This is a genomic window from Streptomyces lunaelactis (genome assembly GCF_003054555.1).
GTDB lineage: Bacteria > Actinomycetota > Actinomycetes > Streptomycetales > Streptomycetaceae > Streptomyces > Streptomyces lunaelactis.
Genome location: NZ_CP026304.1, coordinates 916919 through 974589, shown reverse-complemented (window position 1 = coordinate 974589; position 57671 = coordinate 916919). Strand labels below are relative to the sequence as shown.

The 57671-nt window shown below is 72.2% G+C and carries 48 protein-coding genes and 1 pseudogene (2 of these 49 running past the window's edge); 35 read left to right on the top strand and 14 right to left on the bottom strand.

Going from position 1 to position 57671, the window contains the following annotated elements:
- The 7 genes in view from SLUN_RS04235 to SLUN_RS04205 are tightly spaced (each overlapping or abutting the next) and all read left to right on the top strand, a layout consistent with a single transcriptional unit that may run on beyond the window.
- Positions 1–557, top strand: the 3' portion of a protein-coding gene (locus SLUN_RS04235; protein WP_108147214.1) for a dipeptide epimerase. It extends 532 nt beyond the left edge of the window; only the last 557 of its 1089 coding nucleotides appear in the window; the start codon falls outside the window, past its left edge; it ends in the stop codon at positions 555–557.
- Positions 554–1867: an MFS transporter gene (locus SLUN_RS04230; RefSeq protein WP_108147213.1), complete on the top strand. Its 1314-nt coding sequence runs from the start codon at positions 554–556 to the stop codon at positions 1865–1867. Before SLUN_RS04235 ends, SLUN_RS04230 begins: the two co-directional genes overlap by 4 nt.
- On the top strand, positions 1864–2736 hold the full coding sequence (locus tag SLUN_RS04225; RefSeq protein WP_108147212.1) for a class I SAM-dependent methyltransferase: 873 nt from the start codon (positions 1864–1866) through the stop codon (positions 2734–2736). The genes SLUN_RS04230 and SLUN_RS04225 overlap by 4 nt, the downstream gene beginning before the upstream one ends.
- Positions 2733–4319 carry an ABC transporter substrate-binding protein gene (locus SLUN_RS04220; protein ID WP_108147211.1) on the top strand — a complete coding sequence of 529 codons (1587 nt, stop codon included), beginning with the start codon at positions 2733–2735 and terminating at the stop codon, positions 4317–4319. Before SLUN_RS04225 ends, SLUN_RS04220 begins: the two co-directional genes overlap by 4 nt.
- A complete protein-coding gene (locus tag SLUN_RS04215) occupies positions 4316–5269 on the top strand; it encodes an ABC transporter permease (RefSeq protein WP_175313357.1) in 954 nt (317 codons plus the stop codon). The genes SLUN_RS04220 and SLUN_RS04215 overlap by 4 nt, the downstream gene beginning before the upstream one ends.
- Positions 5266–6087, top strand: a complete 822-nt coding sequence (locus SLUN_RS04210) for an ABC transporter permease (protein ID WP_108147210.1) — start codon at positions 5266–5268, stop codon at positions 6085–6087. Before SLUN_RS04215 ends, SLUN_RS04210 begins: the two co-directional genes overlap by 4 nt.
- Positions 6084–7583 (top strand): ABC transporter ATP-binding protein, encoded by a 1500-nt coding sequence (locus SLUN_RS04205; RefSeq protein ID WP_108147209.1) that lies wholly within the window; start codon positions 6084–6086, stop codon positions 7581–7583. The genes SLUN_RS04210 and SLUN_RS04205 overlap by 4 nt, the downstream gene beginning before the upstream one ends.
- A 16-nt stretch (positions 7584–7599) precedes the next feature.
- Here the strand turns inward: SLUN_RS04205 and SLUN_RS04200 are convergent, their stop codons facing one another.
- Positions 7600–8574 (bottom strand): DNA-3-methyladenine glycosylase family protein, encoded by a 975-nt coding sequence (locus SLUN_RS04200; RefSeq protein WP_108147208.1) that lies wholly within the window; start codon positions 8572–8574, stop codon positions 7600–7602.
- Between the two features lie 2 nt (positions 8575–8576).
- Positions 8577–8948: a VOC family protein gene (locus SLUN_RS04195; RefSeq protein WP_108147207.1), complete on the bottom strand. Its 372-nt coding sequence runs from the start codon at positions 8946–8948 to the stop codon at positions 8577–8579.
- A gap of 85 nt (positions 8949–9033) precedes the next feature.
- Here SLUN_RS04195 and SLUN_RS04190 point away from each other — a divergent pair, with 85 nt between their 5' ends.
- Positions 9034–9519, top strand: a complete 486-nt coding sequence (locus SLUN_RS04190) for a MarR family winged helix-turn-helix transcriptional regulator (protein WP_108147206.1) — start codon at positions 9034–9036, stop codon at positions 9517–9519.
- Positions 9520–9625: 106 nt separating this feature from the next.
- Positions 9626–10150 (top strand): ATP-binding transcription factor AbmR, encoded by a 525-nt coding sequence (gene abmR, locus SLUN_RS04185; RefSeq protein ID WP_108147205.1) that lies wholly within the window; start codon positions 9626–9628, stop codon positions 10148–10150.
- 45 nt (positions 10151–10195) lie between these two features.
- Here the strand turns inward: abmR and SLUN_RS04180 are convergent, their stop codons facing one another.
- Positions 10196–10924: a class I SAM-dependent methyltransferase gene (locus tag SLUN_RS04180; protein WP_108147204.1), complete on the bottom strand. Its 729-nt coding sequence runs from the start codon at positions 10922–10924 to the stop codon at positions 10196–10198.
- A 229-nt stretch (positions 10925–11153) separates the two neighbouring features.
- Here SLUN_RS04180 and SLUN_RS04175 point away from each other — a divergent pair, with 229 nt between their 5' ends.
- The 7 genes from SLUN_RS04175 to SLUN_RS04145 all read left to right on the top strand — a co-directional run bounded on the left by SLUN_RS04175 (position 11154) and on the right by SLUN_RS04145 (position 17409).
- Entirely contained in the window at positions 11154–11978 is an 825-nt protein-coding gene (locus SLUN_RS04175) for a putative protein N(5)-glutamine methyltransferase (protein ID WP_108147203.1), read from the top strand.
- A gap of 128 nt (positions 11979–12106) precedes the next feature.
- Complete coding sequence (locus SLUN_RS04170; protein ID WP_108147202.1) at positions 12107–12538, top strand: nuclear transport factor 2 family protein; 432 nt, start codon at positions 12107–12109, stop codon at positions 12536–12538.
- Positions 12539–12997: 459 nt separating this feature from the next.
- Positions 12998–13954 (top strand): hypothetical protein, encoded by a 957-nt coding sequence (locus tag SLUN_RS04165; RefSeq protein WP_108147201.1) that lies wholly within the window; start codon positions 12998–13000, stop codon positions 13952–13954.
- Between the two features lie 173 nt (positions 13955–14127).
- Positions 14128–15579 (top strand): amino acid permease, encoded by a 1452-nt coding sequence (locus SLUN_RS04160; RefSeq protein ID WP_108154516.1) that lies wholly within the window; start codon positions 14128–14130, stop codon positions 15577–15579.
- A gap of 75 nt (positions 15580–15654) precedes the next feature.
- Entirely contained in the window at positions 15655–16581 is a 927-nt protein-coding gene (locus tag SLUN_RS04155; protein WP_159100178.1) for a GNAT family N-acetyltransferase, read from the top strand.
- Positions 16582–16814: 233 nt separating this feature from the next.
- The gene (locus SLUN_RS04150) at positions 16815–17018 is read left to right on the top strand and encodes a cold-shock protein (protein ID WP_108147200.1); all 204 of its coding nucleotides are present in this window, start codon (positions 16815–16817) and stop codon (positions 17016–17018) included.
- A gap of 82 nt (positions 17019–17100) precedes the next feature.
- Entirely contained in the window at positions 17101–17409 is a 309-nt protein-coding gene (locus SLUN_RS04145; RefSeq protein WP_257153659.1) for a GNAT family N-acetyltransferase, read from the top strand.
- Positions 17410–17501: 92 nt separating this feature from the next.
- On the opposite strand, the gene SLUN_RS04140 is transcribed toward SLUN_RS04145, so the two are convergent.
- Positions 17502–18395, bottom strand: coding sequence for a LysR family transcriptional regulator (locus tag SLUN_RS04140; RefSeq protein WP_108147198.1), 894 nt, complete (start codon positions 18393–18395; stop codon positions 17502–17504).
- 272 nt (positions 18396–18667) lie between these two features.
- Here SLUN_RS04140 and SLUN_RS04135 point away from each other — a divergent pair, with 272 nt between their 5' ends.
- From SLUN_RS04135 to SLUN_RS04090, 10 genes are read left to right on the top strand one after another with little or no spacing between them, the layout of a single operon-like run.
- Positions 18668–25582 (top strand): SDR family NAD(P)-dependent oxidoreductase, encoded by a 6915-nt coding sequence (locus tag SLUN_RS04135; protein WP_306610675.1) that lies wholly within the window; start codon positions 18668–18670, stop codon positions 25580–25582.
- Positions 25575–30230 (top strand): type I polyketide synthase, encoded by a 4656-nt coding sequence (locus SLUN_RS04130; protein WP_257153658.1) that lies wholly within the window; start codon positions 25575–25577, stop codon positions 30228–30230. Before SLUN_RS04135 ends, SLUN_RS04130 begins: the two co-directional genes overlap by 8 nt.
- Positions 30220–30540 carry a phosphopantetheine-binding protein gene (locus tag SLUN_RS04125; RefSeq protein ID WP_108147197.1) on the top strand — a complete coding sequence of 107 codons (321 nt, stop codon included), beginning with the start codon at positions 30220–30222 and terminating at the stop codon, positions 30538–30540. The genes SLUN_RS04130 and SLUN_RS04125 overlap by 11 nt, the downstream gene beginning before the upstream one ends.
- Before the next feature lie 7 nt (positions 30541–30547).
- The gene (locus SLUN_RS04120; RefSeq protein WP_108147196.1) at positions 30548–31363 is read left to right on the top strand and encodes an alpha/beta fold hydrolase; all 816 of its coding nucleotides are present in this window, start codon (positions 30548–30550) and stop codon (positions 31361–31363) included.
- Positions 31360–32526, top strand: coding sequence for a glycosyltransferase (locus tag SLUN_RS04115; protein ID WP_108147195.1), 1167 nt, complete (start codon positions 31360–31362; stop codon positions 32524–32526). Before SLUN_RS04120 ends, SLUN_RS04115 begins: the two co-directional genes overlap by 4 nt.
- Entirely contained in the window at positions 32523–34391 is a 1869-nt protein-coding gene (locus SLUN_RS04110; RefSeq protein WP_108147194.1) for a class I SAM-dependent methyltransferase, read from the top strand. Before SLUN_RS04115 ends, SLUN_RS04110 begins: the two co-directional genes overlap by 4 nt.
- A gap of 5 nt (positions 34392–34396) precedes the next feature.
- Positions 34397–35332 carry a galactokinase gene (locus tag SLUN_RS04105; RefSeq protein ID WP_254710277.1) on the top strand — a complete coding sequence of 312 codons (936 nt, stop codon included), beginning with the start codon at positions 34397–34399 and terminating at the stop codon, positions 35330–35332.
- Positions 35333–35354: 22 nt separating this feature from the next.
- Complete coding sequence (locus SLUN_RS04100; protein WP_108147193.1) at positions 35355–36548, top strand: alkaline phosphatase family protein; 1194 nt, start codon at positions 35355–35357, stop codon at positions 36546–36548.
- A 21-nt stretch (positions 36549–36569) separates the two neighbouring features.
- On the top strand, positions 36570–37844 hold the full coding sequence (locus SLUN_RS04095; RefSeq protein ID WP_175314186.1) for an MFS transporter: 1275 nt from the start codon (positions 36570–36572) through the stop codon (positions 37842–37844).
- Positions 37841–38872 carry a TolB family protein gene (locus SLUN_RS04090; protein ID WP_108147192.1) on the top strand — a complete coding sequence of 344 codons (1032 nt, stop codon included), beginning with the start codon at positions 37841–37843 and terminating at the stop codon, positions 38870–38872. Before SLUN_RS04095 ends, SLUN_RS04090 begins: the two co-directional genes overlap by 4 nt.
- Positions 38873–38927: 55 nt before the next feature.
- Here SLUN_RS04090 and SLUN_RS04085 read toward each other — a convergent pair whose 3' ends face one another.
- Positions 38928–40202: a DUF6777 domain-containing protein gene (locus SLUN_RS04085; protein ID WP_108147191.1), complete on the bottom strand. Its 1275-nt coding sequence runs from the start codon at positions 40200–40202 to the stop codon at positions 38928–38930.
- A gap of 202 nt (positions 40203–40404) precedes the next feature.
- On the opposite strand from SLUN_RS04085, the gene SLUN_RS04080 reads away from it, so the two are divergent.
- The gene (locus tag SLUN_RS04080; protein ID WP_108147190.1) at positions 40405–41685 is read left to right on the top strand and encodes a streptophobe family protein; all 1281 of its coding nucleotides are present in this window, start codon (positions 40405–40407) and stop codon (positions 41683–41685) included.
- A 190-nt stretch (positions 41686–41875) separates the two neighbouring features.
- On the opposite strand, the gene SLUN_RS04075 is transcribed toward SLUN_RS04080, so the two are convergent.
- The 4 genes from SLUN_RS04075 to SLUN_RS04060 form a co-directional block, all read right to left on the bottom strand.
- Entirely contained in the window at positions 41876–42892 is a 1017-nt protein-coding gene (locus SLUN_RS04075; protein ID WP_254710276.1) for a serine/threonine-protein kinase, read from the bottom strand.
- A gap of 26 nt (positions 42893–42918) precedes the next feature.
- On the bottom strand, positions 42919–43743 hold the full coding sequence (locus tag SLUN_RS40895; RefSeq protein ID WP_257153657.1) for an SH3 domain-containing protein: 825 nt from the start codon (positions 43741–43743) through the stop codon (positions 42919–42921).
- Between the two features lie 9 nt (positions 43744–43752).
- Complete coding sequence (locus SLUN_RS04065; protein WP_108147188.1) at positions 43753–46089, bottom strand: FHA domain-containing protein; 2337 nt, start codon at positions 46087–46089, stop codon at positions 43753–43755.
- Positions 46090–46257: 168 nt separating this feature from the next.
- Positions 46258–46902 carry a histidine phosphatase family protein gene (locus SLUN_RS04060; protein ID WP_108147187.1) on the bottom strand — a complete coding sequence of 215 codons (645 nt, stop codon included), beginning with the start codon at positions 46900–46902 and terminating at the stop codon, positions 46258–46260.
- A gap of 228 nt (positions 46903–47130) precedes the next feature.
- On the opposite strand from SLUN_RS04060, the gene rpmG reads away from it, so the two are divergent.
- The 4 genes from rpmG (at position 47131) to SLUN_RS04040 (ending at position 49847) form a co-directional block, all read left to right on the top strand.
- On the top strand, positions 47131–47295 hold the full coding sequence (gene rpmG, locus SLUN_RS04055; RefSeq protein ID WP_108147186.1) for a 50S ribosomal protein L33: 165 nt from the start codon (positions 47131–47133) through the stop codon (positions 47293–47295).
- 49 nt (positions 47296–47344) lie between these two features.
- Positions 47345–47605: a type B 50S ribosomal protein L31 gene (locus SLUN_RS04050; RefSeq protein WP_108147185.1), complete on the top strand. Its 261-nt coding sequence runs from the start codon at positions 47345–47347 to the stop codon at positions 47603–47605.
- Between the two features lie 149 nt (positions 47606–47754).
- Entirely contained in the window at positions 47755–49026 is a 1272-nt protein-coding gene (locus SLUN_RS04045; protein WP_108154510.1) for a VWA domain-containing protein, read from the top strand.
- On the top strand, positions 49026–49847 hold the full coding sequence (locus SLUN_RS04040; RefSeq protein ID WP_108147184.1) for a hypothetical protein: 822 nt from the start codon (positions 49026–49028) through the stop codon (positions 49845–49847). The genes SLUN_RS04045 and SLUN_RS04040 overlap by 1 nt, the downstream gene beginning before the upstream one ends.
- 73 nt (positions 49848–49920) lie before the next feature.
- Here SLUN_RS04040 and SLUN_RS04035 read toward each other — a convergent pair whose 3' ends face one another.
- Positions 49921–50745, bottom strand: coding sequence for a hypothetical protein (locus tag SLUN_RS04035; RefSeq protein ID WP_108147183.1), 825 nt, complete (start codon positions 50743–50745; stop codon positions 49921–49923).
- 427 nt (positions 50746–51172) lie between these two features.
- Between SLUN_RS04035 and SLUN_RS04030 the strand changes: the two genes are divergently transcribed.
- From SLUN_RS04030 to SLUN_RS04020, 3 genes are all read left to right on the top strand, one after another.
- Positions 51173–51544, top strand: coding sequence for a DUF488 domain-containing protein (locus SLUN_RS04030; protein WP_108147182.1), 372 nt, complete (start codon positions 51173–51175; stop codon positions 51542–51544).
- Between the two features lie 93 nt (positions 51545–51637).
- Complete coding sequence (locus tag SLUN_RS04025) at positions 51638–52084, top strand: SRPBCC family protein (protein ID WP_108147181.1); 447 nt, start codon at positions 51638–51640, stop codon at positions 52082–52084.
- 113 nt (positions 52085–52197) lie between these two features.
- Positions 52198–53187 carry a lytic polysaccharide monooxygenase auxiliary activity family 9 protein gene (locus SLUN_RS04020; RefSeq protein ID WP_108147180.1) on the top strand — a complete coding sequence of 330 codons (990 nt, stop codon included), beginning with the start codon at positions 52198–52200 and terminating at the stop codon, positions 53185–53187.
- Here SLUN_RS04020 and SLUN_RS04015 read toward each other — a convergent pair.
- Positions 53169–53804 (bottom strand): SRPBCC family protein, encoded by a 636-nt coding sequence (locus SLUN_RS04015; protein WP_108147179.1) that lies wholly within the window; start codon positions 53802–53804, stop codon positions 53169–53171. The genes SLUN_RS04020 and SLUN_RS04015 overlap by 19 nt on opposite strands.
- A 224-nt stretch (positions 53805–54028) precedes the next feature.
- Here SLUN_RS04015 and nhaA point away from each other — a divergent pair, with 224 nt between their 5' ends.
- Positions 54029–55891 (top strand): Na+/H+ antiporter NhaA, encoded by a 1863-nt coding sequence (gene nhaA / locus SLUN_RS04010; protein ID WP_108154509.1) that lies wholly within the window; start codon positions 54029–54031, stop codon positions 55889–55891.
- A gap of 70 nt (positions 55892–55961) precedes the next feature.
- Here nhaA and SLUN_RS04005 read toward each other — a convergent pair whose 3' ends face one another.
- From SLUN_RS04005 to SLUN_RS03995, 3 genes and pseudogenes are all read right to left on the bottom strand, one after another.
- Positions 55962–57302 carry a 6-phospho-beta-glucosidase gene (locus tag SLUN_RS04005; protein ID WP_108147178.1) on the bottom strand — a complete coding sequence of 447 codons (1341 nt, stop codon included), beginning with the start codon at positions 57300–57302 and terminating at the stop codon, positions 55962–55964.
- Positions 57299–57421: pseudogene (locus SLUN_RS04000) on the bottom strand (ArsR family transcriptional regulator); the annotation flags it as partial. The pseudogene SLUN_RS04000 and the gene SLUN_RS04005, both read right to left, overlap by 4 nt.
- A gap of 9 nt (positions 57422–57430) precedes the next feature.
- Positions 57431–57671, bottom strand: the final stretch of a protein-coding gene (locus SLUN_RS03995; RefSeq protein ID WP_108147177.1) for a putative glycolipid-binding domain-containing protein. It continues 341 nt past the right edge of the window; the window shows 241 of its 582 coding nt (coding positions 342–582); the start codon falls outside the window, past its right edge — the gene reads right to left on this strand; the stop codon is at positions 57431–57433.

Below are 57671 nucleotides of genomic sequence, written 5' to 3'. Positions count from 1 at the left end.
GAGCGCCCGACGCTCGGCTGCTGCTCGACCCCAACGGAGCCTGGACCGAGGGCCAGGCACTCGACCTGCTGCCGCGCTTCGCCGCACTCGGCGTCGAGGCCGTGGAGCAGCCGGTCGCGCCCGGCCGGCCCGAGGTGCTCGCCCGCGTCGCGAAGAACTCCCCGATTCCCGTGATCGCGGACGAGGACGCGGTGAGTTACGAGGACGCGCTCCGGCTCGCCGGACAGGTGCACGGGTTCAACATCAAGCTGGCCAAGTGCGGCGGGGTTTTTGTCGCGCTGCGGATCGTCGAAGCCCTGCACGGCAGCGGCACCGAGGTGATGCTCGGCTGCCTGACCGCCAGTTCGCTGGGCATCGCACCCGCGGTGCACCTCGCCGACCGGGCCCGCTGGGTGGACCTCGACGGCCATCTGCTCCTCGCCGACGACCCGTGGACGGGCATCGGAGGGGCGGACGGGACAGTGCGTACGTCCGGCCGCGCCGGTCTGGGCGTACGGCCGTCCCCCGACCGCTCGGCCGCACCCAACGCCGGAGGCCGCCAGGCGGTCGCCCGGTGAAGACCCTGCACGCGGTACGCAGCTTCCCGCCCGCGGTCCGGCTGCTCCTGGTCAACCAACTCGGCGTCAACACCGGCTTCTACCTGCTGATCCCCTACCTGGCCACGCATCTGTCCCAGGACCTCGGCATGTCGGCGGTGGTCGTCGGCATCGTCCTGGGCATGCGCAACCTCAGCCATCAGGGGCTGTTCGTCATCGGAGGATCGGCGGCCGACCGGCTCGGCGCGCGCGGCGTCATCATCGCCGGATGCGCGCTGCGCACCGTGGGCTTCGGCCTGTTCGCGCTGGGGGACGGGCTGCCCGTGCTGCTCGCCGCCTCCGTGGTCAGCGGACTGGCCGGAGCCCTGTTCAACCCGGCCGTGCGGACCTACGTCTCCCAGGAGGCGGGCGGCCGCAGGGCGGAGGCGTTCGCGCTCTTCAATGTCTTCGCCACCGCCGGCGCGCTGCTCGGGCCGCTGCTCGGCAGCCTGCTGCTGCTCGTCGACTTCAGGGCCGCGGCGCTCACCGCGGCCGCGATCTTCGCGCTGCTCACCGTCGCCCAGGCGGCAGTGCTGCCCGCCCGTGAGGTCCCCGCGGCGTCCGGCAGCGTACTCGGCGACTGGCGCGAGGCGGTCGGCAACCGCGGGTTCCTGCTGTTCTCGCTCGCCATGGTCGGCATGTACGGCATGGAGAACCAGCTCTACCTGCTGCTGCCCGACGGCGCGCGGCAGGCCACCGGCTGGGAGGGGGCCGTCGGACTCCTCTTCCTCGCCGGCACCGTCACCAACCTGCTGCTGCAACTGCGCATCACCCGGCGGCTGAAGGGCCGGGGCAGCGGAGCCCGCTGGATCGGCGCCGGACTGGCGGTCATGGGCCTGGCGTTCCTGCCGCCGATGCTGGTGGCGGGTGGTCCCGCGCCGCGCGGTGCGGCGGACGCGGCGCTGCACCTGCTGCCGGTGCTTGCCGGGGCCCTGATGCTCCACCTCGGGCTGATGATCGCCCAGCCGTTCGTCATGGAGCTGATCCCCGCCTTCGGCCGCGCGGGCCTGACCGGCACGTACTACGGGCTGTTCTACGGGGTGTCGGGGATCGCCGCCGCGGGCGGCAACGCCGCGATCGGCTGGGCCATGGACAGTGCGGGCCACTCCGGCCGGGCCTGGCTGCCGTGGGCCTGCTGCCTCGCCCTCGGACTGACGTCCGCGGCCGCTGTCACCCGGCTGCACCGGATGCGCGCCCTGCCCGTGCCGGCCACCGCCGGCCTCGCGGCGGATCTCGCCGCGGATTCCGCGCCGATCCGCGCCGTCAGCCGTCAGAGGAGTGAGTCCCGATGACCACCGGCAACTTTCTCAGCGACACCCCGGAGCTGTACGAACAGCGCTTCCCCGACCCCGGGCACCTCGCCGCCCGCTGGACCGACGACGTCCTGCGCCGCTACGCGGCCGGGCCGCGCGTCCTGGACATCGGCTGCGGTACGGGCCGCGACGCGGCCTGGCTGCACCACGAGTCCGGTCGCGAGGTCGTCGGCATCGACACCTCCGAGACCATGCTGGCCCACGCCCGCACCCATCACCCCGGACCCGACTACCGCATCGCCGACATGCGGGACTTCGACCTCGGGCGCGGCTTCGACGCCGCCGTCTGCCTGGACAGCGCGCTGCTGTACTGCCACACCAACGAGGAGCTGACCGCGTTTCTCGCCTGCTGCCGGCGCCACCTCGCACCCGGTGGCCTGCTGATCGCCGAGATGCGCAACGGAGCCTTCTTCCTCGGCAGTACGGAACTGCTCGACGGGCCGCGCGTCAACACCGTCGCCCGGCACGGCGTCACCCACACCTCCCGGACCACGCTGTGGATCGACCACGCCGCCCAACTGCTGCGCCGTCGCCGCGTGTGGACCGCGGACGACGGCTCGCCGCCCCAGGAGCAGCGCTCCGCCTGGCGGCTGCTCTTCCCGCAGGAGCTGCGGTACTTCCTCGCGGCGGCCGGCTTCGAGGTGCTCGCCCTCTACGACCGGCCGGGGCCGCGTACCGAACCGCCCTGGAGCCAAGGCGCCGCGCCCGCCGAGAGCGCGAGCTCCGACCGCCTGCACGTCATCGCCCGGCTGATGCCCCGTCACAGCAACGCCCACAGCCAGCCCCTCAGCCAGACCCACGGCCACACCCTCAGCACCGCTCACAGCAACGGAGACAGCACCTCATGAACCACTCGTCCCTCGGCAGTCGCCTGCCCGGCCTGGCCCGAAGAGGCTTCATCATCGGTACCGGCGCCACCGCACTCGCCCTCGCCGCGGGCTGCGGCACCGGCGGCTCCGCACCCGGCGCAAAGGACGACGGAGCCGCCGGCGGCACCCCCAAGCGCGGCGGCCGGCTGCGCGCGGCCTTCGCGGGCGGCGGCGCCAACGAGACGCTCGACCCCCACTCGGCCAGCCTGTTCGTCGACGCCGCCCGAGCCAAGGCGCTGTTCGACAAGCTCGCCGACTTCGGCGCCGACCTCTCGCCGCTGCCGCGCCTCGCCGCCCGCTGGGAGCCCAACGCGGCACTCGACAGCTGGCGGATCACCCTGCGCAAGGCCGCCTTCCACGACGGCAGGCCGGTCACGGCCGAGGATGTGCTCTACAGCTACCGCAGGATCGCCGACCCCAAGCAGGCGTTCCGCGCCCAGGCGGCCCTGGAGCCCATAGACCTCGGCGCCAGCCGGGCCGTGAACGCGTCCACCGTCGAGTTCAAGCTCAAGCGCCCGTACGCGGAATTCCCCAACACTCTGGCGGCGTTCGGCGCGTACATCGTCCCCAAGGACGCCGACACCTTCGACAGGCCCGTCGGCTCGGGACCGTTCAGCTTCGTCTCGTTCAAGCCCGGCAGCTCACTCCTCGTCAAGCGCAACGCCGCCTACTGGGACGGTGCCCCGCACCTGGACGAGCTGGAGTTCGTCGTGGCGAGCGAGGAGTCCGCACGCGTCGGCGCGCTGCTCGGCGGCCAGGTCGAGTACGCCCACGAACTGAACCCCGCCACCGCCCGTGCCCACGAGGGCCAGGGCAAGATCACCGTCGTACGGCTCCGCAACAGCGCCATGCAGGGCTTCGTGATGAAGACCGACCGCCCGCCGTTCGACGACAAGCGCGTCCGTCAGGCCTTCTTCCTCATCGCCGACCGCAAGGAACTCGTCGACGGCTCGCTCTCCGGCGCCGGCGAGATCGGCAACGACCTGTTCGGCAAGGGCAGTCAGTACTACGCCGCCGGGCTGCCGCAGCGCACGCAGGACCTCAAGCGCGCCCGCGCCCTGCTGCGCGAGGCCGGTGCCGAGGGACTCAAGGTCACCCTGGACACCGCGCCGGTCGCCACCGGCTTCATCGAGGCCGCCGGAATCTTCAAGGAACAGGCCGCCAAGGCCGGTGTCACCGTCGACGTCAAGGTCGGCAACAAGGACACGTACTGGAAGGACATCCTCACCTCAGGCACCTTCGCCTCGTACCGCTCCGGCCCCATGCCCATCGAGTCCCACGTCTCCCAGCGGCTGCTCACCGGCTCGCCCACCAACGCCACCCACTGGCGGCACAAGGACTTCGACGAGCTCTACCAGCAGATCCAGTCCACCCGCGACGACAAGCAGCGCGCGGCCCTCTACGACCGTATGCAGCGCCGGCTCCACAACGAGGGCGGCTTCCTGATCTGGGGCTTCGCCGACTGGATCGTCGCCACCGCGCCCAAGGTGCGCGGGGTGGCCAAGGAGGCCCCCGCCAACACCCTGGACTGGGCGCGCTTCGACAAGATCTGGCTCGCGTGACGCTCCACCGCACCTGGATCGGCCGCCGCCTGCTCCTCGGCCTGGGGCAGACGGCGGCCGTCGTCCTGCTGATCTTCGTGCTCACCGAAGCGCTGCCCGGTGACGCGGCCGTCGCGCTCGCCGGGGATCAGCCCGACCCGGAGCGCATCGCCCGCATACGCGAGGCCATGCAGCTCGACCGGCCGGCCATCGAGCGGTTCCTGGAGTGGGTCGGCGGGATGCTGCACGGCGACCTCGGTGCCTCCCTGGTCACCGGACGGCCCGTCACCGGCTATCTCACCACCGGTCTCGGTCCCACGGTGCTGCTCGCCGCCGCCACCCTGGTGCTGCTGGTGCCGCTCTCCGTCGGCCTCGGCGTCCTCGCCGCCCGCCGCGAGGGCGGACCGCTGGACCGGACCGTCAGCGCACTGACGCTGGCCGTCCACGCCGTACCGGAGTTCGCTCTCGGCGTGCTGCTGGCCACACTCTTCGCGCTGCGACTGGGCTGGCTGCCGCCCACCGCGGTCGGCACCGGCGGCGATCTCGCCGCGCACCCGGCCGTGCTGGTGCTGCCGGTCGCCGTCCTGCTGTCCCGGCCGGTGTGCTCCATCAGCCGACTGGTGCGCGCCGGCATGATCGACGCGATGGCCTCGCCGTACGCTGCCCAGGCCCGCCGCTACGGACTGTCCGGCGCCCGCGTCCGCTGGGCCCACGCCCTGCCCAACGCCCTCGCGCCCGCGACCCAGCAGCTCGCCCGCACCTGTGACTGGCTGCTCAGCGGAGTGATCGTCGTGGAGGCGCTGTTCGTCATCCCCGGCCTCGGCACCGTACTGATCGACGCGGTCGCCGCCCGGGACGTCCCGGTGGTGCAGGGCATCGCCGTCGTCTTCGGCGTCGTCACCGTCGTGCTCAACCTCGGGGCGGACCTGGTCGCACGCCGCTTCGCCCCACGCTCGCAGGTCGCGGCGTGAAGATCCTCTCGCGGAGCGACGCGAGCCGCTGTGCGCTCGCCCTCGCACTGATCGCCGTACCGCTGCTGCTCGCGCTGCTCGGCCCGCTGCTCGCCGGGCCCGCCGGACCACGCGCCGTCTCCTTCACTTTCGGCGAAGGCCACTGGCTCGGCACCGACTTCACCGGGCGGGACGTAGGGCGGCAGGTGCTGCTCGGCGGCCGTTCCGTGGTGCTCGTGGCCCTCGTGGCGACCGCCCTCGCCTATGCCGTCGCCGTCCCACTCGGCCTCGCCGCCGCCCTCACCCGCCGGACGTGGCTGGAGGACGCGCTGATGCGGCCCCTCGACGTCCTCATCGCCGTCCCGTCGCTGCTGCTGGTGCTGCTCGTCGCCGCCACGCTCACGCCGGGTCCGGCCGGGCTCACCGTGGTGGTCGCCCTGGCCGCCGTCCCGGACGCGGCACGGGTCGTCCACGCCGCGGCGGTCGAGATCGCCTCACGGCCGGCGGTCGAAGCACTGCGGATGCAGGGCGAGACGTGGTGGCGCACGGCGGTCGGATACGTCGCCCGCTCGATGCGGCGCACCCTCGCGGCCGACGCCGGCATCCGGCTGACCGGCGCCCTCTATCTGGTGGCCACGGCCGCCTTCCTCGGCGTCGGCGTGGACCCCGACGCCGCCGACTGGGCGGTGATGGTCGACCGCAACCGCACGGGCCTGTTCCTGCAGCCGTGGGCCGTGGTGGTGCCCGCGCTGCTGATCGCGGTGCTCTCGATGGGGACGAATCTGCTGTTCGACGCCGCCCTGCAGGGGCGCGCCCGCAAGGAAAGGAAGACGCGATGACCGCTGTCGTGGAGGTGACCGGGCTGCGGGTCGAGGTCGGCGGACGCGCGATCGTGGACGGCGTGAGCCTGCGCGCCCACGCCGGAAAGGTCACCGCCGTCGTCGGCGCCTCCGGCAGCGGCAAGACCACCACCGGCCTCGCGCTCCTCGGCGAGTACCCCGCAGGCGCCCGGATCGGCGGCACCGTGCGGACCGCCGAAGGCGCGGTGGGCTACATCCCCCAGCACCCAGCGGCCGTGCTGAACCCCGCCCGTCGCGTCGGAGCCCTGCTGCGCGACATCGCCCGACGCAGGGCAGACGGCCGCCGCCGGGCAGACGGCCGCGAGGAGATCCGCCGACGCGTGCACGATGCGATGCGGCGCGCCCAGATCCCGGACCCGGAGGAGGTGGCGCGACGCTTCCCGCACGAGCTCTCCGGAGGCCAGCAGCAGCGAGTCGTACTGGCGCAGGCGCTGATCCTGGGCGCCCGCGTCATCGTCGCCGACGAACCCACGACGGGCCAGGACACGCTCACCAAGCAGCGCATCGTCGACGAGCTGTCCGCGCTCGTACGGCAGGGGATCGCCGTCGTCCTGCTCAGCCACGACCTCGACGTGGTCCGGCAACTGGCCGACGAAGTACTCGTGATGAGGGAAGGTCAGGTGGTCGAGTCAGGACCGGCGCGGCGGGTACTGGCCGCTCCCGAGCACGAGTGGACCCGCGCGCTCCTCGCCGAGCGGCCGCCAGGTCCGCTCCCGCGGGCGGCGCCCGCCGGGGCCGCCCGCCTGGAAGTCCAGGATCTGGCCGCCCGGCACCGCACCGCCCGCGGTCCCGTCACGGTGCTGCACGGCGCGAACCTGTCGGTCGGAGCGGGGGAGTGCCTGGCACTGGTCGGCCGGTCCGGGAGCGGCAAGACCACCTTGGGGCGCTGCGTGGCCGGTCTCCACAGCGCGTACGAAGGCCAGGTGCTGCTCGACGGCCGTCCGCTCCGGCGCAGTCTGCGGTCCCGCAGCCGCGGCGAACTTGCCGCCGTGCAGTACGTGTTCCAGGATCCGCGGGCGGCCTTCGACGAACACCGGCCGGTCCTCGACCAGGTCGCCCGGACGGCCGTGCGGCTGCGCGACGCGGACCGGGACAGTGCCCGCGAAGAGGCCGTACGGACGCTGGAAGAGCTGGGCCTGACGGCCGGTCTGGCGGGCCGGCGGCCCGGTGGGCTCTCCGGCGGCGAGCTGCAGCGGGCCGCACTCGCGCGGGCCCTGCTCGCCCGGCCGAGCGTTCTCGTCTGCGACGAGATCACCTCGGGGCTGGACACCGTGACGAGGGCCGGCATCCTCGATCTGCTCGCGCGACTGCGTGAACGCACCGAGCTTGCACTGGTGTTCATCACTCACGATCTGTCGGCCGCCGGCGCGCTCGGCAACCGGATCGCGGTCCTGGACGAGGGGCGTGTGGTCAATCAGGTCCTGTCCGCAACCGCGGCAGCGCAGTCGAGTGCCGCGGTTGCGGACAGGACCTGATTGACCGGCGCGGGCGCTACCGCACCGAGCGACCGCGGGCTGCCGGCCCGGCCTTCTCCTCACGGCGGGTGCGCAGCAGGAGCGCGACCCAACTGCGGTATGGCGCCCAGTGATCGCCGATCCCGGCGAGCCGGCACGCGTCGGAGGCGTCAGGATCGCCGAGGCCGTAGGCCTCGGCCATCGAAGCGTGGAGCCGGCGTTCATGGCGGGGGAAGACGTCGGGGTGTCCGGCGCCGCGGATGAGGATGAGCTCCGCGGAGAAGGGGCCGATGCCGGGCAGGGTCCGCAGATGAGCGAGCGCGTCATCCACTGGCATCGCGCGCAGCCGGGCGGCGTCGAGATCACCGGCGAGAGCCGCGTCGGCGAGGGCACGCAGCCGTTCGACCTTCGTCTCGGGCAGGCCCGGAACACGGCTGAGTCCGCGCAGGACCAGCGGGGTGGGGAAGGCGTGCAGCGACTCCCCGGCGACGGTGACGCGCTGTCCATGGTGCTCGGCGATGCGCGCCTTGATCGCGGCGGCCTGGACCATCCGGATGCGGTGGCCGATGACCGCCCAGGCCGCGGCCTCGTACGGCGAGTAGAAGCACACCGGCCGCAATCCCGGGTACTCCGCGATGAGTTCGGCGACGACGGGATCGCCCTCGGCGAGCCGTGGGAAGGCGCTGCCGTCGACGTCGAGCGAGAGGATGCGGGCCAGTTGCGCCCGCACCCCGCTCGTACCGTCCGATTCCGCAGATGCCGTGCCCGCCGCGTCATTGCCCGGATTCCCGCTGTGCACGGTGACATTGGCCCGTACGGTGCCCTCCGGACTCTGCGCCTGCCTTACCTCCGCGCTCACCGTCGAGCGGCCGTCGTCGGCGGGAAAGGCCAGGCGCAGCACCCTGCCGTCCGAGGCGTCGCGGTACCCGGCGGGTGTAAAGCTCTCCAGGAACCGCAGGCTCGCCGCGAGTGAGAACGGCCCGCGCGGGGTGATGACGACGGTGGCGGTCATGGTCAGCCTTCGTGCGTAGTGATGGCGTAGCCCTCAGGGCCGACGAACGTGAACATCCTGCCGAACGGACCATCCTCGGGTGCCTTGACGATGGGGATCCCGGCGGCGTGGAGCCGGTCGTGCAGAGCCTGCGCGTCAGTGGTCCGGAACCACAGGGCGACCCCGAGGCCGGGCCGCTCGACGGCGTCGAGATCCCCTCCCGGCAGCGGCTCGCGGACGGCGAACGGAACCGGCTCGGTGGCGAACACCACCGCCCCGGGCGGCGAGACAGGCGCCCGGCGCAGCCCGAGATGCCCCTCGTAGAAGGCGGCAGCCGCTTCGACATCGCGCACCTGCAGAGCGATGAAGTCCGGCCCGCTGACGGTGGCAGTCATAAGTACTCCTCGATCATCGGGTATGTCAGGACTTTGACATAAGGAGAAGATAGACGGCGCCGCGCTTACATGTCAAACTCCTGACATGCATGATGGGACCCCCTCCGGCCAGGCCCCGGCCGCCGACGTGACCGAGCGCCTGGGATACCGCCTCAAGCGCACCGCCGCGGCCCTGCGCGGCGCGATGGACAGAGCACTGCGTGAGTACGGCATGACGGTGCCGCAGTACGCCTGCCTCGAACTCCTCGACCAGCGCCCCGGCCTGTCCAACGCCGAGCTGGCCCGCGGCACCTTCGTCACGCGGCAGTCCATGAACGTCGTCCTTCGCGGACTGCAGGACGCCGGCCTCATCACCCGGCCGGCCACCACCGACCGCGGCCGCGCTCTGCCCGCCCACCTCACCGATGAGGGCCACCGTCGCCTCGCGGCGGCACGCTCCGCCGTCTACGCCATCGACCAGCGCATGACCGACGCCGTCCCGGAGCGACGTCTCGCCGAGCTCCTCGCCGACCTCGACCGCATGGCGGCGGCACTCGAGGGGATGCCGGCCCGGACGGTCTCGGCCATGTAGGCGAGCCGCACGAGACGCGGACGCCGGCTGAGCTCCGGGGCGGGCGGATGTTTCCGGGGCGACGCGGATGTTCCGGGTCGAGTGGATGAGGAGTACGTTTGATTACATGATTACATCCGAAGAACAACAGGCGTTGCGCGGCTGGTTCTCCGGTCGGTTGCCGGACGGGCTCTTTCTCGAGCTCGTGGACGTGACGGTCGACCGCGAAGAGATCACGGTCATCGGCCGGATCCCCGGACCCGAGCTGAGTGCCGAGGCGTCCCAGGTGGAGCGCGACGCGGCTGTGGAGGGACGTATCGCGGAGTTCCGTGAGCGGACCCGTGACGACCGCATCGCCGTAGCGCGAGAGGCCGAGCGCAAGTTCCGGCGGAAGGTGTCGTGGGGCGCCGAGTGCGACGGCGTACGAGCCATGTACACCACGGTCTCCGCACCGGTGATGACCCGGCTTCGCCAACCGGAACGCCAGGTGCTGGACACCCTCATCGCCGGCGGCGTCGCGCGCAGCCGCAGCGATGCGCTGGCCTGGTGCGTCCGCCTGGTACAGAAGAACGCGGACGAATGGCTGAGCGACCTGCGTCAGTCCCTGGAGGACGTCCAGAAGGTCCGCGCGCAGGGCCCTGACACGGACTGACTTCTGGTCGCGTCGCGCTCGGGATTGTTCACGATGCCGGGCCCTTCAGGACCGCCGCGCGACGATCGCACTGCAGCGAGGGCTGCCGTCCGGCAGCCGGCCGAGCTCCGCCAGCGGCACCAAGTCCACCGCGAACCCTGCCTGCTTCAGTTCGTCCAGCACGTCGGACAGCCGGAAGGTGCGGTAGTACATGATGAAGCGCGGATGCCACAGCACATTGCGTACGCGCATCACCAGGTCGAATCCCCACAGCGTCCAATAGAGCCGCGAGCCGGCCCGGGGCGGTGCGGGAACGGGAAAGACGAACCGGCCGCCGGGCCGCAGCACTTCACGCACCTGCGCGAACAGCGCGGGCCGTTCGCCGGGCAGGAAGTGGCCGAACGCCCCGAAGCTCACGGCCAGATCGAACACCGGCCGGAAGGGGAGCGCGCGGGCGTCGGCCCGGACCCAGCTCAACGCCGGTCCGCCCGGGGCCCCCGGGACGGTGGACCTGGCTTCGGCGAGCATGCCCGCGCTGAAGTCGACGCCGGTGACACCTTCCTCGCACAGCTGCCGCAGCACACCGGCTCCGGCTCCGGTGCCGCAGCAGATGTCGAGTCCACTCCGGAACGGCCCGAGCGGCCGTACGGCGTGGACCACCGCGTCCAGCACCTGATCCGGTGTCCGGAAGGGAGTCTCGTCGAACTTCGGCGCGAGCAGGTCGTAGCCGCGCTCCGTGGACGAGAGCGCCTGTACGGCGAGTTCGCGGAAGGTGGGGCCCTGGGGGGTGAACATCAACGATCAGAGTAACGACACACGGGAGGGTCCGCAGGGGATACCCGCCGTCCCGGCCGCAGGGGTGCCCGCGGCCTCGATCGGGTAGTGTTGCCGACTCCAGCAGGGACGTATTGAGGAGGTGAGACCCATTACCGCTGTAGCAGGCTGGGTGCTCTCATCTCGTGGTCGTGCGGTCCATCAGGCTTAGCTGACCGGGAGAGTGCCCTTCGGTATCCGAAAGGCTCGCATGTCGGTCTCTCCGTCCCCTCTCCCTCTCCCTCTCTCCGCCATCGTCACCAGGCTGCGCGCCGCCGGTTGTGTCTTCGCCGAGGACGAGGCGCGGTTGCTCATCTCCACGGCACGGACTCCGGCCGCCCTCGACGGGATGGTGGACCGGCGGGCCGCCGGTCATCCCCTGGAACACGTGCTCGGCTGGGCGGAGTTCTGCGGCCTGCGGGTGGCCGTGGACCCCGGGGTCTTCGTACCCCGCCGCCGCACCGAATTCCTCGTCACCCAGGCTGCGGCCCTTGCCCGGCCGGACGCCGTCGTCGTCGACCTGTGCTGCGGCTCGGGCGCGTTGGGCGCGGCCCTGGCCGCGGACCTGGAGCCGGCCGCGCTGTACGCCGCCGACATCGACCCCGCCGCGGTGCGGTGCGCCCGTCGCAATGTCGCCGGTGCCGGTGGCCAGGTGTACGAAGGTGATCTCTACGAGCCGCTGCCCCCCGCGCTGCGGGGCCGCGTCGGCATCCTGCTCGCCAATGTGCCGTACGTACCGACCGACGAGATCGCGCTGCTGCCCACGGAGGCCCGAGTGCACGAGGCGCGGGTGGCGCTCGATGGTGGCGCGGACGGTCTGGACGTTCTGCGGCGGGTGACCGCGGCAGCACCACAGTGGCTGGCGCCCGGCGGCCACCTGCTGTTCGAGACGAGCGAGCGCCAGGCGTCGCGAGCCGTCGCGACAGTCGCCCGCAGCGGGCTGGTCCCGCGATTGGTCAGCTCCGAGGAGCTGTACGCCACCGTCGTCATCGGAACCAGGCCTGACCCGGGTCCGGGGTCACGGGTTGCTGAGTGAACGGCCGCGGTACGGGCGCCGATGCCGGCCCCCGTCTCCGCCCGGCCTTCCCTTTCTCCGTCCGCCCCGGCATCATAGTCAATAAGTTGAGTAATCGGATTGTTGAGTATTAGTCATCAGGAGGAGCCATGGAGACCGCTGAACGCTTCCGCGCAGCCGTCGAGAAGCGGGATCTCTCCGCGGTGGACGCGCTGTTCACCGAGGACATCCGCCTCTACAGCCCGGTGAAGTTCACCCCGTTCGAGGGCAGGCCGATGGTGCGGGGGCTCTTCGGTGTCCTGCTGCGCACCTTCGAGGACTTCCGCTACGTCGGACAGTTCGAGGGAGCGGCCGAGACCAGTACGGACGGCGAGGAAGCTCCGTCGGAGATCCTCCTCTTCCGGGCAACCGTGAACGGCAAGCAGATTCACGGCATCGACCTCCTCCAGTTCGACGAGGCGGGCCGGATCAAGGAGTTCACCGTGATGGTCCGTCCGCAGTCCGCGGTGCAGGCCCTGGGCGAGGCGGTGCTGGCCGGTCTGGTCGCGGACGGGCTCGTCCCCGGGGCAGCCGACCGCTGACCGGTACGGACGGACGGTGGCGGAGAGAGGCGAGTGGGGGAGTGCCCCGGCGTGGTCAGGTCTGCGGCGGCCTGTCCTGGTCCGGGTTCTCCAGAGTCACCGCACGTCGCCCGGTCCGCATCCGCACGGGCGGCAGGCGGACCGGGTAGGTCCTGAGCCCGCGCATTGAGGGGCGCACCTCGTCAAAGGCCCACGTTGACGCGCAGTACGTCCGGCGGGCTCCGCAAGAAAGGCATATGCCAATCATGATTCTGCCGCAGGGCTCGATCCCAACGGGAATGCAGTGGAGACCCAAACGCTTTTGGAACCAGATATTCCGGGCGATCGGTTTCGATTCGACTTGATGTTTGAGTAGGGTGTGGATCGCTGCCGGTGGATCTGTGGGATCCGGCCATGCCGAATTCGGCATGGCCAGAATGCGTATGCGGGTGGTGTCATCTGGGGGATCGGGAGGGGATCGTGGCTGCTGGCTCCTTTGAGGGGCAGTACGTGTGGCATCCGGCGGCGGACGATCGTCAGTTGGCGCGAGCGTGCATTGATGTCAAGGCCGGGCGGTACCTGAGCGCACACGACGCCCTGAAGGACGCGCGCGACGATTTCGAGGTGCGCGCCCATCGATCCCTGGTACTCGCATCCGAGGCGGCCGACTCGGACCTGGCCGAACGCTGGTTGTCGGAGGAGCCCAGTGCGGAGGCCGCGCTGCTGTGGGCGCGGGTGGCGATGCTCCGGGCGTTACGCATGGCCGATGCCCATGACCGCCGGGCCGGCACCCTCGTGGGCATCGCCCGGAGCGCGTGCGACCGGGCGGCGCAGATGCTGCCCGAGGACCCCACGCCCTGGGTGGCCCAGTTGGCACTGGCGCACCTGCGCCGGCCCCGTGACCCCGCTCCGCAAGGGCTGCTCACGGCGCCGACCGGGCCCTGGTACCTGTTCGCCCACATCCTGCGGCTCGACCCCTGGCACCGCGAGGCGCACCACCGGTTTCTGGCCTTCTACTTCGCCCGCCGCGGCGGGTCGGCGAGCGCGCGATGGGACGTCGCCCAGTTCCTGAGCCATCGCGCGCCCCCTTCGTCCCCGCTCCGGCTGCTGCCGCTGGTGGCGCTGGTCGAGGACCACGACGCGTCCGCCCTGCTGGCCGACCGTACGTGGGAGCAGCCCCAGTGGGTCGCCACGGCGACGGGGAGCTACAACAACTGGTTTCCCCAGGCTGCCGACTACCGGTTCACCCCCGTGCTCGACCTGGCCTATCTGGCGCACGCGCTGTACATGGCGAAGCGCGAATTCGAAGCACGGGAAGTCTTCACGGCGATGGGGCCGTACGCCTCGCGAATGCCCTGGAGCGCGTTCGGCGAGCCCGCGGAACAGCTGACAAGAGCGAGACGCTCGTGCGGACTCCCGATCCCCGGCGCCGCCTGATCCATCCCCCCGCCTTCCCGTGTCCGCCTCTCTATTGCTATGAGCGCAATCACCCCCCTGTCAGCCTCATGAGAAAGGTTGAGATTGTGTCCGAGCGTACATTTCTGGATCGCTCGAAAGCCCGTCACGAAGGAGCGTCCATCACCCTCGACGATGACGCTACGCTGCATGCGATGGGTTATCCGCGGAAGCTCACCCGTCGATTTCGCGCATTCGACAATTTCGCGATATCTTTCACCATCATCAACATCATCTCCGGTATCTTCTCCGCATTCGGATTCGGAATGGGTGCAGGAGGGCCGCGGATTCTCGTCTTCGGCTGGATCGGTGTGTCGGTCATGGTGCTGTTCGTCGGCGCCGCGATGGCCGAAATCGCCTCCGCCTACCCGACCAGCGGTGCGCTGTACTTCTCCGCGGGCAAGCTGGCCAAGCGGCATCGCGGCGCCTGGTCCTGGTACACGGGCTGGCTGAACTTCGTCGGTCAGGTGGGCGGGACGGCCGCCACCAACTACGCCGCCGCCACCTTCATCCAGGCGTACCTCGCCATGCAGTGGCCCTCGTACGAGGCGTCGGAGCAGCGCACGGTCGGCATCGCGGCGGTGATCCTGCTGCTGCAGGCGTTGGCCAATACCTACACGGTGCAACTGGTTGCCCTGGTGAACCGAATCTCCGTGTGGTGGCTGCTGATCGGGATGGTGGTGATCGTCTCCTCACTCGTCGTGATTCCCTCGCACCATCAGCCGGCGTCGTTCATGACCCACTTCGTGAACAACACCGGATTCAGTAACGGCATGTACGCGGCAATGCTGGGTCTGCTCGTCACCAGCTGGACGTTCACCGGCTTCGACGGCAGTTTCCACATGTCCGAGGAGACCGTGAAGGCAACCGTCAACGCGCCCAAGGGCATCATGCGCGCGATCGCCTGCTCCGCGATCACCGGACTGATCCTCATGCTCGCCCTGGTGTACGCGATCCGCGATTACGCCGCTACGGCGAGTTCGTCGGCGCCGCCGGTGCAGGTTCTGATCGACGCGCTCGGCATGGGCACCGCCAAGCTGCTCCTGTTGATCGTGATCGGCGCCATGCTGTTCTGCGGTCTGGCCAATATGACCAGCAATACCCGCCAGATCTTCGCCTTCTCCCGCGACGGGGCGATGCCAGGCTCCCGCTGGTGGCATTCGGTGTCCTCCCGTACGCGCACCCCGGTCAAGGCTGTATGGCTCGCCGCGGCCTGCCCCATGGTGCTGATCGTGCCCGGCTGGTGGTCGCACACCGCCTTCACCGCCATCGTCAGCGTCAATGTCGTCGGGCTCTTCCTCGCCTACGGCGTGCCCATCTTCCTGCGGCTGCGTCTGGACGACTTCGAGCCCGGACCGTGGAATCTCGGTCGCTACGGCAAGCCGGTCGCGGGGGTCGCCGTGACCTGGATCGTGATCAGCAGTTTGCTGTTCATGCTGCCCCAGGTCTCCCCGATCACCGCCGGCTCGTTCAACTACGCGCCGATCGCCCTGGGAGTGGTGCTGCTCATCGCCACCGTGTGGTGGTTCGCCACCGCCCGCAGGCGCTTCCACGGACCTGTCAGCTACGGGAGCCCCGACGAAGTGGCCGCCATGGACCTGATCTGATCCACACCGCACCCTGCCGGCGCGGCCGCACACCGCGGCTGCGCCGGCCCCCATCGGAAGGGACGAACAGAAGGTATGCACCCCCTCGGCGAAGCCCCCCAGCAGCGCTCCACCAGCCGGGCCACCACTCCCGCCACCACTCCCACCGCCGTTGACGCCGCCGGGCTCACCGTGACCCGCGCCTCGTTGGACGAATGGCACCAGGTGGTCGAGTGGGCCGCCGAGGAGGGGTGGAATCCCGGCAGCGGTGACGCGGCCTCCTTCCACCCCACCGATCCCGCCGGGTTCTTTGTCGGCCGCCTGGGCACCCGTACCGTCTCGGCGGTCTCGGTCGTCAACTACTCCGAGCAGTTCGCTTTTCTGGGCTACTACCTGGTCCATCCCGACCTCCGCCGGCAGGGACTCGGCCTGGCCACCTGGCGCGCCGCCGTTCCGCACGCCGGAGACAGGACCATCGGCCTGGACGCGGTGCCCGCCCAGGAGGACACCTACCGGCGCTCGGGGTTCACGTCCGCAAACAACACCATTCGCTACGGCGGCCGCCCCGAGCGGTCCGGCACCTCGCCGGCGGGAGTCGTGCCCATCGCCACGGCCCAGCTGGAAGCGGTCGCCGCCTACGACCGGCAGTGCTTCCCCACCGAGCGGTGCGCCTTCGTCGGCCGCTGGCTGACCGCCGCCGGGCACACCACGTACATCCGTCAGCGCGACGGGAACATCGCCGGTTACGGCGTGATCCGGCCCTCCCGCGACGGCCACCGCATCGGCCCCCTGTTCGCCGACACCCGCGAGGACGCCGAAGCACTCTTCGACGCCCTCACCGCCCGGCTCGGCCCGGACGAGGAAGTCTGCCTCGACATCCCCGAACCGCGGCAGGCGGCCTGTGCTCTCGCGACGGCCCGTGGCCTCACGCCCCAGTTCCACACCGTGCGCATGTACACCGCGCCGGTCCCGCAGAACTGGCTGGACCGGACCTACGGCGTCACCAGTCTCGAACTCGGATAGCTCGGATCGGGACCGTGTCCAGGTGCGGCATCTCAGCGAGACTTGATCGTTGTTCTGGCCGCGGCGCCGTTGTCCGTGTAGCGTCTTTCACAGCTGTCATGGTTCCGAAGTACCGTTCGCCCGTGAGCGCGAGTTCACGGGCGTTTTGCTGTTCAGAGTCTCTGAGGACCAGGGCGATCACCTCCGGCTCCCGCGCGGTGCGGGAACCGACTACGAGTCCCCTTGGAGGACAAATGGCTACCGGAACCGTCAAGTGGTTCAACTCGGAAAAGGGCTTCGGCTTCATCGAGCAGGACGGTGGAGGCCCCGACGTCTTCGCCCACTACTCGAACATCGCCACCTCGGGCTTCCGTGAGCTCCAGGAGGGCCAGAAGGTGACGTTCGACGTCACCCAGGGCCAGAAGGGCCCGCAGGCGGAGAACATCCTCCCCGCCTGAGGCTGAACCAAGCAGTGTGCCCGCACCCCGCAACGGGTGCGGGCACACCGCGTCCACCCGTCGGCGCGCGAAGGACGAACCCGTGGGCCAAGCCCCTGATGTGACCGATGCTCCCGCTGAGAACCGGTACGAGGCCCGCCTCGAGGGCGCCCTGGCCGGCATCGCGCAGTACATCCGTACCTCGGAGCTGATCGCCTTCGTGCACACCGAGGTCGAGACGCGGTACGAGGGACAGGGCATCGGCGGTGCCCTGGTCAAGGCCTCCCTGGACGAGGCACGCGCCGCCGGGATCGCAGTGCTCGCGGTCTGCCCCTTCTACTCCGGCTGGATCGCGCGGCACCCCGAGTACCAGGACCTCCTCTACGAGAACAAGAGCCGGGTCAGCGACTGACCGGGGGCACGCAGGACGCGGTCGAGGGTCCGAGCGCGCACAGCACGCCTGCCGGGCATGGGCCGCTGCCCGTCAGGCATGGCGGCCCGGCATCATCGCGCCGGCTCCCGCACGGGGGCGTTGTGCCGGGCGTGCGAGAGGAAGCTGCGGGCTGCACGGCTGAGCGGCGCGCGCGGGTGCGCGATGCCGACGGAGCGCAGCATCGGCGGGGTGAAGGAACGGACCTCGACGCGGTGGCCGAAGGCCCGTAACACCATGTCCCGGTACCAGATCAGCGAGCCCCGCCCGTCCACCACGCTGGTCACCCAGGCGAGCCGCTCATCCACCTCGACCACCGCCACGGGACGCACCCCGAGCCGGCCGAACATCGCCTCGAGCTCCATGCGCCGGCCCGTGCCGGGCGTCGGCAGGACCATCCGCAGACCGCCCAGCATCCGGAACGGAATCGGGTCGGGCAGTCCGGAGCCGGGCGGGGATATCAGCACGACCTCGCGGTCCTGGAGGTGGTGCGTGGACAGGTCCTTGTCGACGGGAAGATCGACCAGGCCGAGCTCCGCCGCGCCGTCGACCAGGGCCCGTACGAGCGCCTCGCGGCTGTCGTGCTGAAGGAGGCGTACGGCGATCCCGGGATGGCGTTCGGCGAAGGAGGGCACCAGGTCGGCGGCGAGGTCGAGGGAGAGGGTCGGGGTGGCGGCCACGCTCAGCGTGGCGCGCGAACCGCTGGCGTGCGACGGGCGGATGTCCTCTATCGCTTCCACCGCGTCGAGGACGGTCCGGGCGAGGCGCACTACACGGGTGCCCTGCGGGGTGAGGGTCGCCCGGCGGCCCCTGCGGTCCAGGAGCGTCACACCCAGATCGCGCTCCAGGGACTGGATGGAGCGGGAGAGGGCGGGCTGGGCGATGTAGACGGAGCCTGCGGCGGCTGTGATGGAACGGCAGTCCGCAACGGCGACGAGGTAACGCAACTGCTGCAGTGTGGGGGTCATGTGCGGACGTTAGCCGCCTGACTGTGCGGCTGTAAGAGGCACTCAGGTCAACAAATACTGCTCCGCGCAAGGGAGTTGAGGCCCGGTTGGCCGCAATCCATACCGCTGCGGCATGGGAGGCGGCTGTTCGTTGACACCGCTGGCCGGCAGCCCCAGGATTCAACGCGGCACAGCGATGTTACTGACGGGTCTCGTGGCGCCCGCACCCCCCACCCCACCCCGCCGTGCACCCGCTCCCTCGACCGACCCCGCTCGGAACCCAAGGAGAGCCCGTGATCTCTCAGCCCTCCCGGCAGTCCCGCCGGGACCTCGTTGTCGTGGTCAGCCCGTTCGAGGAGCCCCGTCCCCGGATGATCGCGGCCGCCGAACGAGCCGGCGCGCTGGGCCTGCTCGACCTCGGCAGGGACCACGACCGGGCGCGCACCGCCATGGCCGCACTGCGAGGCCGCTACGGAGTCCGCGTACCGGCCGGATGCCCGCTCACCCCCGGTGAACTGCCCGCCGCCGTCGACACCGTGCTGCTCACCGAGGCCTGGTGGCGGACCGGAACGGCCGACTGGGCGGCCGGCGGGCGCCGGGTATGGGCCGAGGTCGTCAGCCCCGCCGAAGCCACCGCCGCCGTCGCCGCGGGAGCCACCGGAATCGTCGCCAAGGGACATGAGGCCGGCGGCCGGGTCGGCGATCTGACCACCTTCGTACTGCTCCAACGCCTGCTCGCCGACCCCGGGTTGACCGTCCCCGTCTTCGCGGCAGGCGGCATCGGCCCCCACACGGCCGCCGCCGCGGTCGCCGGCGGCGCGGCCGGCGTCGTACTCGACACGCAGCTCGCGCTCACCGCCGAGGGCGAGGACGGACTGCCCCGCGCGGTCGCGGCCGCGATCCGCGCCATGGACGGCAGCGAGACCGCCATCGTCGCCGGCCACCGCCTCTACACCCGCCCGGACCTCGCACCGCCGGAGGGGGACATCGCCGAGCTGCTCGGCGCCGGGGACTTGCACACCCAGCCGCTGCCCGTCGGCCAGGACGGGGCGATCGCCGCGCGCCTCGCCGCGCGTCACCGCACCACCGGTTCCGTCGTACAGGCCGTACGGGACGCCATCACCGACCACATCGAGGCGGCCGTACGGGCCCGTCCTCTCCAGCCCCGCCCCGGCGAAGAGCTGCTGCCCGTCGTCCAGGGACCCATGACCCGGGTCAGCGACCGGTCCGCCTTCGCCTCGGCCGTGGCAGACGCGGGCGGACTGCCCTTTCTGGCCCTGGCCGTCATGGACGGCCGTGAGGTACGCGAACTGCTCGCCGAAACCGCCGGGCGACTGGCCGGCCGGCCCTGGGGCGTAGGGCTGCTCGGCTTCGCCCCGGAAGAGCTCCGCCGTGAACAGCTCGCCGCCGTCGCCGAGGTGCGGCCGCCGTACGCCATCATCGCGGGCGGCCGCCCCGCCCAGGCCGCACCCCTCGAAGCCGCCGGGACCAGGACCTATCTGCACGTGCCGTCGCCGGGTCTGCTGGAGCGGTTCCTCGCCGAGGGAGCGCGGCGGTTCGTCTTCGAAGGGCTCGAATGCGGCGGCCACATCGGCCCGCGCGCCGCCTTCCCGCTCTGGGAGGAGCAGATCGAGCGGCTGCTCTCCTGCCCGTACGCGGCCGAACTCGACGTGCTCTTCGCCGGCGGCATCCACGACGAGCGCTCCGCGGCGATGGCCGCGGCCGCCGCCGGGCCGCTGGCCGGGCGCGGCGCCCGGACGGGCGTACTGATGGGCACCGCCTACCTGTTCACCGAGGAGGCTGTCGCCGCCGGAGCCGTACTGCCCGGATTCCAGCGGACCGCGCTCGACTGCGACACCACCACACTGCTGCGCACCGCCCCCGGCCACGCGACACGCTGCGCCAGCACGCCGTACGCCGATACCTTCACCGCCACCGCGGAGCGGCTGCGGCAGGACGGCGCGAGCCGGCACGAGGTCTGGGAGGAGCTGGAGAGACTCAACCTCGGGCGGCTGCGGATCGCCAGCAAAGGCCTGCGCCACACGGCGACGGGACGGGGGGTCCCGGTGGACGAGGACGAACAGCACGACGAGGGCCTGTACATGCTCGGGCAGATCGCCACCGCCCGCACCGCCACCACCACGGTCGACGCGCTGCACACCCAGGTGACCGAGGGCGCGACGGCACTGCTCGCCGAGCGCGCGGCGCAGCTCCGCGCCGATGCGGCCGGGCCCGCGGCCGGCCGGGTGGCCCCGCTCGAGATCGCGGTGGTCGGCATGGCCTGCCGTTATCCCGGAGCGGGCGACGTCGCCGGGTACTGGTCGAACATCGTCGCCGGGACCGACTCCGTCACCGAAGTGCCCGCCGACCGCTGGGACACCGCCGCCCACTACGACGCCGACCCGGCGCGGGCGGGGGAACGGACGCCGTCCCGATGGGGCGGCTTCCTGTCCCCAGCCCCGTTCGACGCGCTCGCCCACGGCATCGCCCCGGCCTCGCTCGGCAGCATCGAACCGGTGCAGCTGCTCGCCCTCGACATCGCGCAACGCGCCCTCGCCGACGCGGGTTACGCGGGGGAGCGGCGGTTCGACCGCTCGCGCACCTCCGTCGTCTTCGGCGCCGAAGCGGGCACCGATCTCGCGGGAGCCTACGGCTTTCGCGCGCTCCACTCCGGTTACCTCGGCGAGCTGCCGCCCGAACTGGACGAGCAACTGCCCCGGCTGACCGAGGACTCCTTCCCCGGAGTCCTCGCCAACGTCATCGCCGGACGCGTCGCCAACCGCCTCGACCTCGGCGGCGCCAACTGCACGATCGACGCCGCCTGCGCCTCCTCGCTCGCCGCACTCGACCTTGCCTGCAAGCAACTGGGCGACCAGGACAGCGACATGGTGCTGTGCGGCGGCGCCGATGTGCACAACAGCATCAACGACTACCTGATGTTCGCCTCCGTACGCGCCCTGTCGCCCACCGGCCGCAGCCGCCCCTTCGACGCAGCGGCCGACGGCATCGCCCTTGGTGAAGGCGTCGCCTGCCTCGTCCTCAAGCGGCTGGCCGACGCCGAACGCGACGGGGACCGCATCTACGCCGTCGTCCAAGCCGTCGGCGCGTCCAGCGACGGACGCTCACTCGGCCTCACCGCACCCCGCCCCGAAGGACAGCGGCGGGCCCTGGAACGCGCCTACCGGCGGTCGGGGATCGAACCCGCCGAGATCGGCCTGGTGGAGGCGCACGGCACCGGCACAGTCGTCGGCGACAGCACCGAACTGGCCGTCCTCACCGAGGTCTTCGGCGGCGGGGACACCGGATTCTGCTCGCTCGGCTCGGTCAAGTCGCAGCTCGGACACACCAAGTGCGCGGCGGGCCTGGCCGGGCTCATCAAGGCCGTACGGGCGGTGCACTCCGGCGTACGGCCACCCACCCTGCACCTGAACAGCCCCAACCCCGAATGGCAGCCGGACACCAGCCCGTTCTTCTTCGACACCGAGGCCAGGCCGTGGACCGCGCCCGCCGGGCGGCGGCGCGCCGCGGTCAGCGCCTTCGGCTTCGGCGGCACCAACTACCACGCCGTGCTGACCGGTTACGGGGACGCGGACGAGCCCGCGCACGGTCTGGACGCCTGGCCCGCCGAGCTGTTCTGCTTCCGGGGCGCCGATCGACCGGCCGCTCTGGGCGCCATCGACCGCCTCGCCGCCCGGCTGGAGCAGAACGACGCGGCGGGACGACCCTGGCCGCTGCGCGACCTCGCGGCCGAGACCTCTGCCCAGGACGGCTCTGCCCAGGACGGCCCGGTCCAGGACGGCCCGGTCCAGGAGGGCCCGGTCCAGGTCGCTGTCGTGGCCACCGGACTCGACGATCTGGCCCAAAAGCTGGACCGGGCACGGGAGTTCACCTCCGGCGACGGTGTGTACGCAGCGGACCACGGGCGCGACCCGGGCCGTACCGCCTTCCTCTTCCCGGGGCAGGGCAGCCAACGCCCGGGCATGCTGAGCGACCTCTTCATCGCGTTCCCGCGCCTGCGGACCCTGCTGTACGACGCGGATCCGCGCAGCGTCGCCGCCATGTTCCCGCCCGCCGCCTTCACGCCCGAGGAACGAGCCGCGCAGCGCGCCGCAGTCACCGACACCCGTACCGCACAGCCCGCACTCGGCCTCACCGGCGCGGCCGCCCATCTGCTGCTCACCTCGCTGGGAGTGCGGCCCGACTGCACGGCCGGCCACTCCTACGGGGAGCTGGTCGCCCTCTGGGCTGCCGGTGCCTATGACACCGAGACCCTCCTGCGGCTCAGCGCCCGCCGCGCCGAGGCGATACTCGCCGCCGCGGGGGACGATCCCGGAGCGATGGCCGCCGTGCCCTCGGCACCGCAGGACATCCCCGAACTGCCGCCCGACTGCGTCGTCGCCAACCACAACGCACCGCGGCAGAGCGTCATCTCCGGCCCGACCGCGGCGGTCGACGCCGCGATCGCGACGCTGCGCGAGTCGGACATTGCCGCCGAACGCATCCCGGTCGCCTGCGCCTTCCACAGCGAGGTCGTCGCCGCCGGCGCCGAAGCCCTGGCCACCGAGCTGGCCGGTGCGGCCGTGGCGCAGCCCGTCGTCCCGGTCTGGTCCAACACCACGGCGCGCCCCTACCCCGCAGACCCGGCGGCCGTACGGGAACTGCTGGCCCGTCAGCTCGCCGAGCCCGTGAAGTTCGTCGAACAGATCGAGGCGATGTACGCGTCCGGGGTGCGGACCTTCGTGGAGGCGGGCCCCGGCCGGGTGCTCACCGGCCTGGTCGGCCGCATCCTGGGCGACCGGCCGCACACCGCGGTCCCCCTCGACGTACGGGGCGAGCACGGCCTGACCCGGCTCGTCACGGCACTCGCCGAACTCGCCGCGGCGGGCGTCCCGATCGACCCCGACGCCCTGTTCAAGGGCCGGACCGCGCCGCTGCCCGCCCAGGCGCCCCGGCGTGCGGGCTGGCTGGTCGACGGTCACCTCGTACGGACCGCGGACGGCGAGCCCGTGGCAGGCGGGCTGCGGCCGGCCCGGCGGGTGGCGGTGGACCGTCCGGTGGCGGCCGCGGACCGGCGGGAGGACGCCGTACTGGAGTACCTGCGCGGGACGCGGGAACTGGTCGCCGCGCAACGGGACGTACTGCTGGGCTACTTGGGGGCGGACGGGCCGTCGGCAGCGCCATCGCGGCCCTCGCGGGAACGGCCGGCCACCGTGCCGGACGTGGACTTCGTGCCCCAGCCGGTGGCTGCCCCGGCCGGACCCGCGGACGACCGGCCCCTGACGCCCGATCAACTCATGGACGCCGTACTGGAGATCATCCACATCCGCACCGGCTACCCGCGCGAGATGCTCGACCCGGCCCTCGACCTGGAAGCCGATCTCTCCGTGGACTCCATCAAACGAGTCGAGATCATCGGGGCGCTCGCCGACCGGATCGGACTGCCGCAGGGCACGGACGGCCCGGCGGAATCGGCCGTGGAGGAGCTCGCCCGGCTCAAGACCATCAGCGGCATCGTGGACTGGATCGTCGCGCACGGGGCGGCCAACGCCTCGGCCCGCGACGCGGACCCGGCGGGCGCCACAGCCGGCGCCGTGGCCCCGGCCATGGAACCCGCCGCCGACGAGGGGGCGCGGCGCCCCGCGCCGCGCCCCAAGCCCCCCGCCCGGCTCCTGGTCGGGGTCGCGCCGGTGGGGCCGCCCGCGACCCGCGCCCCCGCCGAGGTACTGACCGGCCGCCGGTTCGCCGTCGTCGACGACGGCCTCGGCGTCGCCGTCGCGCTGGCCGCCGCGCTGGAGGCACAGGGCGCCGAGGTACGTACCGTCCACCCCGACCGGCTGGCCGACGCCGCCGGAGCCGACGGTGTCGTGGACCTCAGCGCGCTGCGGCGACCCGCCCCCGGGCCCGTACTTCCGGAAGCCTTCCACGCCTTGCGCGAAACGCTGATGGCGGGCACACGCCGACTGCTGCTCGTCACCGGCTGCGGCGGAGCCTTCGGCCGCAGCGCGCCACGGCCGGACACACCGGATGCCCAGGACTCCCCGGACTCCGCCGACCCGATCCCCGGCGCCGGCCTGTACGGATTCGCCCGCACCGCCGCGATCGAGTACCCGGGCGCGGAGATACGCGCCGTGGACATCGATCCCAAGGACCGCCCCGAGCGCATCGCCGCGCATCTGCTCGCCGAACTGTGCGCACCCGAGGAGCCGGTGGCCGTCGGCTACACCAACGGCACCCGCAACACCCTGCGTACCGTCCCCGCCCCCCTCCCCGCCATCGACCCGGCGCCACCGCTCCCGCTCGGCCGCGACGCCGTGGTACTGCTCACCGGCGGAGCCCGCGGCATCACCGCCCGTACGGCCGTCGCCCTGGCCGGGGCCACCGGCTGCCACATCGAACTCATCGGCCGTACCCCACCGCCCGACGCCGCCGAGAACCCGGCCGTCGCCCACGCCCACGACCGGGTCGCCCTGCGCGCGGCCCTCGTGCGGCAGGGCCTGCGCACACCCGCCGAGATCGAGGCGGCCGCGAGCCGCATCCTCGCCGCACGCGAGATCCGGGCCACGCTCGACGCCCTCGGCCGCGTGGCCGCCTCAGTGCGCTACCACGCGGCGGACGTCACCGACCCCGACGCCGTACGGGGCGTCATCCACGACGTACGCACACGCCACGGCCGCCTCGACGGGATCGTGCACGGCGCCGGAACCATCGACGACAGGCTGCTGCGCGACAAGGACCCGGCCTCCTTCGCCCGGGTCTTCGCCACCAAGGTCGACGGCGCGCGTCACCTCGCCGACGCCGCGGCCGACCACGGGGAAGCTCCCGCACCGGACTTCCTCGTCCTCTTCGGCAGCGTGGCCGGTGTCTTCGGCAACAGCGGTCAGGCTGACTACGCGGCCGCCAACGATGCCCTCGACACGCTCGCCGCCACCCCTGCCTGGTCGCGCCGCTTCCCGGGCCGTGTCGTCGCCATCGACTGGGGTCCGTGGGCGGCCGAGGCCGGCGGCATGGTGACGCCCGAGCTGGAACGGATGTACACGAGCCGCGGTATCCCGCTCATCGACGCGGACGGCGGTACGGCGGCGTTCCTGGCGGAGCTGGCACACGGCACCGTGGGCCAGGTCGTTCTCCTGGCCGAGGACGGCGCGGACACATCGGAGGGTACGAACGCACCGGAGGCCGGCAAGGCACCGGAGCAGCGCCGTGGCTGACCCGCGCCCCGGCCCCCGGCCCACGGACGCCGCCATCGTCGGCATGGGCGCCGTCTTCCCCGGCGCCGCCGACCTGGCCGCGTACCGCCGCAATCTCTTCGCGGGCACGGACGCCATCACCGACGTACCGCCAGGCCGCTGGGACCCCGAGGTCTACTACGACCCGCACGGCAGCGAAGGTCCCGCCCGCAGCGACCGCTTCTACTGCCGGCGCGGCGGATTCATCGACGAGCTCACCGCCTTCGACCCGACCCGCTTCGGCATCATGCCCGCCGCTGTGGCCGGAGCGGAGCCCGACCAGCTGCTCGCCCTGCGCGTCATCGCCGAGGCCGTGGCCGATGCCGGGGGCGAGGGACGGCTGCCCGCCGACCGTTCCCGGATCGGTGTCATCCTCGGCCGCGGCGGGTTCATGGGCGTCGCCACGGCCCGCCTCGACCAGCGCGTACGCACCGCTCACCAGCTGGCGGCGACCCTGCGCGAGCTCGCCCCCGAGCTCGGCGAGGACCGGATCACGGCGGTCCGTGAAGCCTTCCAGACCGGCCTCGGCCCTGAGCGGCCCGAGGCGTCCATCGGCCTCGTACCGAGCTTCACCGCCGCCCGGACCGCCAACCGCCTCGACTTCCGAGGCCCCGCCTACACCCTCGACGCCGCCTGCGCCTCCTCGCTGCTCGCCGTCGAGCAGGCGGCCGGCCTCCTGGCGGGCGGCAGCTGCGACCTGGTGGTCGCCGGGGCCGTGCACCACTGCCATATCGCCACTCTGTGGAGCGTCTTCACCCAGCTGCGGGCGCTCAGCCCCAGCCAGCGCATCCGCCCCTTCGACCGCCGCGCCGACGGCACACTGCTGTCCGAAGGCACCGGCGTGGTCCTGCTCAAGCGGCTGGCCGACGCCGAGCGCGACGGGGATCGCATCTACGCCGTCGTACGAGGGGCCGGCGTGGCCGGCGACGGCCGGGCGGCGAGCCTGATGAGCCCCCTCGTGGACGGCCAGGTACGCGCCCTGGAACAGGCCTGGCGGCAGGCCGGCCTCGACCCGGCCGCGCCCGACGCGCTCGGCCTGCTGGAGGCGCACGGCACCGGGACTCCGGTCGGCGACGAAGCCGAACTCACCACCCTCGCCCGGGTGTTCGGCCCCCGGGCGGCGGGCGCCGAACCGGTCGCGATGGGTTCGGTCAAGTCGATGCTCGGGCACACCATGCAGGCGTCGGGGATGGCCGGGCTGATCAAGGCCGTCCTCGCCGTGCACGACGGAGTCCTGCCCCCGACCCTCCATCTCGAGGACCCGCACGAGGGCTTCGCCCGGACACGGATGCGGCCGGTGACGGCGGCGGAGCCGTGGGAGCGGGGGCGGGCGCCACGACGGGCGGGCGTGAACGCGTTCGGGTTCGGCGGGATCAACGCGCATGTGGTGCTGGAGGAGGCGCCGGCTGCGGGCGCCTGCGGTGGCGTACCGCCGCGCCCCGCTGACGTCACCACCGCCGAGGAGGTGTTGCTGCTCACGGCCGCGACCCCCGGCGAGCTGGCACGCCGTCTCGGGGAACCACCAGCTACGGCAGGTCATCCGGCCGCCGGCTCCCGCGGTGGCCCGTGCCGCCTGGCGATCCTCGGGCCCACACCGAAGCGCCGGGCCCTGGCCGCGGCGGTCATCGCCAGGGGGCGCCCGTGGCGTGGGCGCGGCGGCGTGTGGTTCAGCGCGAGCCCGCTGCTCGCACGCGACGACGCCCGGCTGGCGTTCCTCTTCCCCGGCCTGGAGCCGGACTTCGCGCCGAATGTCGATGACGTCGCCGACCGCTTCGGACTGCCGAGGCCCGCGCTCACCGGTGGCGACGCGCTGATGGAACGGGCGGTAGACGCCATCGCCGTCGGCCGGTTCTTCGCCCGCGTCCTGCCCGGACTGGGCATCCAGGCGGACCTGCTGGCCGGGCACAGCCTGGGGGAGTGGACCGCGATGGTGGTCGCCGGGATGTACCCGCAGGGGGCCGTCGACACCTTCCTCGACTCGCTGCGCCCCGGCGATCTCGACGTCCCCGATCTCGTCTACGCGGCACTCGGCTGCGGCGCGCGGCAGGCCGCCGACGCGCTGGACGGCCTCGACCGCGTCGCCGTCAGCCATGACAACTGCCCCCACCAGTCGGTGCTGTGCGGGGAACGCCGGTCTGTCGCACAAGCGCTGAGCCGCCTGGCAGCGCAGGGCGTACTCGCCCAGGAGCTGCCGTTCCGCTCCGGCTTCCATACGCCGATGTGGGCGCCGTACCTCGACCAGGTCCGCACGGCTTTCGCCGGGCTGCCGCTGCGACCGCCGACCGTGCCCGTCTGGTCCGCGACCACGCGCGCCGCGTACCCGGAGGCCGCGGACGAAGTCCGGGAGGTGGTGCTGCGCCACCTGCTGGAGCCGGTGCGCTTCCGGGAGCTGACGGCGCGGTTGTACGCGGAGGGGGTGCGGGGCTTCGTACAGCTGGGCCCCGGCAGCCTCCCCGGCTTCGTATCGGACACGCTGCACGGCCGGGACCACCTGTCCGTGTCGGCGGGCGCGGCGGCCAGGGGCGGCAGCGGCCTCGACCAACTGCGCCGCCTGGCGGCGGCGTTGTGGGCGGAGGGCCTGAACCCGCGCTGGGAGCGTCTGTCGGAGCGCGAGGGGGTCGGGGCGGCTGCGTCCACGGGGCAGGTGGCGCGCGCCGGACGTGCCCAGACCCCAACGCCTGCCGTACGTGCCGGGCTCGAGGTGTCCGACGGTGACGGACCTTCCGCTCCCGCCGCGTCCATCACCCCCCTCGCCGGTCTCGTACAGCTCGATCTGGGCTCCCCGCTCGTACGGCTCAACGGCGCCGCGCCGCCGCTCTCCCTGTCAGATCCGTCCCGGCCGCCCGCCCGGACGCCCATGACCGATCACCCGGCGCTGCGGTCCGCTCTGGACGCGGTCATCGCCGAGGCGGACGACGCCGCCCGCAGCATCGCCGACGCCTGGCGCTCGTCGTCCGGCGCGGGGGTGCCGGCCGCGCGGCCGGCCGGCCAACAGCCGCCACCCCCCGCCTCCACCCGCCGAACCCGGCGGCGGCTCTCGCTCGAGACCATGCCGTACGTCCGCGACCACTGCGTCTATCTCCAGCCCGACGACTGGCCCGAGCCCTCCGACCGGTTCCCCGTCGTCCCCATGACCACCCTCCTCGAGCTCGCCGCGGACGCCGCCCGCCAGGCCGTGCCCGGGCGCACGGTGATCGGCTTCGACGACGTGCGCGCCCTGCGCTGGCTGCCTGTCGCACCGCCCGTGGACGCCGAGATCAGCGCGACACCGGCCACTGATGACAGCACCCGCGGCCGCCGCGTACGCGTGGAGATCGGCGGCTGCGCGACCGTCACCGCCGTCCTGGGCGACAGCCACCCGAGCCGCCCCGCCCCCGATCTCTCGGCACTGACCCGCGAAGGGCCGCCTCCGGTCAGCGCCGAGGCCCTCTACCGCGACCGGTGGATGTTCCACGGGCCGGGCTTCGCCGGGGTTCATGAGGTGACCGCCGTCGGCGACGACGGCATCCGAGGGGTGCTGCGCGCCCTGCCCGCGCCGGGCGCGCTCCTGGACGCCGCCGGTCAACTGCTCGGACACTGGATGCAGTTGCGCCTCCCCGCCGACAGGCTGGTCTTTCCCGCCTCGCTGGACCGGGTCCGGCTCCACGGTCCCGCCCCCCGCGACGGCGCGCTGCTGCGCGCCACCGCCCGGATCCGCGCCGTGCGGCCGGATTCCGTACGCGGCGACGTGGAACTCATCTCCGACGACGGCACGTTGTGGGCCCGCCTCGAAGGCTGGACGTACCGGCGCTTCGCCGCCGACGAGCGGGTGTGGCCGATGAAGTTCACGCCGGAGATCTGCGGGATCGGTGAGCCGCAGCCCGGCGGCTGGTGCCTGGCCCGCCGCCGTTGGACCGACCCCGCGTCGCAGGAGCTGGTGATGCGGCGCTATCTGGGGGCCGCCGAGCGGGCGGTGTACGAGCAGCGCCCGCCGCGGGCCCGCTCGGCCTGGCTGCTCGGGCGGATCGCAGCCAAGGACGCGGTACGCCAACTCCTGTGGGACGGGGGCGCGGGGCCGCTCTTCCCCGTAGAGATCCCGGTCGGCAACGACGAGCACGGCCGCCCCCGCCCGGAAGGCCCGCTCGCCTCAGGACTCGGCCTCTCCCTCGCCCACAAGGACCGGCTGGCCGTCGCCTACGCCCATCCCGCTCATCCCGCCCATCCACCGGGCCCCGCCCACGCCCACTCCGTCGGCATCGATATCGAGGCCGTCACCGACGACCCCGGCGCCCTGAGCCGTATCGCGCTCACCCCCGACGAGCGCCGGCTCGCCGGACAACTCGCCGCGAGGGACGGAACCGGCCACGCGCAGGCGCTGACCGCGCTCTGGTGCGCCAAGGAAGCCGCGGCCAAGGCGGAGGGCACGGGCCTCGGCGGACGCCTGCGGCAGTGGACCGTCACCGACGGACCCTCCGGGCTCCGGGTGACATCGCCCGAGGGCCGCGGCCACGCCGTCCGCATCAGCACGGTCCACGAACAGCCCGCCCAGGACTCCCCGCCGGAGACCTTCGTCGTCGCGTGGACCGTCCAGGACCACACCCCCGCCCGCTCAGTCACCCCCACCCCGACGGAGGCCAGCCATGGCATCTGACCCCACGGCCGAACGGATACTCGCCGAGATCACCGCCATGCTCGTCGAGACGGTCGGCGACGAGTTCCTCCTCGCTGAGGAGGTCACCTTGGAGACCACCTTCAACGAGGACCTGGCGCTGGAGAGCATCGAATTCGTCGCTCTGGCCGAGCTGCTCCAGCGGCGGTACGGCGCAGCGGTGGACCTGATCGCCTTCCTGGCCGAGAAGGACATGGAGGAGATCCTGGCCATGACGGTCGGCGACCTCGTGACCCATATCGCCGGCAGGCCCGCTCCCGCTTCCGCGTCGGCCACCGCCCCGGCCGCCTGAGCCCGCCATGGCCGAAGTCCTCGCCAACAACCTCCGCTTCCACGTCCACCGGCTCCCCGGCGACCGCGCACACCCGACCGTCGTCTTCCTCCACGGCCTGGTCGTCGACAACCTCTCCAGCTTCTACGCCACCCTCGCCGTCCCCGCCGCCCGGGCCGGTCACGACGTCGTCCTGTACGACCTGCGCGGCCACGGCCGCACCGAGCGTCCGGCCACCGGATACGACACCGGCACCGCCGTACAGGACCTGACCGCTCTGCTCGCCGCCCTCGGCATCGACGAACGCCCCGCACACCTCATCGGCAACAGCTACGGCGGCACGATCGCGCTGCACACCGCGCTCGCGCGCCCCGATCTCGTCGCCGGACTCGTCCTGGTCGAGGCCCCGTTGAACGGCCCCTGGATCGAGAACATGCTCGACACGCTCTCCGTCGCCGCGCTCGCCCTCGAGGACAGCCAGGTGCCGCAGGAGCTCTCCTCGCTCGGCGCGCGCAAGGCCGCCCGCCTGACCGCCACGGCCGACGACCTCCTGAACCGGACCAGCCTGATCGACGACATCGCGGGGAGCCGGCCGTTCACGCCCGAGGACTTCGCCCGGGTGCGCTGCCCCGTGCTGGCCGTCTGCGGTGAGCACTCCGAACTCGTTCCGGGCGCCCGGGAACTGGCCCGCCACGCACCGCACTGCACCGTCCGCGTCATTCCCGGTCTGGGCCACGATGTGCTCCAGGGCGGCACCGAGGAGCTGCGGCAGGCAGTGCTCGACCGGCTGGCCGGAGCCGGGCGGCAGCCGGACGCGGAGCGCGCCGAGGCAGTGGTCGTATGAAGGTGCTGTTCGTCGTCCCGCCGCTCGCCGGGCACATCAACCCCACCGTCGCCGTCGCCGCCGAACTGGCCGCGCGCGGCCACCGGGTCGCCTGGACCGGCCCCGCCGAAGTGCTGCCACGACTGCTGCCGGCGGGCGCGGAGCTCCTGCCCTCCGGCGACCGCGCCGACTCCGCGGGTTACGGCTCACTGCACGCGCACTGGCGCGATCTGCGCGGTGTCGCCGCGCTGCGCTTCCTCTGGGAGGAGGCCCTCGTCCCCCTCGCCCACGCGATGCTGCCGGGTGTCGAGGCGGCGGTCGGCACGTACGGGCCCGATGTCCTCGTCGTCGACCAGCAGGCGCTCGCCGGGGCGGTGATCGCGCAGCGGCGTGGGCTGCCGTGGGTGACGTCGGCGACGACAACGGCCGAGTTCACCCGGCCCTTCGCCGGCTTCCCCAGGGTGGGGGAGTGGGTGGCGCAGAAGATCGCCGGGCTGCTCGCGGACTGCGGCGCACCCGGCGGCTGGGACCCGCGCTTCTCGGACCGCCTGGTGCTGGTCTTCTCCACCCTCGAACTGGTCGGCGCCGACGAGCCGTACCCAGGGCGCTACGCCTTCGTCGGCCCGGCACTGAGCCCCCGCCCGTCCGACGGCTCGGACTTTCCGTGGCAGCGGCTCGATCCCGCACGACGCCGGGTGCTGGTGTCGCTCGGCACGCTCAACCGCGAGGCGGGCGGCCGTTTCTACGCGCAGACGCTGCGCGCGGCCGAACGGCTCGCCGATCGCCTGCAGTTGATCCTGGCCGCGCCCGCGGACGTGGTCGGCGAGGTGCCGGACCATGTCCTGCTGCTGGAGCACGTGCCTCAACTCCGGCTGCTGCCCCACCTCGACGCCGTGGTCAGCCACGGCGGTCACAACACGGTGTGCGAGGCACTCGCCCACGGCCTGCCGCTGGTGGTCGCTCCGATCCGCGACGACCAGCCGATCGTCGCCCAGCAGGTCGCGGCGGCAGGCGCCGGAATACGGGTGCGCTTCGGCCGGGCCCGCTCCGACGAACTCCATGACGCCCTCGCCGCCGTCCTCGACGACCCCGCCCACCGCCGGGCCGCCCGCCGCATCCAGGCCTCGTTCGCCGCCGCCGGCGGTGCCGCGGCCGCCGCAGACCGGTTGGAGAAGCTGATATGACGTCGTTCCTGACCCATGTGCCATGGGCTGCCGTTGCCGTACTGGCCGGGCTCGCCGTGGGCACCCTGCGCTCGCGCCGCAGGATGGCCGCCCTGCCGGTACTCGACCCGGCATCCCACGCTGACAGTGCGCCCTCCCCGGACGGCTGGCACCTGATCAGCGCCCGCGGAGTCGATGTCGACGACGCCACCCTGCGCGCCGCCGTCGCCCACGCGGATCGGACCGGTCTGCAGATACTCGACCTGATCCCCGGCCGCCTCGACACCGAACGCGCGCTCGGTCTGCTCCGTGTCCTTGACCGCAGCGCCTCCCGCTATGGCCGAACGGCCGAGGCCCGCGGCGCGGGACACGCCCTGCTGATCGCCGAGGACGTCCGGCACCGGGCGGAAATCGAACCCGACAGCGCTGCTCCCGAAACCGAAGAACTGCACACCCTCCTACGGCGATTGAAGGCGTACGCCCCCGATGCCACCGGCGTCGCCATCGCGCCCGCTCTGGCCTCCCCCGCCCCCGACTCGGCTCGCAGAGCCGCCGAACTGCGCGCTCAAGGACTCCCTCCGAACCTGGTGATCGCCTCTCAACTGGCCGGTCTTGCCCTGCTCGTCGGCGCGGTCGTCGTGGACGGCGGCTGGGGGATCGCGGCCGCCGCCCTGTACTGGCTGCAGCCGGCCCTGGTCCTCGGCGCCCCGGGCAGCCCGCTGCGCCCGGCCGACCTGACACGCGCCACCGCGGCGCGGCCCCTGCTCTCGCTCGTCGCGGCGCTGCGTACCGCCGTGAGCAGCCACCGCGCATCGTCCGGACCATTGCCGGAGCTGGATGCGCTGCGCCCCGGCTACGACGCCGAACTCAAGGCCGGCACCGACCGGTTCTTCGAGCCCCGCCGCCTCGACTGCCCCTGGTGCGGCTCCGCCGACCTCTCCGTACGCCTCCGCGTTCCCGACCTGCTCCAGGGCAAGCCGGGCCGCTTCACCCTCGAAGAGTGCGGCATGTGCGGGCACGTCTTCCAGAATCCCCGGCTATCCCTGGACGGCCTCGACTTCTACTACCGCGACTTCTACGAGGGCCTCGGCGTCAGCGGCGCCGCCCAGGTGTTCGGCACGATGGGCCGCTCGTACCGCGCCCGCGCCGCCATGCTGAAGCCGTACGGGACGCCCACCGCCTGGCTCGACGTGGGCACCGGGCACGGCCACTTCTGCGACAGCGCACGCGACATCTGGCCCGGAACCCACTTCGACGGACTGGACATGAGCGCCGCCGTACGCGAGGCGGAGGCACGCGGCTGGGTCGGCACCGCACACCACGGCCAGTTCCCCGATCTCGCCGCCGGGCTCGTCCACCGCTACGACGCCGTCAGCATGTACCACTACCTGGAGCACACCCGCGAGCCGCTCACCGAGCTCGACGCGGCCGCCGCCGTGCTGCCGCCCGGCGGGCATCTGCTCATCGAGCTGCCGGACCCCGAATCGCGGCTCGGCCGCATCCTGGGCTCGCACTGGCTGCCGTGGTTCCAGCCGCAGCACCAGCACCTCATCCCGATCGGCAACCTCCGGCAGGCACTGGCCGACCGCGGGTTCACCGTTCTGGCGGAGGAGCACGGCGCGGCCCACCAGTCCTGCGACTTCGTCGGTGCCGTCCTCCTCACCGCGAACCGGCTCGCCCCCCACCCGTACGCCCCCTGGGGGCCGGGCACCGCGACCCGTACCCGGCGGGCGGTCCGCAGAGTCGTGCACACCGCGGCGCTGCCCTGCTACGTCGTCGCGGCCGCCCTCGACGCGGTTCGTGCGGCAGTGGCCCGCGCCACTGAAGGCGGCAACGCCTACCGCCTGCTGGCCCGCAGAACACCAGCGGCCTCCGAGGCGGCGTGAGCGCCATGAACACGGACACCACCACGGGCACGGACACGAGTGCGGACCTGAACACGGCCCTCGGGACGCTGGACATCGCCCGCCGCCACACCGCCGACCCGCTCTTCCGGCTGGTGGCCTTCGCACTCGAATCGGCGCACGACCGACCCCCGGCCACGGTGTGGAGCGCCCCGCACGCCTTCCACCTCGGCTCGCCCCGCCTGGTCGCCGCCGCCGGCTGGCCCGTGGCGGCCGCCGCGGCACCGCGCGATGACGGCCTGGTACGGCTGAGCTCACTCGCCCACCCCGCGCAGAGCTGCGAACTCCCGCTCACCGGACCGCCGTCGGCCCACCCCGACTGGGCCGCCCGCACCTATGCCCTGCTGCGCACCATGGCCCGCGCCGGGTACGGCCGCGGCGGCGTCGACCTGCACATCCACTCCACGCTGACCGCCGCGGCCGGTCTGTCCAGCGCCGAGCCGCTCGAGTGCGCCGTGGCGCTGGCGGTCGCCGATCTGCACGCCGCCGGCTCCCGACCGCGCCCGCCCCGCGGCCGGCTGGCCGCTCTCGCCCGGCAGGCCGCACCCGACGGCGACGAAGCACTGCGCGAGGCGGTGCTGTTCGCCCGCCCCGGCCGGGCTCTGCTGCTCGACGACGACGGCAGCCGCCGTATCCGCTTCGACCCGCCCGAGAACGGGGCGAGGCTGATGCTGCTGGTGACCCGCGGCGAAGACGCCGGCCCCGGTGACGTCCGGCGCGCGACGGACCACGCCCGCAGCGCGGGTGCGCTGTCGGCCTGGCGGCCCGGACGAGAGCCGGGGCGCAGCGCCCTGGTGCTGCTGCCACAGGACCGGTTGACGGCCGTCCGTACCAGCGTTGCCGAGGAGTTCCGCAGTCGCGGCAGGCCTGTGCCGCGCTTCCTGAACATCACCGTGGCGGGCGCGGCCCGCCGCGAGGAGTGAGAGGAACAAGGAGGAACACCCCATGAAACCACCAGCCCTACCGAGCCGGAGAGCGCACAGCACGAGCACCGGGCGCCGGCGCACAGCAGCCGGAGGGATCTTCAGCACGCTCTGCCTCGTCGCCACCCTCGGCGCGGCCGACTCCCACGCCGCCGCCCCGCGAGCGGCCGCAGCCCTGCCCAGCTACGACCACGTCGTGGTCGTCGTCTTCGAGAACAAGCAGTACGGCGAGATCATGGGCAGCTCCAACGCGCCCTACATCAACCAGCTCGCGGCAGCCGGGGCGAGTCTCACCTCCATGAAGGCGCTGACCCACCCCAGCCAGCCGAACTACTTCAACCTCTTCTCCGGCGCCACCCAGGGCATCACGGGCGACGGCTGCTACACCCCGCAGTCGATGAGCGCCGCCAACCTCGGTCAGGAGCTGGCCGCCGCCGGCAAGACCTTCGCCACGTACAACGAAGACCTGCCGAGCGAGGGTTCCACCGCCTGCACCAACGGCCAGTACGCGCAGAAGCACAACCCCTGGTTCGCCTTCAAGAACGTGCCGCTCAACACCGGCAAGACCTGGGCGCAGTTCCCGAAGGGCGACTTCGCCCAGCTGCCGCACCTGTCCTTCGTCGTCCCCAACCAGTGCAACGACATGCACTCGTGCCCGGTCGGCACCGGGGACACCTGGGTGAGGAACAGCCTCGACGGTTACGCCCAGTGGGCCAAGGCCAACAACAGTCTGCTGGTGCTCACCTGGGACGAGGACAACTACCTCGGCTCCAACAGGATCGCCACGGTCTTCTCCGGGGCCAAGGTCAAGCAGGGCCAGTTCAGCAGCGCGTACAACCACTACAACCTGCTGCGCACCTTCGAGGACCTCTTCGGCACCACCCACGCCGGCAACGCGGCGAGCGCCACTCCCATCACCGAGGTCTTCGGCGACGGCACTACGCCGCCGGAGGGGGACCTGAAGGTGACCAGCCCCGGTGCGCAGAACTGCACGTTCAACCGGAACTGCACCGTGCAGATCACCGCGACCGGTGGCAAGGCTCCCCTCAAGTACAGCGCCTCCGGCCTTCCCTTCGGCCTGTCCATCGACGCCGCGACCGGACGGATCAGCGGCAGGCCCTGGCAGGTCGGCACCCTCCAGATCACCGCCACGGCCACCGACTCCGCCGGAGTCTCCGCCGGCGCCACCTTCCCGCTGACCGTCAACTGGTTCTGACCTCACCGGAGAGGAGGCCAGGTGTATCTGTCGGCCGGCCGGGCCGCGGACACGGCGGCGGGCGTACGCAGCACGCCGCCGCGACCGCCGCGCGGCACCGGAGTCCGCCGCGCGGTCGCCGGCAATGTCATCGCCCTCGGCACGGTCAGCCTGGTCACGGATGTCTCCGCCGAGATGGTCACCGCCGTACTGCCGCTCTACCTCGTCGTCGGCCTCGGTATGTCGCCGCTCGCCTTCGGCGCTCTCGACGGCCTCTATCAGGGCGCAACCGCCCTGTCCCGGCTGGCCGGCGGTCACATCGCCGACCGCGCCCAGCGCCGCAAACTAGTCGCGGGCACCGGCTATGCGCTGTCCGCGTGCTGCAAACTCGCCCTGCTCGCCGCCACGACACCCTGGGCGGTCGGTGCCGTACTGGCCGCCGACCGCACCGGCAAGGGGCTGCGTACCGCTCCTCGGGACGCGCTCATCTCGCTGTCCTGCCCGCAGGAGGAGCAGGGCCGGGCCTTCGGGGTGCACCGCGCGATGGACACCGCGGGCGCGCTGCTCGGCCCGCTCGTCGCCTTCGCGGTCCTGTGGGCCGCTCGTGACGGCTACGACGCCGTGTTCGTGGTCAGCTTCTGTGCCGCCGCGCTCGGCGTACTTCTGCTCGCGCTCTTCGTACGGGACACCTCGACGCGAACCCCCGACCGCCCGGTGAAACGGAAGCGACGCGGTCGCCGGTCACTGCGAACGCTTGCCCGGACCCCCGGTCTGCCGAGGCTGTGCCTGATCGCCGCGCTGCTCGGCGTGGTCACCGTGAGCGATTCGTTCCTCTATCTCCTGCTGCAGCGCCGTCTCGACCTGCCCACCGCGTACTTCCCGCTGCTGCCTGTCGGCACTGCCGCCGGATTCCTGCTGCTGGCCGTGCCGTTGGGCCGGCTGGCCGACCGGATCGGCCGCCGGCCGGTCTTCCTCGCGGGGCATGGGGTGCTGCTCATGGCGTATGTGCTGCTCCTCGGCCCCTGGGGCGGAGGGACTGCGGCAGCCGTGTGCGTACTCGTGCTGCTCGGCGCCTTCTACGCGGCCACCGACGGTGTACTGATGGCCGCCGCGGGCCCGCTGCTGCCCCCGCACCTCAAGGCGAGCGGCCTGGCCCTCGTCCAGACGTCACAGGCCCTCGCCCGCTTCGCGGGATCACTGCTCTTCGGCGCGGCCTGGATGTACCTCGGTCCTGGCGGTGCCTTGACCGCGGCCACCGCCGGTCTGGCCGTCGTCCTCGCTTCCGTCGCCGCCTTCCACCGGGGGAGCCACGCATGACGCCCGACATCTCCGGGCCGCGGGCCCGGCTGCTGATCCTCGGCCTCGCCACCGCGGTCCTGGCCGCCGTCGCCGTCGTCGCAACCGTGCGGGCCGCCGACCGTGCCGGCGAACGGGACCGGGCCAGGCCCGGTGAACCGGTCGCCCGGGCAGGTGTGGTGACGTTGCGTCAGCAGGGCAGGCTCCTCTTCCGCAATCTCGCCTGGGGCCCCCAGCGCGATCACATCTCCTCCCTACCGCTGACCACCATGGCCGGGCCGCGCACCGCCGCACCCCGCAACTGCCTCCGCTTCCACGCGGCCGCGGGCACAGGCATCTGCCTGCGGGCCACCGGCGGAGTGGTCCCCGGGCATGAAGCGGTGCTCCTGGACGCGCGGTTGCGGCCCGTCCGCACCTTCCCGGTGCCGGGCATGCCCACCCGCGCCCGGGTCTCACCGAGCGGTCGTCTTGTCGCGTGGACGGTGTTCGTGAGCGGAGACTCGTACGCGGGGGGCGCCTTCTCCACCCGTACCGCCATCTACGACACCCGCACCGGCACCCTGCGGTCCGACCTGGAGAGCTTCACCGTCGTCAAGGACGGGCAGCGTCACCGGGCCGCCGACCACAATTTCTGGGGTGTCACCTTCGCCGCCGGCGACAACCGCTTCTACGCGACCCTCGCCACCGGCGGCCGTACGTATCTGGTCGAGGGCGACCTGGCCCGGCGCACCCTGCGCACCCTGCGCGAGAACGTCGAGTGCCCATCACTGTCCCCGGACGGTACCCGCGTCGCCTTCAAGAAGCGTGTCCCGGGCGCCTTTGCCGACGCTCCCTGGCGGCTGCACATCCTGGATCTGCGCACCGGCAGGGAGACCGCGCTCGCCGAGCGGAGAAGCGTCGACGACCAGGCCCTGTGGCTGAACGGCCACACTCTCCTCTACGCCCTGCCCGGTGACTTCGGTGCCGACCTCTGGTCGATCCCGGCGGACGGCGGCGGTGCACCCCGGATGATCGTGAAGTCCGGCACCTCTCCCGCCGTCATCGCCTGAGCCGCCTCTGCCGTCAAGCTCTGACGGGGCCTGCGTCCCCGGCAGGAGGGAACTCCTAGGCGGAATCGGGGGCCGGTGCGGACGTGGATCCCGAGGCCGATTCCGGGCTGCCGTCGGGAGGCGCGGGCTGACTCGGGGTGCTGGGGTCCGAGGGCGGCGGCTCCGAGGAGTCCGACGGCGGGGGCTCCGAGGACGGTGTCTTAGAGGACGGTGCCTTCGAGGACGGCGATGTCGGGGGGCAGGGCGAGCTGGATCCGCCGGGGGCGGGCGTCGGCGTTCCGTCGGCGGGCTGCGGAGCGCAGGGCGGCGGCTTGATGACGTTCGGCGGCGGCTCGGTCTTCTCGTCGTCGGCGCCCTCGTCACCCCGCTGACGGGAGAACCAGTCGCCGTTCGTCGGGTCGTACATGATGAACACGTTGATCACGGTGACCGAGGGCCGCACGACCACGACGTTCGACTGCCGGAACCCGGGCCAGGAGTCACCCGCCGGCTTGGGCGTGCCCTGCTGGGGCACCATCGGGAGCAGCGGATTGCCGCAGGCGCAGCGCACTCGGGGCACGCCCCGGTTGTCGACGAGGACGGCCGTGCCGGCCTGCAGGACCGCCTGATAGCTGGTGGGCGCGCCGTTCTTGTAGCCGTGGTTGGTGACCCGGGTGTCCATCTGCAGCTGGACGGGCGTCAGGGAGCGCAGATACCCGGGGACGGCGGCGGGGGCGATGCCCTGGACCGAGGCGAACGCCTTGTTCTTGGCCGGATCGGCCGTGAGCGCGGTGATCTGCTTCTCCACGTCGCAGCTGGCGACGTTGCGGGTCCCGCCGTACAGGCCGGGGGCCGAACCCGCCACGCTGCGTGTGGCGTTGGCGGGGGTCGGCGTTGTGCTCGGCGGTGCGGGCGGCGTCGGCGGCGGGGAGCTTTCCCGAGCGGTCGACTCCGTGTACGGGTCCGGCCCGGTCGAGCCGGCGGCCTGGAGGACGACCTCGCCACCCTTGCCCGATCCGTCGGGGCGGGTGAGGACGATGGTGAGCACCACCGCGGCGACGAGCGCCACGGCGATGGTGGCCACTTTGGGCACGGACCGCCACCAGGGGTGGCCGGGGCCCTCGCCGGGGCCCTCGCCGGGGCCCTGCGCCGGGCCGTCCCCTCCGCCGGGTCCGCCCGAGCCGCCGTAGCCGCCCGTGCCGCCCGGTCCTCCGCCGCTCGGCGGCCCGGACGGGCTGCTGGGCGGCGGCGGGGGACCCGGTTGCGAAGGGCCCGAGAGCGGGCCGGAGGGGGGTCCTGTGGGGCGTTCGGACGACGTGGGGCGTTCGGATGACGGCGGTTGGGCACTCACGGGCTCTTCTTCCCAGCGTAGGAATCGTGCAGCGCAGGAAACTCGGCACAGGAATGTCGTTGAATGTGGTTGAGAGTGAAGTAATCTCACTTTCTTCCTTGATCGTGCCTATTGTGTGCTCCGCATCCGTGCGGCCCGCAAGTTGACGCGGTCGGCCCTCCCAGGGAGGCGGAGCACCGAACCCCTGCCTAGCGTGGCAGGAGTGAGCCAGCAGCGATCCAGCGAGCGGGGTGGCGCGAGGCGCGCCGCCCACGACTGGCGCGACGCCCTCGTGGCGGTCGTCGCCGGGCTGACCGTCATGATCGTCACCGCCGCCCTCGGACTGTGGGCGGCCGGAGCCGCCGACCTGCCCGGGAGCGCCTTCCCCCGTGTTGTCGCGGCCGTCGTCGTGATGGCGGTCGGCGGCTCCGTGGACATCTCCGGAGACGCCGGTGTGATCGCCGAGACGAACGCGGATCTCACGGTTCTGCCGCTGTCCGTCACCCTCGCCGGAGCCCTGGTCATCGCCGCCGGATTCCTGCGGCCGCTGCGCCACCGGGCCGTGGCCGGCACCCGCGAACTGCTCGGCTGGTCCGCCCGGGTGGCGGTGCTGTGGGTCCTGGCCCTCATCGGCCTCTCGGTCCTGGCCCGGCACAGTTTCGACATCCCGCTCGGGGAGGGGACGGCGGCCGACATCGGCGAACTGCTCGACGCTTCCCCGAAGGTCGGCTTCGAGGCCGACATCCCGCTCACCGTCGTCCTCGGCCTGCTGTGGCTGGCGGGCCTGCTCGTCCTGGCCCTCCTCGTATCGCGCAAGGCCCCGCTCCCCGCGCGCCTGGTGCGCTTCCAGGAGTCGGTGCGCCCGGCGGCCTTCGCGATGGTGGTGCTGCTGCTCGCGTACGTCGCACTGGGCGTCGTCATCGGACTCGTCGTCGTGGTGACCCGCGGTCACCCCGCCGAGACCTTCGCCGTGATCCTCCTTGGACTGCCGAACCTCGTCTGGCTCGCCCTGACACTCGGTCTCGGCGCCTCCTGGGAGGGGAAGGTGCAAGGCCCCTTCGGGCTGCCGATGCCGCACGTACTGGACTTGGTGCTCCGCAACCCCGACAACTCCACCCTCAACCTCAGCTCACTCTCCGAACACGACGGACGGGTCTGGTGGCTCGCGGTCGTCGCCGGAGTCCTGCTGCTGGCCGCGGCGTTCCTGATGGCGGCCCGCTCACCCGCGCGGATGCGCCCCTGGCAGCACGCCGTGCACATGGCGGTGGCACTCGTCCTCACCGTGCTCACCATCTGCCTCGTCGTCCGGATCTCGGCGCACTTCGGCCTGTCGCTGCTCGGCATCGGAGACATCGGCGGGCTGGAGGGCGAGGTGTCGCTGCAACCTCAAGTGTGGTCGGCTCTCGGCCTAGCGCTGGTCTGGGGGCTTATCGCCGGCTTCCTCGGCAGCCTGCTCGCATCCCGGGTCCACCGGCGCGGTGAGGTGGAGCCGGCGGCGAACTGAGGTCCGGTGCCGGCTAGGCCGTGTCTGGCAAATCGCGCCTGGTGCGCGACGCCCGGCACGCACACTCGCTGCGTTGTCGGAGTCATCCAAGTACGTCCAGTACGAGGATGATCCTCCGCCTTGCGATTGCACGCACCGGACGCCGCGCACCCCGCCCTGCGGGCGGACGCCGCTATTTGCCAGACACGGCCTACGTCGCGTCCTTCTGGAGGCCGGGGAAGACCGGCAGCGCCCACCGGGGCGGTACTGGCGGGGGGCCGGGCCACTCGGACGGCGCGCCGATGCGCTGGTCCACCTGCGTCGGTGCGTGGTCCCCGTTACCCTCCCCGTTCCCGTTCCCGCTTCCGTTGCCTGCCGCCGCGGCGCGCAGCGCGGCCACGAACTGCAGGCAGGAGTCGTACCTGTCGTCGGGGCTCTTGGCGAGAGCCTTCGCCAGTACGCCGTCGACGGCGGCGGGGAGATCGGGGCGATGCCCGGTCAGCGGAGGCGGCGGGTCGTACTGGTGGGCCCACAACAGGGCCATGTCGTCGTCGCGTTGGAAGGGCGGGGCTCCGGCGATGGTCTCGTAGACGACGCAGGCGAGGCTGTAGACATCGCACCGGCCGTCCACCGGGCGCCCCGAAATCTGCTCCGGCGCCACATAGTCGAGCGTCCCGACGAACTGGCCCACGGTGGTGAACCCGGTCAGGGAGAGCGACTTCTTCGTCAGCCCGAAGTCCGTGAGGTAGACGTGCTCGGGGTGGTCGCTGTCCGTGCCCTGCGCGACCAGGATGTTGCCGGGTTTGACGTCCCGGTGGACCAGGTCGTGGTCGTGGGCGGCGTCAAGTGCGGAGGCCACCTGCGCGGCGATCCGTCCGGCGGCCGTGAGCGAGAGCGGCCCCTTGCGGTCGAGCAGTGCGCGCAGGTCCTGCCCGGCGACGTAACGCATGGCGATGTAGAGGATCCCCTCGGTCTCCCCGGCCTCGAAGACCGGCACGATGTGCGGGTGGTCGATGGCGGCGGCGACCCGTGACTCGTGGGTGAAGCGTTGCCGGAAGGTGTCGTTGCGGGCGAGCTCGGGCGCGAGCAGCTTGAGGGCGACGGTGCGGTCCAGCCGCAGATCCTTGGCCCGGTAGACGACGGCCATGCCGCCGCGGCCGATCTCGCTCTCGACGCGGTACCCCGCGATCTGCTTCCCGAGCAGATCGGAGGCCCGCCCGACGGGCATATCGGTACCGTGCGGGGCGCGCGCCATCAGGCGTCACCGGGGCGGGTGGGTGAGTACGGGGCATCGGCCGCGGGCTGCACGAGCCGCCCGGGCCCGGATCCCGCCGGGCCATGCGGGGCGCCTGTCGGGCCGGGGGCACCGCCGTGCGCCCGGTCCGGCCCCACGAGCCCTGTGGCCCGGTCGTCGGCCCGGCCTGCGGGGCCGTCCCCGGACCCCCGTTCAGGGCCGACCACCCGGGTCGGCTCCGGCCCGGACGGCGGTCCCTGCGACGGCGAGCTCATCCCGCTCGGCTCCTCGCTCACCACCCGTGTCGGCTCGCGCCCGGCAACCGGGCCGTCCGCTGCCCCGCCCGCGCCGCTCGCCCCGCCGGGGCCCGACCCCGCCGCGTACGTGCTGAGCCGCACCCCGTCGCAGTACACCCAGCGCTCGTGCTCGGCGTCGTACAGCCACACCGACTCGCCGTCCACGACCATCCCCACCCGCAGTCCCTGTGTGCGACGCCGGAACGTCTCCCCGTCACCCCGCCCGGCCGTCAGCTCCTCCGCCGCGCGCCGGTACCGCCCCAGCGACTCCTCGACCCGGGCCAGCAGCGGCCGCGGGTCCGCGGTACGGGCCGCCGGCTGTCCCGCCACCGGCGGCTCCTGAGGAACGGAGACCAGTAGCCGTCCGTCGACCCACGCCGACCATCCGTTGGCGCACACGATCTGCCCCCAGTCCCCGCGCCGGTCGACCACCTGCACGGGCAGCAGCGCGTCGAGCGGTGCGGTCGGCCGGGACACGTCCGGAGCCTCCCAGGCGGGCAGCCCGTCCCGGGGGACGACATGGGTCGGGCGGAAGTCCGGAGTCGTCATGGTCCGCCCCTACTTCCGCATGATCGCGGGTTCGTGCCGGCGCAGCAGCCTCGCGACGGCGAATCCGAACACGACCGAGAGCACCACCAGCATCCCCATGTTGAGCAGCCACACGCCCGCCGAGTGCTCGAACAGCGGATCCGTTGTCAGCTTGCCCGGAACGATCCTGCCGAGCCCGATGGTCCCCGCCATGGCGCCGAGGGCCCACCGGGAGGGGATCAGCCACGCCAGCTGCTCGATGCCCGGCACCCCGTGCAGCTTGAGGAGCGCGCCGCAGAAGACGACCTGGACGATCGCGAGGAGCACCAGCAGCGGCATGGTGACCTCCTCCTTGCTCACCAGCGCGGACACGAGCAGGCCGAGCATCATCGCCGTGAAGGAGAGCAGCGCCACGGTCAGGGTGATCTCCACCAGCGGCGGCAGGAGCACCCCTTCACCGCCCGGGGCGTTCAGATCCACGCCGACCAGCCCGACCAGGGTCAGGACGATCGCCTGCAGCACCGTGATCGTGCCGAGCACCACCACCTTGGACATCAGATACGCGGACCTGGACAGCCCGACGGCCCGCTCCCGCTGGTAGATGACCCGTTCCTTGACCAGCTCCCGTACGGCATTGGCGGCACCGGTCAGCACCCCGCCGACACAGAGGATGAGCAGGGCGTTCATCGCCGTCTCCTGCGTCAGCCGGCTCCCGGCCAGCGCACGCGCCATCGCACCCATCACGAACGGCAGCGCGATCATGATGATCAGGAAGGTCCGGTCGGCGCTCAGCGCGGCGGAGTACCGCCGTACGAGGGTCCGCAGCTGCGCTCCCCAGCTCCGTGTCCTCGGCGGCGCGACCCATGCCGCCGCATCGTGCGGCAGCAGCGGCTGGGCGGTGGAATTCGCGATGTACTGCCGGTGGAAGGGGGACTCGCGGTAGTCCGCCGCCCACTCGCGGTCGTGGTCGTTCTCGAAAGCCTCGAACGCCTCGGGCCACTCCTCGAAGCCGAAGTACGCGAGCGCGTCCTCCGGCGGTCCGTAGTAGGCGATCATCCCGCCGGGAGCGAGCACCAGCAGCCGGTCGCACACGTCCAGGCTGAGCACACTGTGCGTGACCACGATGACGGTGCGCCCGTCGTCGGCGAGGCCGCGGAGCATATGCATGACCGACCGGTCCATGCCGGGGTCGAGCCCGGAGGTCGGCTCGTCGAGAAAGAGCAGTGACGGCTTCGTCAGCAGCTCCAGAGCCACACTCACCCGCTTGCGCTGGCCGCCCGACAGACTGTGGATCGGCTGGCCGGCCCGCTGCTCGAGCCCCAGCTCGCGGACGACCTCGGCGACCCGGGCCTGACGTTCGGTCTTCGCGGTGTCCTGCGGGAAGCGCAGCTCGGCGGCGTACCCGAGGGCCCGGCGCACGGTCAGCTGGGAGTGCAGGATGTCGTCCTGCGGTACGAGGCCGATGCGCTGGCGCAGCTCCGCGTAGTCGCGGTACAGGTCGCGGCCGTCGTAGAGGACGGTGCCCCGGTCGGCGGGACGGAGCCCGGTCAGCGCGTTGAGGAGCGTGGACTTGCCGGCACCGCTGGGCCCCACCACGGCCAGCAGGCACTTCTCGCCGACCGGGAAGGAGACATGGTCCAGGAGCGTCTTGCGGCCGCGGTCCACCGTGACCGCGAGGTCCTGGACGTCGAGCGAGACCTCACCGGTGTCGACGAACTCCTGCAGCTGGTCGCCGACCAGGCAGAACGCCGAGTGGCCGATACCGACGATGTCACCGGGCGACATCGGGGCGCGGGCGACCGGCTGGCCGTTGAGGAAGGTGCCGTTGTGACTGCCGAGGTCGACGATCTCGTAGCTGCCGTCCGGGTGGGCCTGTAGCTCGGCGTGCCGGCGCGAGACGACCAGCTCGTCGACGACGAGGTCGTTGTCCGCTCCGCGGCCGATGCGTACGGTGCGGACCGGCAGCGGCCGTACGGTGGTCGGCTGCCGGAAGGTGCCGGTCGCCGAGGGCATGGAGACGGCGGACGGGCGGGCGGGGACCGGCCGGGCACGGCCCACGAAGACGGCGCGCGGGCCGTCGGCGGGATTGCCGAACCGGATGACGCTGCCGGGGCCGACCCCCCACTCGTGGATCCTGCGGCCCTCGGTGTACGTGCCGTTCGTGCTGTGCTCGTCCTCGAGCGTCCAGTGGTCGGCATCGGGCCGCAGCACCGCGTGATGCCAGGAAACCCGGACATCGTCGATGACGATGTCGCTCAAGGGGTCGCGCCCGACGTGATAATCCCGGCTCGGACTCATCACCGTGGAGCCCACGTCGGTTTCGAGGACGAGTTCGGGCGCAGTCGGCGCGACCGGCCGCTCTCCCATGCTCGAATTCTAGCTATTGGTCCTGATATGCGCCCGGCCAGTGCCACGCCTGGCTCGAGCGGCTCGGCGTCGAGGCCATCGGTCCGCGACTCGGCAGTCGCGGCCGATCTGAAGCTGTCCGCCGAGGAGTTGGCGCGCCCCGACGCCCGACGCCCGACAGCCGCGCCGTCAGCCGGTGCCGGCCAGGTCCGGTGAGGTGGCGGCGTCGGTGAAACGGGCCGGCAGTGCGAGATTCCAGCCCGTGATCACGGGCCTGCCGTGTTCGGTCCCGAGGCTGGAGACGGTTCCGGTCGCGAGCTGGAACAGGGCACCGGCGGCGGGAGCCAGCCCCAGATAGCGGGCGGTCAGGACGCGGAGAACGTGGGAGTGCGCGACGAGGGCGATGTCGCCCCCGCCCGGCGACAGGGCTTCACGGACTTCGGCGAGTACGCGGTCGGCGCGCTCGCCGACGTCGAAGGCGCTCTCCCCAGGATGCTCGGCAGGTCCCGGGGCGACGCCGTCGGTCCACATGTCCCACTGGGGGAGCGTGCGGTGTATCTCGGCGGTGGTGAGGCCTTCGTAGCCGCCGTAGTCCCACTCGCGGAGGTCGTCGGTGACGCGGGTGGAGGTGAGGCCGGCCAGTTCGGCGGTACGCCGGGCCCGCTGGTACGGGCTGACCAGGGCGAGAGCGATACGGCGGTCGGCGAGCAGCGGCACGAGGGCACGGGCCTGATCCTCGCCGTGGGCGGTCAGCGGCAGATCGGTATGACCGGTGTGCTGCCCTGACAGCGTCCAGGCGGTTTCACCGTGCCGTATCAGAATCAGTTCACTCATCGCTGTGTCCCGCCCTCATTGTCTCGCCAGGAGGCCCGCGCCGCTGATCGCCGGTACGGACGCCCGCTCGGTTGTACCTCGCAGAACCCAGCAAACCTTGATCGCATTCCATCCGCATCGGGGGGCGGGAATGCCGCGGGGGCCTGTCCGGTTACACCACCAGGCGCTGAAGTGAATGTGAGATTCAAACCCACTGAAGGTGGGCCGATGAGGCGCCGGGAGGAACGCATGGCCCGTAGCGACAACCGTCCCGTGGTCACGCTCCGGTCGTCCGCCGGGACCGGCCGGACGTACGTGACCCGCAAGAGCCGCCGCAACAACCCCGACCGGCTGGTGCTGCGCAAATTCGACGCTGTCCTCGGCGAGCACGTCCTGTTCCGCGAGGAACGCTGACCCGCCGCCCACTGGACACAAACCCCCCTGCACTGAGGAAGGATCCCGCATGAAGCCTCGTATCCACCCCGTCTCCCGCCCGGTCGTCTTCCGCGACCGCGCTGCGGACGTCGCCTTCCTGACCCGCTCGACCGCGGACTCCGCGCAGCGTGTGGAGTGGGAGGACGGCAACACCTACCCGGTGATCGACGTGGAGACCTCCTCGGCGAGTCACCCGTTCTACACCGGCAGATCCCGGGTCCTGGACACGGCCGGCCGTGTGGAGCGCTTCGAGCGCCGCTACGGCACCGCCGCCGCGGCCCGGAACTGATCTTCCGCCGGCCCAGTCCGGCGCGGCCGCCCCTCGTGGGTGGCCGCGCCGGACTTTTTCGTGTCCGAGTGATCGCCGGTCGCGGGCCGGAAGAGCCGTTGCCGGAGGCCCGTTTTGGATCAGTGGGCGAACTTCAATACGATCCGGCGATGATCACAAGAAAACGGCTGGCGGCCGCCGTGTGCGGCCTGCTCGCCGCCCTGGCCGTCGGGCTCCCCCCGGCGGGCGCCGCCGCCGATGAACCGGCGGCGAAGGCTTCCCCCAAGGTCGAGTTGGTGCTCGACGTCAGCGGATCGATGCGAGCCCGCGACATCGACGGTCAGACCCGGATGGCCGCCGCGAAGCAGGCGTTCAACGAGGTGCTGGACGCGGTCCCCTCCGAGGTACAGCTCGGCATACGCACCCTCGGTGCCGACTACGCCGGCGACGACAGGAAGCTCGGCTGCAAGGACACCCGTCAGCTCTACCCGGTCGGCCCGCTCGACCGGACCGAGGCCAAGACCGCCGTGGCGACTCTCGCTGCCACCGGCTGGACGCCCATCGGGCCCGCCCTGCTGGGCGCGGCCGAGGACCTCGAGGGCGGGGACGCCACCCGGCGGATCGTGCTCATCACGGACGGCGAGGACACCTGCGCCCCGCTCGACCCGTGCGTCGTCGCGCGTGACATCGCCGCGAAGGGGATCCACCTCGTCATCGACACGCTGGGACTGGTCCCCGACGCCAAGACCCGTAACCAGCTCAGGTGCATCGCCGAGGCCACCGGCGGTACGTACACATCGGTGCGGCACACCGACGAACTCTCCGGCCGCGTCAGCCAATTGGTGGACCGCGCCGCGGACCCTGTGATCACACCGGTGGCGAGGGAGGGCGCTCGGCAGTGCGCGGGCGCCCCGCAGCTCGAGGCGGGCCTCTACAGCGACCGTGAGAAGTTCGCCGAGCACCGCTGGTACCGGGTCGATGTGCTGCCCGGTCAGGAGCTGCGCGCCTCGGTGAGCATTGCCGCCGACCGTGCCGTCAACAAGGACTACGGAGTCATGCTGCGGGCCGTGACCGTACACGGCCGGGAGATTGTCCGCGGCGCGGAGGCGGGCGACGGACGCACCGACGTGATCTCGACCGGTCTTCGCTATCCCAATCCCCCGCTCGAGGACGCGGACGGTGTCAAGCCCGCCGCGGAGACCGTCTGCCTGCAGGTCAGCAACTCCTTCTCGGCCCCGCCGTCGGTGAAGACCGATCCCGGCCTGCCCCTCGAACTGACCGTCGACCTGGTCGACGCACCCGACGAGGCCTCCGACGTCGCCTCCTTCGGTCTCGGCCGCGGCTGGTGGCTCCTCGCCGTCCTGGTGCTCACCGGTCTGGTGGCCGGTCTGCTGTGGGGCTGGATCTCACGCTGGCGCGTCGCTGTCTGGAGGACCAACTGATGCGTACCGCACGTGTGTTGACGACGGCACTGCTGGCCGGTGCCGCACTGTTCGGCACGGCGGGGGCAGCCCTCGCGGACGACCCGTCGGCGAGCCCGAGCGGGAGCGGCGAGGGTACGGCCGCCCCGACCGAGGCCGGCACCGGCTTCCGTACCGCCACCGCGATCAAGCAGGACCAGCGGGCCACGGCCGACGCGTCCACGGGTGACTACCTGTACTGGGTGTTCCCCGCCGACGCGGGACAGCGGGCCACGGTCCGGACCAAGATCACCCTGCCCGAGTCGGCAGGCCGGCACGGGACCTCGACGTGGCAGCTCGACGTGTACGACGGCCTGCGCCGCCGTCAGGCCTGCGTGTACGGCATGCGGACCCGGGCGGCGGTGAAGGAGGCCGCATCGGTCGAGCTGTCCTGCACGCTGCGTACGGTCCGTTCCTGGGCGGAGCCGTGGGACAACGATCCGCTGCCGGGCAGCTACTACGTACGCCTGACGGTCGTCGGCATCCCCGAGGAGGACCTCGGCCAGCCGGTCCGAGCGGAGGTCGAGGCCACCTCGACCGACGCGGGCGGCGCGCAGGCGGGCGACGGCTCACTCGCCGCCCCGCTGGTGCCGGGCACGGTCCAGACGGCGAACGACACCGAGAACGCCCCCGAGCAGGCGGCGGTCATCGGCGAGCCGGACGGCGGCTGGTCCTCCGGCTGGTGGTCCGACCGCTGGATCTGGACCGCGGCCGGAGGCCTGCTCGGTGCCCTGGCGGGCATCGCCGGCTACTCCCTCACTCGAGGATCCGGCCGTTCACCGCGGGTGCCACCGGCGTCCTGAACGGTTGAACGCGCCGAGCGGCCACGGCCTGTCGCCGTGGCCGCTCCACATCCAAGGACCGTCGCTCGGCGATTCACCCGGTCCGGGGCCGGGACTCGAACAGGCGGGTGTAGTAGCGGCCTTCGGTCTCCAGGCCGGTGGGGTCGTAACCCGCACCGAGCGCCTGCTCGACGGCGCTCCGCTGCTCCGCCGGGCCGGTGAACAACCGCTGTGGGTAGTTCTGCGAGGAGTCCTCGGTGACCAGGCCGTACCCGGCCAGGCTGGTGATCACCGGCTGGTAGGGGACGGTACGCAGGACGAAGGCGCTCACCCAGACCGGGACCCGCGCACACTCCATCAGTGCCTCGAAGGTGCGGTGCGAGATGTAGCCGATGCCTCCGGTGACCGTGATCAGTCCGGTGCCCGCGATCGCGCGGCGCAGGAGCGGGCTGGGCGGCCGCTGTTCCAGGTTCTCGGCGTAGCCCTCGTCGAGCAGGCCGACGTCCAGGGCGTAGCGGACGGCGCGGTCGGCGGCGTCCAGTCCGATGACCCGGGTCGCGTCCGCGCGGCGCCGTGAGGCGTAGAACTCCTTGTCGCGCTCGATGAGTTCGGCGGTTGTGAGGGCCTCCGCCTCGGGGCCGGTGTAGTGCGCGTACAGGTCCGCCAGGGTGAGGTTGTGGTTGAGCAGCGCGGCGTTGATGCCGTACGAGCAGCAGAGGTCGAGGACCGCGGTTCCGCCCTCGGCACCCGGGGCCTCGGCCCGCTCGGCTCGGGTGCGGCGGAAGACGTCCTGGGCGTGGTGCGGGATCTCGTACTCGAGTGGGGCGAGCCGACGGAAGTAGGCGCGGGGATCCGGCTCGTTGTATATGTCGTCGAACCGGCTCTTGCCCGGTGTGGTGCTGGTCCGGTCTCCGGTCATGGGGCGTACCTCCAGGGCTGGGGACAGGTCTGCCGCCTGGGAAGATCTATCGGACACCGGTCGGGCGCCGGTAGTGCGGGGGGCAGAAACCGGCCAGTGGTCCGTCACATGCCGAGGACGGCGCTGACGGCGTTGACGGTGACCTGTCGTCGGGTCTCGTGTGCGGTGCCGGGTTCGATATCGAGGGCGATTCACCTCCCGGTGAGGCAGCACTGCGCGACGGCGACCATCGTTGCACGCAAGACCCCGGTCGGCGCGTTATCGGCCCACCGGCCCCGAGGCGGAGGGCCGGCGGGTCCCTGCGGAGTCAACAATTGCGGCGACCGCAGAAGGTGCGGAGCCGTCCCGCACGGAGGAGTCTGAGAACGTACGGCGTGACCCGTGGCGGGGCGCCGCACCTACGCCTGCGCGCGAGGGAGGTGAGCGGATGGTGTCCGGCCCGTTCCAGGTCCGGCGTGTATACGATCCGGCGCACCCGGACGACGGGTCCCGGGTCCTGGTGGACCGGCTGTGGCCGCGTGGCGTCTCCAAGGAGCGCGCCTCCGTCGACGCGTGGCTCAAAGACATCGCTCCCTCGGACGAATTGCGGCACTGGTACCACGAAGACCGCAGCCGCCTGGAGGAGTTCACCCAGCGGTACCTGCGAGAACTGGCCGACTCGGACCACGCCCCGGCCGTCGACCGCCTTCTCGCCCTGTCGGCCGCGGGGAGCGTGACCGTCGTCACCGCGGTCAAGGACGTGGAGCGCAGCCATGTTCCCGTGCTCCTGACCCATCTGGAGCGGCGGTCCGAGGGATGACGGCAACATCGCGAGTCTGCTGGGAGCGTCCCAGCCCGTCTGGGATGATGCCGGCACCCCGCAGCCGGGGCGCGAGCGATCAATGGAGGAATCATGGCCGGTAAGTTCGAGGCAACGGTCGAGATCGGGCGCCCCGTCGAGGAGGTCTTCGCCTTCCTCGCCAACGGCGAGAACGATCCCAAGTTCAGCCCCAGGGTGCTGGAGATGAAGCAGACGACGGACGGCCCGGCCGCGGTCGGCACCGTCTACAGGAGCCGGGTCAAGGACGCCGGGATGACGACCAGCCGGGAGTTCCGGATCAGCGAGTTCTCGCAGCCCAGCACGATCCGGTGGACCGAGCTCTCGAAGAACCTCGTCACCGCGACCGAGGGCGGCTACGACCTGGAGTCCACCCCCGAGGGCAACACCCGGCTGCACGTCTTCAACAACCTCGAAGGCCATGGCGTGGGCAAGGTCCTCGCCCCCCTCGCCCTGAGTGCGGCACGCAAGGACGCCGACGCCTTCGCCCAGCGGATCAAGGCGGCCGTCGAGGCTTCCTGACCATCCGAAGCAGCGGTGCGGCCCCGCGGTGAACGCTCCGCCGGGCGCAGCCGTACTACGCGGCAGGCTGTCGGGCCCCGCAAGGTCGGGCCCATCAAGGAGGTCCGCTGCGGATGACTGCCCATCGCACTGCCGCCGCCGTCGCGTTCGCCGGCGTCGTACCACTCGTGCTCACAGCCGTGGCCGCCGGGACCGCGCAGGCGCACGGGGCGCCGACCGATCCGGTCAGCCGGGTGGCCGCGTGCGGTCCCGAGGGAGCGCAGCGCGCGTCGGCGGCCTGCCGGGCCGCCGTTGCCGCGAACGGGGGATCGGCGTTCGACGCGTGGGACAACCTGCGGGTGGCCGATGTCCGGGGGCGGGACCGGGAGGTCGTGCCGGACGGGCAGCTGTGCAGCGCGGGCCTCGACGCGTACCGGGGCCTGGACATCGCCCGCGCGGACTGGCCGGCGACGACGCTCAAGGCCGGTTCCCGGTTCACTCTCACCTACCGGTCGACCATCCCGCACGAGGGATCGTTCAGCCTGTATCTCACCAAGAAGGGACACGATCCGGCCGCGCCGCTGAGGTGGGCCGATCTGGCGGCGGAGCCCTTCGCCACGGCCACCGATCCGGAGCTCTCCGACGGCGCGTACCGGATCAGCGGTCGGCTGCCGGCCGGACTGACGGGCCGTCATGTGCTGTACACGGTGTGGCGGAACTCGAGCACGCCGGACACCTACTACTCGTGCTCCGACGTGGTGCTGGCGGGAGCCGCGAAGCCCGGCGACGCGTCGGGCCCGGATTCCGGATCCGATTCCGGGGCCGTCGCCGAGCAGCCGGCCACCGAGCCGTCGCCCACCCGGGAGCCCGCCACCGAGCAGCCGTCCGCCCAGCCCGCTGCCGAGCCCGCCCAGCAGCCCGTCACTCAGCCGGTGACCGAGCCCGCCGCGCAACCGGCCGCGGCGTCGGCGGACCGCGGGGATGACGAGTCGGTGATTCTCATCGGCGGTGCGGCCGCGGCACTCGCGCTGGTCGCCCTCGTCGTATCCGCAGTCCTGCGCCGCCGCCCCCGACGGCATGCCCATCGAGGGAGCGGGGCGCGCGCTCACGGTTCGGGGACGTAGGCCTTCGCGGTGTTCTCCGCGGCCGCGGCCGCCTCGGCGGCCGGCACCCCCGACGCCTCGTGCGCGGCGCCCCACGCCCGGCTGCTGTGCGTCATGAAGGTCCGCGCCTCCGGCGAGTCCTGCCAGGCCCGAGGGTCCTGGATGTCCTTGCCGCTCAGATGCCAGTGCAGGCTGAGCAGGGTGAGGTCCCAGCCGACGCCCACGGCGCCCGGTCCGTACTCGCCCCACTTCCGCGGGTCGGCCGCGACGAGGTGTACGAGCTCGAACACCGTCTGCCCGGCGTCCTGTTGGGACAGCCGCAACTCGACCTCGCTGAACTCCGTCTCGTCCCCTTCCCCGTACACCCAGCTGGCCTTGAGGAGCCCGGGCGGCTGACAGCGCAGGATCTCGCCTCGCGCGTTTCCCTCCAGCTGGTAAGTGCCGCCCGGGCGGAGGTCGCCCGTGACCGGCAGAAACCATCGGCTCAGCCGCTCGGGGGTCGTGCAGGCGTCCCAGACGTCCTCGATCTCCGCGGCGTAGAGACGCCTGAGCAGGACGGTATGGCGCTCGCCGGCGGGGGACTGGTCGTTGCCGACCTCGCGGCGGACGTCGTTGACCCGGTCGACGATGTCGCTCATCTGTCTTCCACTTCCATGGTTGCGAAGTCGGCCGCGCGCAGCACGCGCAGGTGCTGGGACGCGGCCGGGACGTGCACGCGCCCCACTCTGCCACTCGCAGCTTATATAAGCCACTGCTTAGGCTTAGTGTCCCGGGGCCGGTGGCCGACTGTTGCGCCTGATGGGCTCGGCCGCCGGATGCGGGAGAGAATCACCGGGTGACCGAACCCTCGGCGGCTCCCAGCATGTCCGGGCAGACCATTTGCGGCGACGACATGCGGACGCCGTGGCGCGACTTCCTGCGGACCGAGACGGGCAGCGCCGTCTTCCTGCTGGCCGCGGTACTGGCGGCGCTTGCCTGGGCAAACATCGGGCCGAGCTCGTACGAGACCTTCTGGGGCACGCACCTGTCGATCGAGCTCGGCTCCTACGGCGTCTCGCTCGACCTGCGGGACTGGGTCAACAACGGTCTGATGACGCTGTTCTTCCTCGTCGTCGGACTCGAAGCGCGCCGCGAGTTCGACATGGGGGAGCTGCGCGAGCGACGGCGCGTGACACTGCCGCTGCTCGTCGGCATCGCCGGCATGCTCGTACCGGTCGCCATCTATCTCGGCATCAACAGCGGCCACGCCTCGGTGCACGGCTGGGGCGCCGCGATGTCCACGGACACCGCCTTCGCCCTGGGCATGCTCGCCCTGCTCGGCAATCGCCTGCCCGAGGGCCTGCGCGCCTTCATCCTCACCGTCACCGTCGTCGACGACTTCGTCGCGCTCGGCGTCATCGCCGTCGCCTACAGCGACAACATCGCCGTGATGGCCCTTCTGGTGGCGCTGGGCCTCTTCGGCGTCTTCCTGCTGCTGCGGGCCGCCGGGGTGCGCGAAGGCCCGCTGTACGCACTGCTCGCCATCGCGACGTGGACGGCACTGCTGAAGTCAGGCGTCGACCCCGTCGTCACGGGACTGGCCGTCGGGCTGCTCACGTACGCGTATCCGGCGTCCCGCAGCGACCTGGAGCACGCGAGCGGCTTGTTCCGGCTGTTCCGCGAACAGCCGACACCGGAGCTCGCCCGCTCCGTACAGCAGGGACTGGCGTCGGCCATCTCGCCGAACGAGCGGCTGCAGCGGATGTTCCACCCCTGGACCAGCTATGTGATCGTGCCGCTGTTCGCGCTGGCCAACACCGGTATCCCCATCGGCGCCGAGCAACTGTCGAGTGCCGTGAGATCACCGGTCACTCTCGGCATTCTGCTCGGCTTCGTCCTGGGGAAGCCCATTGCCGTCATCGGCACCTCGTGGCTGGCGAGCCGGGTCAGTCACGGACGGCTGCGGCCACCGGTCGGCTGGGGCGCGACCGCGGCCGGCGGCACCATCGCGGGTGTCGGATTCACCGTGTCGCTGCTGATCGCGACCCTGGCCTTCACCGGCGACGAGCTGGAAGAGGCGAAGACCGGCATCCTCGGCGCGGTGGTCTGCGCCTTCGCCCTCACCTGGGCGGTCACGGCCGTGATCGGGCTGCTTCCGCGCCGCAGGCAGATTCGTGCTCTGCTGGGCGCGGCAGAGCGCATCGTCGATCTGGCCGCGCCCGTCGACGACGAACGCGACCACATCCGTGGGCCCCGGGACGCTCCGGTGACCGTGGTCGAGTACGGCGACCTCGAATGCCCCTACTGCGGTCAGGCGGAACCCGTCGTGCGCGCCCTCCTCGCCGACTTCGGGGATGTCCGCTACGTCTGGCGCCATCTGCCTCTGACCGACGTCCACCCCCGGGCCCAGCTCGCCGCGGAAGCGTCCGAGGCGGCGGCCGCACAGGGCGCCTTCTGGCGGATGCACGACCTCCTCCTCGAACGCCAGGACGCCCTGAAGCCGTCCGACCTGATCGGCTACGCGGCGGAGAGCGGACTGGACGTCGAGCGTTTCGAGCGCGATCTGCGGAAGCGGGCGGGCGCCGCGCGGGTGGCCGAGGACGTGGAGTCCGCCGACCTCAGCGCTGTGTCCGGGACACCGACCTTCTTCATCAACGGAGTACGCCACCACGGCGCCTACGACATCGCCCACCTCTCCGCCGCCGTACGAACGGCCCGCCAGCGCGTGGCCCTCCGACGGTCATAGCCGCCGACATCGTCCGAGCTGCGCCCGCGCGAGCCGCAGCGTCAGGATCTGGAAGTGGATGAGCGGGCTCCTACTTCAGGTACGCGAGAGCGGGGTGGGCGCTGGTGTAGTCGTCGAGGAGACGGCGGGCGACGGTCACGGAATCGATGAGGGGGTGCAGCGCGAACGCCTTCACCGCTGTGGTGCGCGAGCCGCTCTCCGACGCCTCGAGTACGAAGCGCTCGACGGCCTTCACCGACGTCACCAGGCCGGTGGCATGCAGCGGCAGCGGAGCCACCGAGACGGGGTGGGCGCCGTTGGCGTCCACGAAGCAGGGGACCTCGATGACGGCTTCCGCGTCGAGCACGGACAGGGTCGTGCGGTTGCGCACATTGAGGATGAGCGTGGTCCGCTGGTTGTGCGCGATGGCACGCATCAGGGCGAGAGCGACCTTCTCGTAGCCGCCGGACTCCAGATCGTCCTCGTCGCGCTCGCCGGCGCCGGCTGCCTCGCGGTTGTGTGCCATGTACGTCGCTTCGCGCTCGGCGCGGGTACGGTCCCAGGTCGCCAGCGCCGGGGCGTCGGGCCGCTTCATCTCCTCGTAGAACCGGGCCTGTTGGTCCCGCAGGAACGCGCCCCGGGTCTGCTGTGCCTCCCGGTAGGCGTGTACCGCCTCGCGGTTGAAGTAGTAGTAGTGCAGATACTCGTTGGGGATGGCGCCGAGCGCGCGGAGCCAGTCCGGGCCGAAGAGCCTGCCCTCCTCGAAGGAGCCGAGCAGTTCGGGGTCGGCGAGCAGGCGGGGGAGTTCGTCGCGGCCCTCGACGCGCAGTCCGCGCAGCCAGCCGAGGTGGTTGAGGCCGACGTAGTCGATCCAGGCGGTGTCGGGGTCGGCGCCCAGGATGCGGGCGACCCGGCGGCCGAGACCCACCGGGGAGTCGCAGATGCCGATGACCCGGTCGCCGAGGTGACGGGCCATGGCCTCGGTGACCAGGCCGGCCGGGTTGGTGAAGTTGATGACCCAGGCGTCGGGGGCGAGCCGGGCGACCCGGCGGGCGATGTCGACGGCGACGGGCACCGTACGCAGTCCGTACGCGATGCCGCCCGCGCCGACCGTCTCCTGGCCGAGCACGCCCTCGGCCAGGGCGATGCGCTCGTCGGCCGCGCGGCCCTCCAGGCCGCCGACCCGGATCGCGGAGAAGACGAAGTCGGCGCCGCGCAGCGCCTCGTCGAGGTTGGTGGTGACGGTGACCTTCGGGGCGTCGGGCACACCCGCCGCCTGGTCGGCCAGTACCCGGGCGATCGCGGCCGGCCGGCCGGGGTCCAGATCATGAAGGGTGACATGGGTGATCCGGCCCTCGGCGTGATCGCCGAGCAGGGCGCCGTACACCAGGGGCAGCCTGAAGCCCCCGCCGCCGAGGATCGTGAGCCTCATACCTCGATCACCTTCACTCCTGCTTCGTCGAATGCCGCGCTGGTCGCCGGGTCCGCGGGGGCGTTGGTCACTACCGTGTCGAGCGCCGCCGGGCCGCAGACCTTGGCCATGCCGGTGCCCCCGGTCGCTCAGGCGTGTCCGGCGCTCCCTGAGAGGCGGTGCGCGAGGCCCGGGTAGTCGATGACGAGGCCGTCCTCGTCGAACTCGAGATCGCTGCGGTTCTCGCCAGAGGCGAACCGGACACGCGCACCGCTCTCGGTTCGCGCGAGATGGGTGTAGGTCTGGCGCGAGGCGTGCACGGCCAGATCCGGCACGGAGACCCAGGCCGTCAGGAAAGTCCGCTCGCCGGGTGCCCGGTGGAGGCCCTGC

What these genes read in the sequence shown, in the direction of transcription:
- SLUN_RS04100 (WP_108147193.1), top strand. Translation starts at nt 35,355, where the DNA reads ATGAAACCACCAGCCCTACCGAGCCGGAGAGCGCACAGCACGAGCACC.
- SLUN_RS04170 (WP_108147202.1), top strand. Translation starts at nt 12,107, where the DNA reads ATGGAGACCGCTGAACGCTTCCGCGCAGCCGTCGAGAAGCGGGATCTC.
- SLUN_RS04190 (WP_108147206.1), top strand. Translation starts at nt 9,034, where the DNA reads ATGCATGATGGGACCCCCTCCGGCCAGGCCCCGGCCGCCGACGTGACC.
- SLUN_RS04225 (WP_108147212.1), top strand. Translation starts at nt 1,864, where the DNA reads ATGACCACCGGCAACTTTCTCAGCGACACCCCGGAGCTGTACGAACAG.
- SLUN_RS04110 (WP_108147194.1), top strand. Translation starts at nt 32,523, where the DNA reads ATGACGTCGTTCCTGACCCATGTGCCATGGGCTGCCGTTGCCGTACTG.
- SLUN_RS04200 (WP_108147208.1), bottom strand. Translation starts at nt 8,574, where the DNA reads ATGACCGCCACCGTCGTCATCACCCCGCGCGGGCCGTTCTCACTCGCG.
- abmR (WP_108147205.1), top strand. Translation starts at nt 9,626, where the DNA reads ATGATTACATCCGAAGAACAACAGGCGTTGCGCGGCTGGTTCTCCGGT.
- SLUN_RS04155 (WP_159100178.1), top strand. Translation starts at nt 15,655, where the DNA reads ATGCACCCCCTCGGCGAAGCCCCCCAGCAGCGCTCCACCAGCCGGGCC.
- SLUN_RS04050 (WP_108147185.1), top strand. Translation starts at nt 47,345, where the DNA reads ATGAAGCCTCGTATCCACCCCGTCTCCCGCCCGGTCGTCTTCCGCGAC.
- SLUN_RS04065 (WP_108147188.1), bottom strand. Translation starts at nt 46,089, where the DNA reads ATGGGAGAGCGGCCGGTCGCGCCGACTGCGCCCGAACTCGTCCTCGAA.
- SLUN_RS04015 (WP_108147179.1), bottom strand. Translation starts at nt 53,804, where the DNA reads ATGAGCGACATCGTCGACCGGGTCAACGACGTCCGCCGCGAGGTCGGC.
- rpmG (WP_108147186.1), top strand. Translation starts at nt 47,131, where the DNA reads ATGGCCCGTAGCGACAACCGTCCCGTGGTCACGCTCCGGTCGTCCGCC.
- SLUN_RS04180 (WP_108147204.1), bottom strand. Translation starts at nt 10,924, where the DNA reads ATGTTCACCCCCCAGGGCCCCACCTTCCGCGAACTCGCCGTACAGGCG.
- SLUN_RS04005 (WP_108147178.1), bottom strand. Translation starts at nt 57,302, where the DNA reads ATGAGGCTCACGATCCTCGGCGGCGGGGGCTTCAGGCTGCCCCTGGTG.
- SLUN_RS04160 (WP_108154516.1), top strand. Translation starts at nt 14,128, where the DNA reads ATGGGTTATCCGCGGAAGCTCACCCGTCGATTTCGCGCATTCGACAAT.
- SLUN_RS04175 (WP_108147203.1), top strand. Translation starts at nt 11,154, where the DNA reads ATGTCGGTCTCTCCGTCCCCTCTCCCTCTCCCTCTCTCCGCCATCGTC.
- SLUN_RS04120 (WP_108147196.1), top strand. Translation starts at nt 30,548, where the DNA reads ATGGCCGAAGTCCTCGCCAACAACCTCCGCTTCCACGTCCACCGGCTC.
- SLUN_RS04060 (WP_108147187.1), bottom strand. Translation starts at nt 46,902, where the DNA reads ATGAGTGAACTGATTCTGATACGGCACGGTGAAACCGCCTGGACGCTG.
- SLUN_RS04075 (WP_254710276.1), bottom strand. Translation starts at nt 42,892, where the DNA reads ATGCCCGTCGGGCGGGCCTCCGATCTGCTCGGGAAGCAGATCGCGGGG.
- SLUN_RS04220 (WP_108147211.1), top strand. Translation starts at nt 2,733, where the DNA reads ATGAACCACTCGTCCCTCGGCAGTCGCCTGCCCGGCCTGGCCCGAAGA.
- SLUN_RS04205 (WP_108147209.1), top strand. Translation starts at nt 6,084, where the DNA reads ATGACCGCTGTCGTGGAGGTGACCGGGCTGCGGGTCGAGGTCGGCGGA.
- SLUN_RS04125 (WP_108147197.1), top strand. Translation starts at nt 30,220, where the DNA reads ATGGCATCTGACCCCACGGCCGAACGGATACTCGCCGAGATCACCGCC.
- SLUN_RS04030 (WP_108147182.1), top strand. Translation starts at nt 51,173, where the DNA reads ATGGTGTCCGGCCCGTTCCAGGTCCGGCGTGTATACGATCCGGCGCAC.
- SLUN_RS04115 (WP_108147195.1), top strand. Translation starts at nt 31,360, where the DNA reads ATGAAGGTGCTGTTCGTCGTCCCGCCGCTCGCCGGGCACATCAACCCC.
- SLUN_RS04140 (WP_108147198.1), bottom strand. Translation starts at nt 18,395, where the DNA reads ATGACCCCCACACTGCAGCAGTTGCGTTACCTCGTCGCCGTTGCGGAC.
- SLUN_RS04040 (WP_108147184.1), top strand. Translation starts at nt 49,026, where the DNA reads ATGCGTACCGCACGTGTGTTGACGACGGCACTGCTGGCCGGTGCCGCA.
- SLUN_RS04035 (WP_108147183.1), bottom strand. Translation starts at nt 50,745, where the DNA reads ATGACCGGAGACCGGACCAGCACCACACCGGGCAAGAGCCGGTTCGAC.
- SLUN_RS40895 (WP_257153657.1), bottom strand. Translation starts at nt 43,743, where the DNA reads ATGACGACTCCGGACTTCCGCCCGACCCATGTCGTCCCCCGGGACGGG.
- SLUN_RS04090 (WP_108147192.1), top strand. Translation starts at nt 37,841, where the DNA reads ATGACGCCCGACATCTCCGGGCCGCGGGCCCGGCTGCTGATCCTCGGC.
- SLUN_RS04150 (WP_108147200.1), top strand. Translation starts at nt 16,815, where the DNA reads ATGGCTACCGGAACCGTCAAGTGGTTCAACTCGGAAAAGGGCTTCGGC.
- nhaA (WP_108154509.1), top strand. Translation starts at nt 54,029, where the DNA reads ATGTCCGGGCAGACCATTTGCGGCGACGACATGCGGACGCCGTGGCGC.
- SLUN_RS04105 (WP_254710277.1), top strand. Translation starts at nt 34,397, where the DNA reads ATGAACACGGACACCACCACGGGCACGGACACGAGTGCGGACCTGAAC.
- SLUN_RS04195 (WP_108147207.1), bottom strand. Translation starts at nt 8,948, where the DNA reads ATGACTGCCACCGTCAGCGGGCCGGACTTCATCGCTCTGCAGGTGCGC.
- SLUN_RS04020 (WP_108147180.1), top strand. Translation starts at nt 52,198, where the DNA reads ATGACTGCCCATCGCACTGCCGCCGCCGTCGCGTTCGCCGGCGTCGTA.
- SLUN_RS04045 (WP_108154510.1), top strand. Translation starts at nt 47,755, where the DNA reads ATGATCACAAGAAAACGGCTGGCGGCCGCCGTGTGCGGCCTGCTCGCC.
- SLUN_RS04025 (WP_108147181.1), top strand. Translation starts at nt 51,638, where the DNA reads ATGGCCGGTAAGTTCGAGGCAACGGTCGAGATCGGGCGCCCCGTCGAG.